We start from the raw sequence: 56256 nt of genomic DNA on the forward strand, positions 1-56256 counted from the left end.
GACGCTGTTGGTTAATTCGGGCCCGTGCGTGACGTCGGCTCCCAAGACCCGGTTGTGGTCTTGGGAGCCGACGTTGTCGTATGGGGTGGGTGTCGATGTCTATGCAGCCGAGCGGGCCGGGCGAGATTCCGGTGGAGACGGTGCGGGTGGCGCGGGCCGCGTTCCCGAAGGGGAGCCTGGCGATCCGCGTCCGGGACGAGCTGGGACCGTTGTTCACCGACGAGGAGTTCGCGGATCTCTTCCCTGCGCGGGGGAAGCCTGCCTGGTCACCGGGGCGGCTGGCGTTGGTGCTGGTGTTGCAGTTCGTCGAGGGTCTCACCGACCGGCAGGCCGCCGAGGCGGTGCGGGCGAGGATCGACTTCAAGTACGCCCTCGCGCTGGAACTGACTGATCCGGGCTTCGACTTCTCGGTGTTGTCGGAGTTCCGCGACCGCCTCATCGAGGCGGAGGCGGGCAGGCGGGTGCTGGACGGCATCCTGGCCGCGGCCCGGGAGAAAGGACTGCTGAAGACGGCAGGCCGGGCCAGGACCGACTCCACGCATGTTCAGTCCGCGGCACGGGAGCTGTGCTGGCTGGAGATGGTGGCGGAGACGCTCCGTTCGGCGTTGAACACGCTCGCGCAGGCTGCCCCCGACTGGCTGGTGGAGGTTGCCGAACCAGAGTGGTTCAGGCATTACGCCACCCGGGCCGAGGACTCCCGGTTCCCCAAGGGCCAGGTCGGACGGGAGGAGGTCGGCAGGCGGATCGGGGCTGACGGGATGCGACTGCTTGAGGCCGTCTTCTCGCCCCGGGCGCCGGCCGGGCTGCGGGAGCTGGAGCCGGTCCAGATTCTGCGGCAGATGTGGGTTCAGCACTTCCACCTGACCGGGGGCGAGGTGCGGCGGCGGGACCCAAAAGACCGCCCGCCGGGCGCGACGCGCCTGGTCACGCCCTATGACCCCGAGGCGAGGGGCAGCAAGAAACGCGACATCCTGTGGGACGGATACAAGGCCCATCTCACCGAGACCTGCGAGCCGGACACCCCGAACCTGATCACAAACGTGGCCACCACCGACGCCACCGTCCCGGACAGCGTGATGGCCGGCCCGATCCACGCCTCCCTCGCCGAACGGGACTGCCTGCCCGGCGAACACTGGGTCGATGCCGGCTACCCCAACGCCGCCCAGGTCGTGGCCGCCCGCAGCGAACACGGCATCGCTCTGCACGGCCCGATGGCGGCCAACACCACGGCCCAGAAGGACGGCCCCTACGGACAGGACGCCTTCACCATCGACTGGGACAAACAGCAGGTGACCTGCCCGGACGGTATTACCAGCACGCAGTGGCACCACCGGCACTCGCAGCACGGCCAACCCGTCATCCGGGTTCGTTTCAACCCGGCCGACTGCCGCACCTGCACCCACCTGCGTGACTGCGTCAGCTCACCGAAGGCCGAACGCCGGGAGATCACCCTGCGCCACCGCGCCGAACATGAAGCCGTCCAGGCCGCCCGGACCGAGCAGCAGACCGACGTGTGGAAGGAACGCTACAAGATCCGTGCCGGGGTCGAGGGCACCATTTCTCAAGGCCTCCAGCGCTGCGGCCTGCGCAGATCCCGCTACCGGGGCCTGGCAAAGACCAGTCTCCAGCACCAGCTCACAGGCGCCGCCATCAACCTCACCCGCATCGACGCCCACCTCACCGGCACACCACGAGCCCGCACCCGCACCAGCCACTTCGCAGCACTTCGCCCCGCCGACCAAGTCGACGGGGCGAAGCAACAGGGCCCGAATTAACCAACAGCGTCCGGTGATCGGACGGGGCCCTTTACCGCGCGTGGCGAGCGCAGCGATCAGTGGTGGCCGTGGCCGCTCGTGATCTCCTTGTACTCCTCGACGGACGGCTTGGGGATCTGGCTCTCCTCGCCGTAGTACGCCTTGCTGAGCCTGGCGCGCAGCTTCTCGGAGCCCTTCACCTTCCGCTCGACACCGTTCTCGTCGACCGTCGGGCCGATCTCGGCCGGCTCGTACTGCTCGTGCGCGGTGAGGGTGTACAGCGCGTCCTGGCTGAGCGGCTCGTGCACCTCGATGAACTCGCCGTGCGGCAGGCGCTTGATGATGCCCGACTCGCGGCCGTGCAGCACCTTGTCCTTGTCCCGGCGCTGGAGGCCGAGGCAGATCCGCTTGGTGACGATGAACGCGACCACCGGGGCGACGAAGAACGCGATCCGGACGAACCAGGTGATGGAGTTGATCGACAGGTGGAAGTGGGTCGCCCAGAGGTCGTTTCCACCACCGATCAGCAGCACGAAGTACCAGGTCATCCAGGCGACGCCGAAGGCCGTACGGGTCGGCGCGTTGCGCGGGCGGTCCAGGATGTGGTGCTCGCGCTTGTCGCCGGTGACCCAGGACTCGATGAACGGGTAGACCGCGATCGCGACCAGGACCAGCGGGAAGATCATCAGCGGGATGAACACGCCCAGGACGAGCGTGTGACCCCAGAAGTTGACCTCCCAGCCAGGCATCACACGGATCAGGCCCTCGGAGAAGCCCATGTACCAGTCGGGCTGGGCGCCGGTCGACACCTGGTCCGGACGGTAGGGGCCCATGGCCCAGATCGGGTTGATCGTGGCGATCGCCGAGACGGCGGCGATGACACCGAAGACCAGGAAGAAGAAGCCTCCGGCCTTGGCCATGTAGACCGGCATCAGCGGCATGCCGACGACGTTCTTGTTGGTCCGGCCGGGACCCGCGAACTGCGTGTGCTTGTGGTAGAAGACCAGGATCAGGTGGCCGACCACCAGGCCGAGCATGATGCCCGGCAGCAGCAGGATGTGGATCGAGTAGAAGCGGGCCACGAAGTCGCCGCCCGGGAACTCCCCGCCGAAGAGGAAGAACGACAGATACGTGCCGACGATCGGCACGGACAGGATCGCGCCCTCCATGAAGCGGACACCGGTGCCGGACAGCAGGTCGTCCGGGAGCGAGTAGCCGGTGAAACCGGTGAACATGCCCAGGACGAACAGCAGGAAGCCGAACAGCCAGTTGACCTCACGCGGCTTGCGGAACGCGCCCGTGAAGAACACCCGCATCATGTGCACGAACATGCCGGCCAGGAAGACCAGCGCCGCCCAGTGGTGGATCTGCCGGATGAGCAGACCGCCGCGGACGTCGAAGGAGATGTGCAGCGTGGAGCTGAACGCCTCCGACATCAGCTGGCCCTGCAGCGGGACGTAACTGCCGTGGTACTCCACCTCGTTCATCGACGGGTGGAAGAACAGCGTCAGATAGACACCCGTGAGGATGATGATGATGAAGCTGTAGAGGCAGATCTCGCCCAGCATGAACGACCAGTGGTCGGGGAAGATCTTGCGCATGTTGGCCTTGGCGAGGGAGTAGATCCCCAGCCGGCCGTCGGCCCAGTCGGCGACGCGCTCGCCGGACGGTGCCTTCCCGCGGTCGCGGGACTCGTTCTTCTCGTTAGTGCTCATCCGCGCTCCCAGAATGCAGGACCGACGGGCTCGTCGAAGTCGCCGAGCGCCTGAAGGTAGCCCTCGTCGTTCACACCGATGCGCAGCTGCGGCAGGGCGTGACCGGCGGGACCGAAGATCACGCGGGCACCGTCGGAGAGGTCGAAGGTGGACTGGTGGCAGGGGCAGAGCACGTGGTGCGTCTGCTGCTCGTACAGGGAGATCGGGCAGCCGACGTGGGTGCAGATCTTCGAGTACGCCACGATGCCCTCGTGGGACCACTCCAGCTCGCGCCTGTCCTTGATGTCGTCCGGCTGGAGCCGGACGATCATCAGGGCGTCCTTGGCGATGTTCTGCTGGAAGTCCTCATCGTGCTCCTCCAGGCCCTCGGGCTTGGCGAAGGTGAGCGAACCGACGGCGACGTCGGAGGGACGCAGCGGCTCGTTCGTGTTCTGGTTGACCAGGAGCAGGCCCCGGCGCCAGCTGGTGTGGCGGAGCTTGGTCCCGGGCAGCGGGCCGAGGTCGCGCAGCAGGACGACACCGGAGAGCGGGACCAGGGCCAGCGCGCCGAGCATCGTGTTGCGGATCAGCTTGCGGCGGCCGAGCGCCGACTCCTTGGCGCCCTGCTGGAAGTCGGCCATGACCTTGGCCTTGACCTCGGGCTCCGCCTCGATCGGGTGCCGCTCGTCGGTCAGCTCCTCGTCCGACATCAGCGTGCGGGCCCAGTGGACCGCGCCGGCGCCGATGGCGAAGAGGGCGAGGCCGAGCGTCATGCCCAGCGCGAAGTTCAGCCCGCTGATGTGGCCCAGCGGGAAGATGTAGACCGACTCGTCGGCGGGGATCGTCACATACGAGGCGATGAAGCCGACGGTGGCCAGCATCGACACCGTGAACAGCAGGGCCACCGTGCGCTCGGACCGCTTGGCGGCCCGCTCGTCGATGTCCTGCACCCGGTGCTCGTGGGGCGGCAGACCGGGGTCCGCGAACGGGTCCTTGTCGTCCGCGACGGCTACCGCACCGTGCGTGTCCTGCTCAGCGGGCAGGTTCTCTTCTGGAATGTCTTGGCTACTCATGACTTCTTGGCCTTTGCGGTCCGAGCGGCGACCCAGACGGCGACCGCGATCAGCGCGCCGAGTCCGAAGACCCACGCGAACAGGCCCTCGCTGACCGGACCGAGTCCGCCCAGTTCGAGGCCGCCGGGGCTCTCGGTGTCGTCGCTGTTGACCGCGTCGAGGTACGCGATGATGTCCTTCTTGTTCTGCTCCGACAGCGTGGTGTCGGGGAACGAGGGCATGTTCTGCGGGCCGGTCTGCATGGCCTCGTAGATGTGCTTCGGGTCGACGTCCTCAAGGGAGGGCGCGGACTTGCCGTTCGTCAGGGCCCCGCCCTTGCCGGTGAAGTTGTGGCACTGCGCGCAGTTGGTGCGGAACAGCTCACCGCCCTCGGCGATGTCGGCGCCCTCCGGGCTGTACTGCTGCTCGGTCGGCACGGTCGGACCGGCGCCCAGCGAGGAGATGTACGCGGCGAGCTGGTCGATCTCGGCCTGCGAGTAGACGACCTTCTTCTTCGGCACCTGCGCGCCCGGCTGCTGGGCCGGCATACGGCCGGTGCCCACCTGGAAGTCGACGGCCGCGGAGCCCACGCCCACGAGGCTCGGACCGTCGGAGGTGCCCTGACCGCCGGTGCCGTGGCAGCTGGCGCAGCCGACGGCGTAGAGCTTCTTGCCTTCGTCGATGGCGAGGGACTGGGCGGTGTCATCGGCCTGCGCCTTGTCCGCGGGCGCGAACACGGCGTACAGCCCCCCGGTGCATGCCAGCGCGAGGAGTAGGACGACGACAGCAGCCAGCGGATGGCGTCGTCGTGCGGAGAGCTTTTTCACGGATTACCCCGGTGTCAGGATCTTCTGCGTCGATGCTTCTGGAAAAGGGTGGGGGAACGCGGCCCGGCTACTTGATCATGTAGATCGTGGCGAAGAGGCCGATCCAGACGACATCGACGAAGTGCCAGTAGTAGGACACGACGATGGCGGCGGTCGCCTGCTCGTGAGTGAACCTCCTGGCCGCGTAGGTGCGGCCGAGGACGAACAGGAAGGCGATGAGGCCACCCGTCACGTGCAGGCCGTGGAAGCCGGTGGTCAGGTAGAACGCCGAGCCGTACGGGTCCGAGGAGAGCGAGAGCCCGTCCTTCTTCACCAGCTCGGTGTACTCGAAGACCTGGCCGCCGATGAAGATCGCACCCATGACGAAGGTGACGATGAACCAGCCCCGGAGCTTCTTCACGTCACCGCGCTCGGCGGCGAACACGCCGAGCTGGCAGGTGAAGGAGGAGAGCACCAGGATCGTGGTGTTCGTCGCCGAGAACGGGAAGTTCAGGCTCTCGGCCATCTCCTTCCAGTGATCGGGACCCGTCACCGATCGCAGGGTGAAGTACATCGCGAAGAGGGCCGCGAAGAACATCAGCTCGGAACTCAGCCAGATGATGGTTCCGACGCTGGTGAGGTTCGGCCGGTTGACCGACGGGTGCGCGTGACCCTTGTCTACTGTCGTTGCTGTCGCCACGACCGACATTATGTCGGTCGCTTATCCCGCCCTCACTCCGGGGGTGCCGTTCGGAGTGTCTCTGCCTGCCATACCGGTGTTGACGTGGTGTTGAAGGGAGTAGCATCCGGCGCAACGGGCCTGATCCTTACGACGCTGATGTCACGGAGGAACCATGCAGCCGACCGCCACGGTGCTGGTCTACAGCGACGACTCCAACACCCGCGAGCAGGTGCGGTTGGCCACCGGCCGGCGGCCGGCTCCTGACGTGCCCCTGGTCGAGTTCCTGGAGTGCGCCACGCCTGCGGCGGTGATCGCCGAGTTGGACAAGGGGGGCATCGATGTCTGTGTTCTCGACGGTGAGGCCGTGCCGATGGGGGGCATGGGGGTCTGCCGTCAGATCAAGGACGAGGTGTTCGACTGCCCGCCGGTGCTCGTGTTGATCGGGCGTCCGCAGGATGCGTGGCTGGCCACGTGGAGCCGGGCGGACGCGGCGGTGACGTTGCCGGTGGATCCGGTGGAGTTCGCGGCAGCGCTGGCTTCCTTGCTGCGGGACAGCAAGGCCCTGAGCGCCTGAGGGCTGAAGGGGCGCCTCACACAGCCGTGGGTCGCAGTCTTGCCGCGTCCTCCGGGCCCGGGCCCTCCGGGTTGCCCTTCACCAGGGCGCTGCCCCCGCGCCAGTTCTTCCACTCCAGGTTCCAGTCGCCGAAGCCGTTGCCGAAGGGTTCCATGGTGTCGCCGTTGGAGTTGACGACCTCGACGAGGTCGCCCTCGCGGACGTTCTCGAAGAACCAGGCGGCGTTACCGGTGCTCATGCCGGTGCAGCCGTGGCTGACGTTGGCGTAGCCCTGGGAGCCGACGGACCAGGGGGCGGCGTGGACGTACTCGCCGCTCCAGGTGACGCGGGTCGCCCAGTAGACGGGCAGGTCGTACGACTCCGAGGAGCCCTCGGCGATACCGATGCTGGTGCCGCGCATGCGTACGAAGTACTCCTTGCCGAGTACGACCTTGACCCCGTTGCGGGTCTCGAAGCCGGGCTTGCCGGTGGTGACGGGGATCTCGTTGATCGCCTCGCCGTTCTTGTAGACCGTCATGGAGTGGGACGAGGCGTCCGTGACGGCGATGACCCGGTCGCCCGTGGTGAGTTTCAGCGGCTTCGTCTCACCGCCCCACAGGCGGTCGCTGATCTTGATGCCCTCCAGGGTGCTGCGGACCCGGATGGTGGCGCGGGTGGGCCAGTACTCCTTGGGGCGGTAGTGGAGGTTCTGGTCGTCCACCCAGTGCCAGGCGCCCTCCGCCGCGGGCGTGGACTCGACCTTGAGTGCCCGTTCGATGATGGCGCGCTGGGCCTTGAGTTTGACGGGCTGGTCGAGTTCGGCCGTGATGGGCTGGCCCACGCCGTACGTGCCCGCCTGCGGCCCGAACTCCACCTTCAGTCGCTTCTTGGAGAGGGGCTTGCCGGTGTCGAAGCTGAGGACCTTGCGGCCGGGCGCCCCGTCCTCGTCCTCCGTGCTCACCCGGACGGTGTAGTGGGCGTTGGCAGCCAGCGGTGAGGTGCTGTGCCAGCGGGAGCCGTCGGCGGAGAGTTCGCCGGCCACGAACCTGCCTCTGCCGTCCCGGGCCGTGACATCCGTGATGCGCCCGTCGGAGCCCTCTGCCGTGACCTCCAGGGGCTTGTCCGGGTCGGCCTTCTTCCCGCCCTTGGAGGGGCCGTTGAAGGCGATCTGGTCCGCCGCGTCGTACGGCGCGGCGGACAGCGGGTTGCCGTCGCCGCCGCAGCCGGTGACGCCCGCGCCGAGGGCCATCACCAGCAGCGTGCAGCCGACGACGGTGCGGGTGCGGGGTTTGGTGTCCATGGCTTCACGCTAGGAACCTTCGTCAACCGCGGCGCGCTGGGTGACGCGTACGGGGGAATGCGGTTACGGCAAAAGGAGGAGCCCGGACCTCCTTGACGGAGTGTCCGGGCCCCGGAGCGTTCGGCGTGTGCTACTGGGTGCGGTTCTCACCGCGGTAGTACTCGAAGACCCAGCCCCACAGGCCCATCAGGATCAGCGGCGCCGAGAAGTACAACAGCCACCAGCCGATCGCTACCGACAGGAAGGCGAGCGCACCGCCGACCGCGAGGGCCAGCGGCTGCCAGCTGTGCGGGCTGAAGAACCCGACCTCGCCGGCGTCGTCCGCGACGTCCGCCTGCTTGTTGTCCTGGGCACCCGCGTCGACCCGCCGGGCGGTGAAGCCCAGGTAGAAGCCGATCATGATGCACAGGCCGAAGGCCAGGAAGAGGGCCGTGGTGCCGGCCGGCTCCTTCGACCACACGCCGTAGACGACCGCCATGGCGAGGACGAAGACGCTCAGCCACATGAACATCGTGCCCTGGATCTTCACTTGCCGGCCTCCTTGCCGCCCGCGAGAGCCTTCTCACCGTGAGGCGCGTTCTCAAGCTGGTCGAGCGCGGCGATCTCGGGGTGGTGCAGGTCGAACGCCGGGGATTCGCTGCGGATCCGCGGCAGGGTGAGGAAGTTGTGCCGCGGCGGCGGGCAGGAGGTCGCCCACTCCAGGGAGCGGCCGTAGCCCCACGGGTCGTCGACCTCGACCTTCTTGCCGTACTTGGCGGTCTTCCACACGTTGTAGAAGAACGGCAGGATCGACAGGCCGAGCACGAAGGAGCTGATCGTCGAGATCGTGTTCAGGGCGGTGAAGCCGTCGGCCGCGAGGTAGTCGGCGTACCGGCGCGGCATGCCCTCGGCACCGAGCCAGTGCTGGACCAGGAAGGTGCCGTGGAAGCCGGTGAACAGCGTCCAGAACGTGATCTTGCCGAGTCGCTCGTCGAGCATCTTGCCGGTCATCTTCGGCCACCAGAAGTGGAAGCCGGAGAACATCGCGAAGACGACGGTGCCGAAGACGACGTAGTGGAAGTGCGCCACCACGAAGTACGAGTCGGAGACGTGGAAGTCCATCGGCGGCGAGGCCAGGATGACACCGGTCAGACCACCGAAGGTGAAGGTGATCAGGAAGCCGACCGCCCAGAGCATCGGTGTCTCGAAGGACAAGGAGCCCTTCCACATCGTTCCGATCCAGTTGAAGAACTTCACGCCTGTCGGTACGGCGATGAGGAACGTCATGAAGGAGAAGAACGGAAGCAGCACTCCGCCGGTGACGTACATGTGGTGGGCCCACACCGTCACGGACAGACCCGCGATCGCGATGGTCGCGCCGATCAGACCCATGTAGCCGAACATCGGCTTGCGGGAGAAGACCGGGATGACTTCGGAGATGATGCCGAAGAACGGTAGCGCGATGATGTACACCTCTGGATGGCCGAAGAACCAGAAGAGGTGTTGCCATAGCAAGGCTCCGCCATTGGCGGAGTCGAAGATATGCGCCCCGAATTTACGGTCCGCCTCCAGGGCGAACAGCGCGGCCGCCAGGACCGGGAAGGCCAGCAGCACCAGGACCGCGGTGAGCAGCACGTTCCAGCAGAAGATCGGCATGCGGAACATGGTCATGCCCGGCGCGCGCATGCAGATGATGGTGGTGATGAAGTTGACCGCGCCGAGGATGGTGCCGAAGCCGGAGAAGGCCAGGCCCATGATCCACAGGTCGGCGCCGACGCCCGGCGAACGGACCGCGTCCGACAGCGGGGAGTAGGCGAACCAGCCGAAGTCGGCCGCGCCCTGCGGGGTGAGGAAGCCGCCCACCGCGATCAGCGAGCCGAAGAGGTAGAGCCAGTAGGCGAACATGTTCAGCCGCGGGAACGCCACGTCGGGCGCTCCGATCTGCAGCGGCATGATCCAGTTCGTGAAACCGGCGAAGAGCGGCGTCGCGAACATCAGCAGCATGATCGTGCCGTGCATCGTGAACGCCTGATTGAACTGCTCGTTCGACATGATCTGCAGGCCCGGACGGGCCAGCTCGGCGCGCATGAAGAGCGCCATCACGCCACCGATGCAGAAGAACGCGAAGGACGTGACGAGGTAGAGCGTTCCGATCGTCTTGTGGTCAGTGGTGGTGAGCCACTTGATCACGACGTTGCCGGGCTGCTTGCGCCTGACCGGCAGCTCGTCCGTGTAGTGGGACTCCGCTGCGGCGGCACCCTGGGGTTCGTTGAGGATGCTCACAGGTTGTTCGTCTCCCGGTTCTTCTCGTGGCTCGTCTGCGCGATGCCGGCGGGAACGTAACCGGTCTGCCCCTTCTTGGCGAGGTCCTTGAGGTGCTGCTCGTAGCGCTCGGGGGAGACGACCTTCACGTTGAACAGCATCCGGGAGTGGTCGACGCCGCACAGTTCGGCGCACTTGCCCAGGAAGGTGCCCTCCTTGTTGGGGGTCACCTGGAAGGAGTTGGTGTGGCCCGGGATGACGTCCTGCTTCATGAGGAACGGCACCACCCAGAAGGAGTGGATGACGTCCCGCGAGGTGAGGACGAAGCGGACCGTCTTGCCCTTGGGAAGCCACAGGGTCGGCCCCGGGTTGCCGGTCTGCGGGTTGCGGGTGCCGGGCGTGCCGACGTCGTAGACACCGCCGGCGTTCGCCGGGAACTCGTCCCTGTACCGGTCGGGGATCGCGTCCAGGTTCTTGTCGGTCTTCGCGTCGCCGGTGGAACCGTCGACGTTCTCGATGTAGTTGAAGCCCCAGCTCCACTGGAAGCCGACCACGTTGACGGTGACGTCCGGCTCCTTCTCAAGGCTGAGGAGCTCGGACTCGTCGCGGGCCGTGAAGTAGAAGAGGACCGAGACGATGATGAGCGGAACCACCGTGTACAGGGCCTCGATCGGCATGTTGTACCGAGTCTGCGGAGGGACCTCGACCTTGGTGCGGCTGCGCCGGTGGAAGAAGGTGCTCCACAGGATCAGGCCCCAGACCAGCACGCCGGTGGCGAGCGCGGCCGCCCAGGATCCCTGCCACAGGGAGAGGATCCGCGGAGCCTCTTCGGTGGTGGGGGTGGGCATACCAAGGCGGGGGAAGTCCTCGTATGTGCAACCGGTCGCAGTCGCCAGGACCAAGCCCGCGGTCAGTGCCTGCAGCAGCTTCCGCCGCATCGGGCGCCGCGGCGTGGGGGTACCGCCCGCGCCCCCCGGGGCGTGGGGGAGGTCGGAGCCGTTGGGACTCACGTAGCGCCTTCCCGAGAGTCTCGCCCGCGCGGTTCGGCTGCGGCCTGACATTCTCGCTGGTCGGTCGCCGCCCTGCGTCGGGCAGGGGTTTGGATGTTTATGCGGACCAAACCCTAGCCGACGCTCTCCGAGGGTTCGCGGGGAGGGGGGCCTACTGACTCGGGGGGTTCGCTTGTTTGGCGGGTGCGGTTTGTCCGTGGCTTGTCGCGCCCCGCGGCGGAGCCGCTGATGTCACAGCCCCGCGCCCCTTTGGGGCGCTGCCGTGACCGGGCGTTTAGCGTTGAGGTGTGGCCTACTTCGACGCTGCTTCCGGTGCTCCGCTTCATCCTGTCGCCAGACAGGCGCTGATGGCCTCTCTGGATGAAGGGTGGGCCGATCCGGCGCGGCTGTACCGGGAGGGGCGGCGGGCCCGGATGCTGCTGGACGCCGCTCGGGAGGCCGCCGCCGAGGCTGCGGGGTGCCGGCCGGACGAGCTGGTGTTCACCTCATCCGGCACGCGGGCCGTGCACTCGGGAATCGCGGGGGCGTTGGCGGGGCGGCGGCGGGTGGGGCGTCACCTGATCGTGTCGGCGGTCGAACATTCCTCGGTGCTCCATTCGGCCGATGCGCAGGAGGCGGACGGCGGGACGGTGACGCGGGTGGCCGTGGACCGGACGGGCGTGGTGACGGCCCAGGGGTACGCCGCCGCTCTCCGGCCCGACACCGCGCTGGCGTGTCTGCAGTCGGCCAACCACGAGGTGGGGACGGAGCAGCCGGTCGCCGCCGTGGCCGAGTTGTGCCGGGAGGCCGGGGTGCCGTTGCTGGTGGATGCGGCGCAGTCGCTGGGGTGGGGGCCGGTCGGGGGTGACTGGTCTCTGCTCACCGCCAGTGCGCACAAATGGGGCGGGCCTTCTGGGGTCGGGCTGCTCGCGGTGCGCAAGGGGGTGCGGTTCGCCGCTCAAGGGCCGGTGGACGAGCGGGAGTCGGGGCGGGCGGCGGGGTTCGAGAATCTGCCGGGGATCGTGGCGGCGGCGGCCTCGTTGCGGGCGGTGCGGGCGGAGGCCGCGCAGGAGGCGGTGCGGCTGCGGGAGTTGACGGAGCGGATCCGGGGGCGGGTGGCGGAGGCGGTGCCCGATGTGGAGGTGGTGGGGGATCCGGTGCGACGGCTGCCCGGGATCGTCACCTTCTCCTGTCTCTATGTCGATGGGGAGACCCTGCTCCATGAACTCGACCGCGCAGGTTTCTCGGTGTCGTCCGGGTCGTCCTGTACGAGCAGCACGCTGACGCCCAGCCATGTGCTGCGGGCGATGGGGGTGCTGAGTGAGGGAAACGTGCGGGTATCACTGCCGCTCGGGACTCCGGCGCAGGATGTCGACAGGTTCCTGGAGGTGTTGCCGGGGGCTGTGGCGGCGGTGCGGGAGAAGCTGGGGGCGCCGGCGCCCGCGACGACGGCCGTGCGGGAGGACGTCCTGGTCGTGGACGCGCTCGGCAAGCGGTGCCCGATCCCCGTCATCGAGCTGGCGAAGGTCATCGGGGACGTGCCGGTCGGCGGCACGGTGCGCGTGCTGTCGGACGACGAGGCCGCGCGGCTGGACATTCCGGCGTGGTGCGAGATGCGGGGGCAGGAGTACGCGGGAGAAGAACCGGCGGACCGTGGCACCGCGTATCTGGTCCGCCGGGTCTCCTAGGGCGTGTTCCGAAAGCCCCGTCGTCCGCCCGGAGGGCGGGCCCCGCGGCGGCGATGGGGGCCCCTCCCGCCCGAGCCGTGCGAAGCGCGGTTCGAGGGTGGGGGAGCGTGCGATCGCAAGGCGCCGGAGCGCCCGATAGCGGAGCTATTCGGGCGCTCCGGCAACGCCGCTGGGGCCCCCTCTGGGGGAGTGCGTGCCAGATGCCGCGGGGCAGGCGGGACTTTCGAAACACGCCTTAGGGCCCCGCGTGGCTAGGCCAGGTGCTTTTGGACCTCGGCGGCGGCGTCATGGCCGTACGCCTTGGTGAAGCGGTCCATGAAATGCGCCCGGCGCAGCTGGTACTCCTGGGTGCCGACGGTCTCGATGACCAGTGTGGCGAGCATGCAGCCGACCTGTGCGGCGCGCTCCGGGGAGACGCCCCAGGCGAGGCCGGAGAGGAAGCCGGCGCGGAAGGCGTCGCCGACGCCGGTGGGGTCGGCCTTGCGCTCCTCCTCGGGGCAGCCGACCTCGATCGGGTCCTCGCCGACGCGCTCGATACGGACGCCGCGCGAGCCGAGAGTGGTGACGCGGGTGCCGACCTTGGCGAGGATCTCGGCGTCGGTCCAGCCGGTCTTGGACTCGATGAGGCCCTTTTCGTACTCGTTCGAGAAGAGGTACGTCGCGCCGTCCAGCAGTATCCGGATCTCCTCGCCGCCCATGCGGGCGATCTGCTGGGAGAAGTCGGCGGCGAACGGGATGGACCGGGAGCGGCACTCCTCGGTGTGGCGGAGCATCGCCTCCGGGTCGTCGGCGCCGATCAGGACCAGGTCGAGGCCGTCGACGCGGTCCGCGACGGTCTTGAGCTCGATGAGGCGGGCCTCGCTCATCGCGCCGGTGTAGAAGGAGCCGATCTGGTTGTGGTCGGCGTCGGTGGTGCACACGAAGCGGGCGGTGTGCAGCGTCTCGGAGATACGGACCGAGTCGGTGTCGACGCCGTGCCGGCCGAGCCAGGCGCGGTAGTCGTCGAAGTCGAAGCCGGCGGCCCCGACCAGGATCGGCCTGGTGCCGAGCTGGCCCATGCCGAAGGCGATGTTCGCGCCGACTCCGCCCCGGCGTACGTCGAGGTTGTCGACCAGGAAGGAGAGCGAGACCGTGTGCAGTTGGTCCGCGACGAACTGGTCGGCGAAACGGCCGGGGAAGGTCATGAGGTGGTCGGTGGCGATGGAGCCGGTGACTGCGATGCGCACGGCTGGGAATCTCCTGCGGCAATTAGGAGGGGCGCGCGTAAGCGCTCTTCGGAAGGGTGTCGGAGGGGTGGTGGGACACGGGCGGGCGGATTGACAGTCAACGCTACCGGGTCGGTGAGTGACGCTGAAGCGGCCAAAACTACCCGATAGTAGATCTTTCTCCGACGGGTCGGGCGTGCATACGGTGCCGTTATGACGAAACTTGAGGTTCGCAGTCCGGCTCCGGTCGATCTGGAAGGCGACCTGGCGTCGCTGCGCGGTGACTGCGCCCGGATGGTTCCGCACTGGGCGGCTCCCGACCGGAGCGCCGCCCGTCCCGTCTCCCCCTCGCTGATTCACGGGGTGAGCGTGCCGCAGAAGTCCGCGCGGCTGCTGGACGCGATGTCGGACTACGGCGACTGATTCAGCGCCGTCAGGGGAACCGCGCGCTCCCCCGCTGCGTCCCATCGCTGTCCCCCGTGGAGGGGACGCGGAATACGACCCATCGGCCGCGCCGAATTGGCAGGGCCGGGTCAACAGGGACAGCTGTGCGGGCAAAGGAGCGATGCGGTGAACACCGAGCGACCCGACAACGACGACGCGGGCGCCTCCGGCAAGGACGCGGAGGAGGCACGCGCGGAGAAGGGCGCCGTCGGTACTGAGGGGCTCGGAGCCGAAGGTGAGGCGGCAACCGCCACTCCCGACGCCGAGACCGGCGCCGCCAACACCACCGACACGCCTCGGGACGCCGACGACATCGCCGGGAGGGACACCTCGGAGGAGCGGGGCGCCCGGGAGACGGGCGACGCCCCCGAGGAACCGGGGGACCCGAAGACGGGCGGCACCTCCGAGGAACCGGGGGCCCGGGGCACGGGCGTCCCCGCCGAGCCGAGCGCCCGGGAGACAGGCGACGCCCCCGAGGAACCGGGGGCCCGAGGCACGGGCGGCGCGTCCGACGAACCGAGCGTCTCGGAGGGTGAAGGCGCTTTGGTGGAGGGCGACGGCTCTGGGACGGGCGGCACCTCCGAGGAACCGGAGGCCCGGGGCACGGGCGACGCCCCCGAGGAGCGGGGCGCCCGGGAGACAGGCGGCACCTCCGAGGAACCGGAGGCCCGGGGCACGGGCGACGCCCCCGAGGAGCGGGGCGCCCGGGAGACAGGCGGCACCTCCGAGGAACCGGGAACCCGGGGCACGGGCGGCGCGTCCGACGAGCCGAGCGCCCGGGAGGTAAACGGGGCCCCAGACGAGCCGAGCGTCTCGGAGGGTGAAGGTGCCTTGGTGGGGGGCGACGGCTCTGGGGGCGGGGGATCTGACGCGGAAGCGACCCGCGCCGAAGGGCCCGACGCCGTAGCCCGCGACGAGGGGGCACCCGACACCGGTGCCCTCCGCCCCACACCGCCCAGCGCCGAAACACCCGACGCATCCCACGTCCTCCACCACCTGGTCGGCGCGGAACGGACCCCTCGCAGGCGGTCGCCCGTAGCCATCGCCTCCGTCGCCGCCGCTGTACTGCTCGTCGGTGGTGGTGGGGCGTACTTCGCCGCCACCGCGTCCGGCGGTTCGGACGGCCGTACGTCGTCCGGGACCCCCGCCGGGGACGGCACTCCCCCGCCGCTCGCGCTCGACGGGTACTCCGAGGGCAGCGCCGGTGTCGCGCCGGGCGAGCCCGACCCGAACGGGGTGACGTACAAGGCGGAGGGCGAGCTGCCGGAGGGGCCCGGCTCCGCGGCCGTGTACCGGGCGGCGGAGGGCGAGGTCGCCGAGGGTGAGGTCGCCGCGCTGGCCGCCGCGCTGGGCGTGGACGGGACGCCGGTCGCCGAGGGGCAGGCCTGGAAGGTGGGCGCCCAGGACGCGGCGGGGCCGAGCCTGCAGGTGAACAAGGCGGCGCCGGGTACCTGGACGTTCCACCGGTACGCGCCCGGGACCGATGACTGTCAGAGCACCACCGTCTGCTCCAAGGATCCCGCCGGCCCCGCGGACGACCCGGTGAGCAGCGACGTCGCGAAGGAGGCGGCCACGCCGGTCCTCAAGGCCGTCGGACAGGACGACGCCAAGATCGACACAAGCCAGGTCATCGGCGCCCAGCGGGTGGTGAACGCCGATCCGCTGGTCGGCGGAGCGCCGACGTACGGCTGGACGACCGGGCTGACGATCGGCGCCGACGGCGAAGTGGTGGGCGGCAGCGGCCAGCTGGCGGCGCCGGTGAAGGGGGACACGTACCCCGTCCTGAGCGCCGAGAAGACGCTGGAGCTGATGAACGCGGCACCGGCGGCCGACCACCGGATGGGCATCGGCGGCTGCGCCAGTCCCGTACCGCTGGAGGACCGGCTGGAGGCGCCGTGCGGGTCGGAGACCGGCGCCTCGCGGCAGCAGACGATCGCCGTCGAGAAGGCGGTGTTCGGGCTGGCCTCGCACACCGTGGGCGGGCAGCCGGCGCTGGTGCCGTCCTGGCTGTACGAGGTACGGGCGCCGGGGGCCCAGGACGCCTACACGGTGACGCATCCGGCGGTCGACCCGCAGTACCTGGCCGCGCCGACGACCACCGCGCCGAGCGAGCAGCCCAGCACGCTGCCGACCTCGCCCGGCGACGAACCGACCTCCGCGCCGGCCACCCGTGATGTGACGGTGGAGGGCTACACGGCCGAGGGCAGCGAGCTGACCGTGGCCTTCACCGGCGGGGTCTGCGCCGACTACGAGACGACGGCGACCGAGGACGACGACAAGGTGACCGTCACGGTGACCGAGAAGCCCTGGGCGGACCAGGCCTGCATCATGATCGCGAAGGAGTACCAGCAGACCGTCCGGCTGGACGAGCCGCTGGGCGACCGGAAGGTCGTGGGGGCGGACGGCGAGGCGATCCCGCTGGAGAAGGCGGGTGCCCGGCTGCCGGCGCCGTCCGGCACCCGCTGACCTGCCGCACAGAGGCGTGAAGGCGGCGGCCCCGTCGGAGGGGGCCACCGCCTTCACTCGATCGCCGGGCTTGGCTGATCTCTGGGCTCAGTTGATCTCTGGGCTCAGTTGAAGGAGTCGCCGCAGGCGCAGGAGCCCGTCGCGTTCGGGTTGTCGATCGTGAAGCCCTGCTTCTCGATGGTGTCCACGAAGTCGATGGAGGCGCCGCCCAGGTACGGGGCGCTCATGCGGTCGGTGACGACCTTGACGCCGCCGAACTCCTTGACCACATCACCGTCGAGGGAACGCTCGTCGAAGAAGAGCTGGTAACGCAGGCCGGAGCAGCCGCCGGGCTGAACGGCGACGCGCAGCGCCAGATCGTCACGGCCTTCCTGGTCGAGCAGGGCCTTGACCTTCGCCGCGGCGGCGTCAGACAGGATGATGCCGTCGGTGACGGTGCTGGTCTCGTCCGATACGGACATCTACATCTCTCCCGGGTAGTACGGAGACTGCTTGCCGACGGTTGCAACCGGCGCGGCCTCGGATTCATTCCGGGCCCGCCCGAGACTTCCCCTTGGCTTGTCTCTTCATGCTCGCACATGCGCCCGGGAGCGGACAGCGGCCTGTGGACGGCGGCACGGACAACGCGACAACGCGACACCGCCATGCGACGACGCGGTGCCGGGATTCACGTCACATCGACGCGATGGCCATCGTCAAACTGACATGAAGCAGTTATGATAGATAGCGTCAAATCGACGAGAAGTCGCTTGCAGAACAGAAAGGGTGCGTGTCGTGACCACCGCCCAGACCCAGGAGCTCGACGTACAGCCGACGCCCCTCGCCCTGCTGCTCCTCGGCCGTGAGGCCGACCCGAGGAGCGAGCGCGGCGTCGAGTGTCCCGGCGACCTGCCCTCGCCGTCCGACCCGGACCTGGTGGAGCGTGCCCGCGCGGCCAAGGCGAAGCTCGGGGACAAGGTCTTCGTGCTCGGCCACCACTACCAGCGCGACGAGGTCATCCAGTTCGCCGATGTCACGGGTGACTCCTTCAAGCTGGCCCGGGACGCGGCGGCACGCCCCGAAGCCGAGTACATCGTGTTCTGCGGTGTGCACTTCATGGCCGAGTCGGCGGACATCCTGACGTCCGACGAGCAGAAGGTGGTCCTGCCGGACCTCGCCGCCGGGTGCTCCATGGCCGACATGGCGACGGCCGAGCAGGTCGCCGAGTGCTGGGACGTGCTGACCGAGGCCGGGGTGGCCGAGCAGGTCGTACCCGTCTCGTACATGAACTCCTCGGCGGACATCAAGGCGTTCACGGGCAAGCACGGCGGCACGATCTGCACGTCCTCGAACGCCCAGCGGGCCCTGGAATGGGCCTTCGGGCAGGGCGAGCCCCATGCGACGAAGGTCCTCTTCCTGCCCGACCAGCACCTCGGCCGCAACACCGCGGTGCGGGACCTGGGCATGTCCCTCGACGACTGCGTGGTCTACAACCCGCACAAGCCGAACGGCGGGCTGACGGCGGAGCAACTGCGCGACGCGCGGATGATCCTCTGGCGCGGCCACTGCTCGGTGCACGGACGCTTCAGCCTGGACTCGGTGAACGACGTGCGCGAGCGCATCCCCGACGTCAACGTCCTCGTCCACCCCGAGTGCAAGCACGAGGTCGTCGCCGCGGCGGACTACGTCGGTTCGACCGAGTACATCATCAAGGCGCTGGAGGCGGCGCCCGCCGGCTCCAAGTGGGCCATCGGCACGGAGCTGAACCTGGTCCGCCGTCTGGCGAACCGCTTCGCGCCCGAGGACAAGGAGATCGTCTTCCTCGACAAGACGGTCTGCTTCTGCTCGACCATGAACCGCATCGACCTCCCCCACCTGGTCTGGGCCCTGGAGTCCCTGGCCGAGGGCAACCTCGTCAACCGCATCGAGGTCGACAAGGAGACAGAGGCGTTCGCGAAGCTGGCGCTGGAGCGGATGCTGGCGCTGCCGTAGGCGCCGCGTGCGGCGCGCTCACCCCGGTACGGGTGTCCGGTCGGGGTGAGCGGGGTCGAGGGTGAAGACGGTGCCGTCGGGGGTGGCGACGACCAGAGCGCCGCCCTGGAGGAACACCTCGGGCCCGGTGAAGGAGTCCGTCACCCGCTCGGCCCGCGGAAGGATGTCCCACAGCAGCGTGCCCTTGCCTGCGTCGAGGGCAGCCACCCGGCCGCTGTTGCTGGCCAGGTACACGGTGCGGGCCCGCGGGTCGAAGGTGACCGCGCCCGGTTGTTCCAGGCTGGTGGGGGTCTGCCACAGCGGCTTGCCCGTCCGGGGCGAGACGGCGATCACCTGGCCGCTGGAGGTGGCGAACCACAGCGTGCCGTTCGCCAGCGTCACCTGCCCCGCGTACTCCTCGGCCAGCTTCGTCGTGCTGCTCGCACCGGTGACAGGATCCACCAGCCGGATCCGCGCGTACGGCGCGTCCTCGCCGACCAGCAGGTCTCCCTCCTCGTTCGCCGTCGGCTCCAGGAGGAGCAGCCGCCCGTCGAAGGCACCGACGAGAGCGCCGGCCGTGTCCGGCACGGTCAGCCGTCGCGCCGAGCCGTCCGCGCGGTCCAGCCGCAGAAGCAGCAGCTTCCGGAGATCGTTCTCCGCGGCGCACTGCAGATACAGGTCCGCGCCCGCTTCCGTGAACGCGCAGTAGTGGTCGGCGGGCAGCCGTGCCGTCCACCGCACGGCGCCGGTGCGCGGGGACCGGGCAGTCACCGAGCGGGTGTCGTCCGGCATGACGACCAGATCGCCGGAGAGGATCACGTCGGCGTAGTCCTCTTTGATCGGACGGCGCCACAGCCGCTCGCCGGTCGTGACGTCGAGGGCGGTGACGGTGGTGTCGTTCTCGTCGGCTTCGCTGAAGGAGGTCTGCTGGATGAGCATCGCGCCGTCCCGGACGCCCAGGAGCGTGATGGAGTACGACGCACTCTCGTCGCCGATCGGCACCGCGTCCGCGCGCCAGACGGTGTCGCCGGTCAGCCTGTCCAGGCGTACCGGAAGGACACCGTCACCCACGCAGTAGACGGCGCTCTCGACCACCTCACAGTCCGGCCCGTTCTGGTTCCCGTCGGCGGCCGGTGCCTTCTTCACACCGCTCGCGGCGGTCTCGAACACCGTCGTCTGCCAGGGCTTCCAGCCGCTGGGCAGCGTGGCCTCGCCCCCGCTGTCCGCCCATCCGGGTCCGAGCAGCAGATAGGCCGTCAGCCCGAGGACGGCGGCACCGATCGTGCCGGTCGCGGCGAGCAGCGGCCGGGTACGGCCACGGCGGCGGCCGGGGCCGGCGGTGGCCGCGGGGCCGGGGCCGGCGGTGGCCGCGGGGCCGGGGCCGGCGGTGGCCGCGGGGCCGGGGCCGGCGGGGCCGATGCCTGTGTCCGGCGTGGGCGGCGGCTCGGTCAGGCGCAGGGACATGGTGTCCGGGTCGACAGCCGCCTGCTCCGGCAGAGCCTGCGCGAACTGGTATGCCAGGTCGTCGAGTTCGGGCCGGTCCGCGGTCTCCTTGGCCAGGCAGCGTTCCAGGACCGTGCGCAGCGGACCGACCACGCCGTCCAGCACCGGCTGGTCGTGGACCACCCGGTACGCCGTCAGGTAGGGGCTGTCCGCGTCGAAGGGGCCCCGCCCGGTGACGGCGTACACCAGCAGCGCCCCGAGCGAGAAGATGTCCGACTCCGGGCCGACCTTGCGGGCATCGGTGAACTGTTCCGGGGACATGAACGGCGGAGTGCCGATCATCTGGCCGGTCTCGGTCAGGGTGGCGTGGTTCTCCACCGCGCGGGAGATGCCGAAGTCGATGACGCGGGGGCCGTCCTCGGCCATCAGGACGTTGGCGGGCTTGAGGTCGCGGTGCACGACGCCCGCCCGGTGGATGTCCCGCAGCGCCTCCACCAACCCCAGGGCCAGCCGCCGGAGTTCGGTGCCCCGCAGCGCGCCGTGGTCGCGGATGCGCTGGGCGAGGGAGCTGCCCGGCACGTACTGGGTCGCCATCCAGGGCCGTGCCGCCTCCGGGTCGGCGTCCACGACCGGTGCGGTGAAGGCGCCGCTCACCTTGCGGACGGCCTCGATCTCCTGCCGGAAGCGGGCGCGGAAGACCCGGTCCTCGGCGTACTGGGCGTGCACCACCTTGACCGCGACGTCTCGGCCCGAGCGCGATCTGCCCCAGTAGACGACGCCCATGCCCCCGGCCCCGAGCCGGTCGACCAGCTTGTAGCCGCCGACCGATCTGGGGTCGTCCCTGTGCAGCGGCACGCCCGGATCCCCTCCCCCGTAAAGCAGTTCGGGCCACAGGATACGTAACGCGGGAACCGCGGCGGCATCGGCTGCGAGGGCGGCGTCGCCTCGCGCTTCTTCACCGGCGGGCGGAGCTCAGTCCACCTTCGGACGTACCAGCCCCGACTCGTACGCGATCACCACGAGCTGCGCCCGGTCCCGTGCGCCGAGTTTGGCCATGGCCCGGTTGACGTGCGTCTTCACGGTCAGCGGGCTGACTTCGAGGCGTTCGGCGATCTCGTCGTTGGAATGGCCGCCGGCGACCTGCACCAGCACCTCGCGCTCCCGGACGGTGAGCGCGTCGAGGCGATCGGTGCGGGCGGGGTCGCGGTCGTCGTCCGCCGCGTCGCCCTGGGCGAGGAAGCGGGCGATCAGGCCCTTGGTGGCGGCCGGGGACAGCAGCGCCTCCCCGCCGGCCGCGATCCGGATCGCGTTGAGGAGTTCATCGGGTTCGGAGCCCTTGCCGAGGAAGCCGGAGGCGCCCGCGCGCAACGACTGCACCACGTAGTCGTCGACCTCGAACGTCGTCAGGATCACCACCCGGACATGCGCGAGGCTCGGGTCGGTGCCGATCATGCGGGTGGCCGCGAGTCCGTCCGTACCCGGCATGCGGATGTCCATCAGGACGACGTCGGCGCGTTCTTCCCTGGCCAGCCGCACCGCCTCCGCGCCGTCGGACGCCTCACCGACCACCTCCATGTCGGGCTCGGAGTCGACGAGCACACGAAAGGCGCTGCGGAGCAGCGCCTGGTCGTCGGCGAGCAGGACACGGATGCTCATACGGAGTCCTTCGCTGGGCTGGTGCGGGTCGTGACCGGCAGGATCGCATGTACCCGGAAACCGCCGCCGTACCGGGGACCGGTCGTGAGGGTTCCGCGAAGGGCCGTGACCCGCTCCCTCATCCCGATCAGCCCGTGCCCCCCGCCGGCGTCGGGGAGGTCGTCCTCCCCGACGCCGTCGTCGAGCACCGTGATCTCGACGTTCGGTCCCACGCGTACGACGCTGACCTCGGCCTTGGCCTCGGCGCCGGCGTGTTTCCGCACATTGGTCAGGGCTTCCTGGATGACGCGGTAGGCGGCCAGGTCGACGGCGGCGGGCAGCGTGCTGCCGTGGTCGGTGCAGGCGACCTCGACCTGCAGTCCCGCGCTGCGGAAGGTGCCGAGCAGTTCATCGAGCCGGACCAGGCCCGGCGCGGGCTCGGTCGGCGCCTCGGGGTCGTCGGACTGCCGCAACAGGCCGACGGTGGCGCGGAGTTCGTTGAGCGCGGAGCGGCTGGCCTCGCGTACGTGGGCCAGGGCCTCCTTGGCCTGGTCGGGCCGCTTGTCCATGACGTGGGTGGCGACCCCGGCCTGCACATTGACCAGCGCGATGTGGTGGGCGACCACGTCATGCAGGTCCCGGGCGATCCGCAGCCGCTCCTCGGCGACCCGGCGGCGGGCCTCCTCCTCGCGGGTGCGCTCGGCCTTCTCGGCGCGCTCGCGGATGGCGTGCACAGCGGCGCGGCGGCTGCGGACCGCGTCGCCGGCCGTGGCGCCGATGCCGATCCAGGCGAAGACGCCGAGGTTGTCCTGGGCGTACCAGGGGAGCGGACCGGCGAGCATGGCGGAACCGGTCAGCACGATCATGGTGAGCAGGCCGACGCGCCATGTGGTGTGCCGGTCGGTGCGGGCGGCGACGGTGTAGAGCGCGATGACCGCGGACATGGCGACGGGGGCACGCGGGTCGCCGGTGACGGACTCGATGAGCGAGAGGGTGCCGGTGACGGCGAGGACCGTCATGGGGGCGCGGCGGCGGAAGACCAGGGCCGCGGCGCCGAACGTCATGAGGACCAGGCTGAGGTCGTCGGGGGTGTTCAGGCTCCAGGTGATGCCGTCCTTGCCCCTCGGGTCCACGAAGGAGGCGGCCACCATGCAGGTGAGCACCGCGGCGGCGAGCGCCGCGTCCAGCGCCAGCGGGTGGGTGGTCAGCCACTGCCGGGCGCGAATGATGGTGCTCACGGCAGTCAACAGTACGTCCTGGGAGCCTGCCGCCCCCAGACCCGCGCACCGGGATGGTTCAGCTCGGGATCAAGCCGTCGTCGCTGAGCATCTCCCGGACCTCCTCCAGTGTCGCGTCCGGGGACGGGAGGATCAGTTCCGAGGGTTCCAGGGAGTCGTCCGGCAGGGGCTCGCCCAGTTCACGGACCTTTTCGAGGAGAGCGTGGAGAGTGGTGCGGAAGCCTGCGCCGTCGCCGTTCTCCATTTCTTCCAGGAGTTCGTCGTCCAGCTTGTTCAGCTCGGTGAAGTGGCTGTCGGCCAGCCTCACCTGCCCCTCCCCCATGATCCGTACGATCATGTCGCCCTCCGTATGGCGATTACTGCTTGTCGAAGCGTGGCGTGTCCTGCGGCTCCTGCTGGGACTGCGACTGCTCCTTGCCGCCCTCGATCGCCTGCTGCGACGAGGAGCCTCCGGACAGCTCCGCCTTCATGCGCTGCAGTTCCAGCTCTACATCCGTACCACCGGAGAGGCGGTCCAGCTCGGCCTGGAGGTCGTCCTTGTGCATCCCGGACTGGTCGTCGAGGGCACCGGAGGCGAGCAGTTCGTCGATGGCGCCGGCGCGGGCCTGGAGCTGCGCGGTCTTGTCCTCGGCACGCTGGATGGCCATGCCGACGTCGCCCATCTCCTCGGAGATGCCGGAGAAGGCCTCGCCGATACGGGTCTGGGCCTGGGCGGCGGTGTAGGTGGCCTTGATGGTCTCCTTCTTCGTGCGGAAGGCGTCGACCTTGGCCTGGAGACGCTGGGCCGCGAGGGTGAGCTTCTCCTCCTCGCCCTGGAGGGTCGCGTGCTGCGTCTCAAGGTCCGTCACCTGCTGCTGGAGGGCGGCGCGGCGGGACAGCGCTTCGCGCGCCAGGTCCTCGCGGCCGAGGGCGAGCGCCTTGCGGCCCTGGTCCTCCAGCTTGGTGGACTGCGACTGGAGCTGGTTGAGCTGCAACTCCAGCCGCTTGCGCGAGGTCGCCACGTCGGCGACACCGCGGCGGACCTTCTGGAGCAGCTCCAGCTGCTTCTGGTACGAGTAATCGAGGGTTTCGCGCGGGTCCTCGGCCCGGTCAAGGGCCTTGTTCGCCTTCGCGCGGAAGATCATCCCCATACGCTTCATGACACCGCTCATGGGCTTCGCGCGCCCCCTTCTGACGGACTACAGCTCCAGCTCCTGCGACAGAACCCACAGTACGGGCCCTGCTTCCATTACCGCACTGTTCGGGGACGGATGCGCTCCTCCGCAAGGACGACTGCCTTCGGCCCCGCTCCGGCGTAGGGAGTAGGTGACCCCTGAGAGCAGCGCCCCTTCTGTCCCCGACTCTGTCCCCACTAATACGACTGGTGTTGCGGGATCGTTCCCCGCGGGGCTGGGGTCCATGCCCGCCCGTCTCCCACCACCACCCTTATTTAGAGGGGCCTACGGCCCCGCACCTCTTGATTACCCCGTACCCTTGGGTTTTGTGTTCCGTAGCCGTGCCAAGGAAGAGAAGGCCGCGAGCGCCGTCCAGGCGTCGCTGACCGACTCCAAGCAGACCCGTGACCCGCAGGCCCCGAAGGGCAGGCCCACTCCCAAGCGGAGTGAGGCCCAGTCCCAGCGCCGCAGCGTCGCCAATACGTCGATGACCCGCAAGGACGCCGCCAAGCGTCAGCGCGAGGAGCGCCGTGCCGCCCTGGACAAGCAGCGCCAGGCGCTGGCCGGCGGTGACGAGCGCTATCTGCCCGCGCGTGACAAGGGGCCGGTGCGCAAGTACGCGCGGGACTTCATCGACTCGCGCTTCAACGTCGCGGAGTTCTTCCTGCCGATGGCCGTGGTCATCCTCATGCTGAGCCTGGTGCAGGTGGGCTCGCTGCAGACCACCGCGCTGCTGCTGTGGCTCGTCGTGATCGTGCTGATCGTGTTCGACTCGATCGGCACCGGCTACCGCGTGAAGAAGCAGCTGAACGAGCGCTTCCCGGACGAGAACAAGCGCGGTGCCGTCGCCTACGCGCTGATGCGCTCCCTCCAGATGCGCCGACTCCGGCTGCCGAAGCCGCAGGTCAAGCGCGGGGAGCGGCCCTGACCGGCACGGCTCCGTTCTCGGGGGGCGCGGCGGATGCCTGGCTGAGCGGGCTGGGCGCGCTGCGTGATGTCGTACGGCAGGGGCTGGTGGCCCGCCAGCTCGACGAGCAGATAGCCGGCCGGTTCCCGGTCGGGCAGCGGCTGCGGATTCTCGACGTGGGGATGGGCCAGGGCACGCAGGCGCTGCGGCTGGCTCGGGCCGGACATCAGGTGACCGGGGTCGAGCGGGACCCGAAGATGATCTCCGCGGCGCGGGCGGCCCGGTCCGCCGAGCCGGAGGGGATCCGGGAGCGGATGCGGATCGTCCAGGGCGACGGCCGTGACACCGGGGTGCACTTCCTGCCGGGCAGCTTCGACGTGGTGCTGTGCCATGGCGTGCTCATGTACATCGACGAGCCCGACCCCCTGCTGGCGGGGATGGCCCGGATGCTCGCCCCGGGCGGCCTGCTGTCGTTGCTGGTGCGCAACGCGGACGCGCTGGCGATGCGGCCGGGACTGTCCGGCGACTGGGCGGGCGCGCTGGGCGCCTTCGGCACCGTGTCCTACCGCAACCGGCTCGGGCTCGACGTCCGTGCGGACCGGCTGGACGCGCTGACCGCCACGCTGGCCGGGATCGGGGCGCCGCTGCACGCGTGGTACGGCGTGCGGGTCTTCACGGACACCGCGGCGGACGGGGCGGAGGTCCCCGGCGACATCGACGCGCTGCTGGCCGCGGAGGAACAGGCCGGGCGGACGGATCCGTACCGGCATGTCGCGGCCCTGCTGCACATGTGCGGGGTGCGCGGCTAAGCGCTCCGCCGGCTGTGTCGATGTGCGGCTCCGCCGCGGGGCCGCGATGTGCCGTCGGTCGTCTGCCGCGCCATCGTGGCTGATCGCTCCCCCAAGTTCTCGGCTTCGCTCGAACCCGGGGGGACCCCGATCGCGGCGGAGCCGCACATCGACACAGCCCCGCGCCCCCTTCGTGGCGCTTCGCAACCGCAGTGAACTTCGGCGGACCTGCTTAGCCGCTCCGCCAGGAAGTGCCGCGACGTGTTGTCGGTTGTGTGCGGCGCCGTCGTGGCTCGTCGCGCCCGCGCGGCGGAGCCGCATACTCAGCACAGCCCCCCGCCCCTTCGGGGCGCTGCCCAACCGCAGCGTACGGCCACGCCCGTTCGGGTCAACAGGGGGAGCCGGACATTCACCCCGAAGCGAGACTCAGGACATGGACGCTTCCCGTATGCGGGCCGTGCGGCTCGTCTCACTCGTCGCCGCGCTCGTGTGCTCCCTCGCGGTGGTCTCCGGCTGTTCCGGCGCCGGGTCCGCTCAGTCGTCGGGGTCGAAGAAGACGACCGGGCAGGCCGCCGTGCCGGCGGTGGACAGCGAGTTGCAGGACGACTACACGAGGGTGATCAAGGACGTCCTGCCGTCGGTCGTGCAGATCCAGGCCAGGAGCGATCTGGGCTCCGGGGTGGTGTACGACGGACAGGGCCACATCGTCACCAACGCGCATGTCGTCGGGAACGAGAAGACCTTCCGGGTGACGACCGCCGACAGCGAGGACGCGCTGACCGCCAGGCTCGTCTTCGCGTACCCGCAGCAGGATCTCGCCGTCATCAAGCTGGACGACGTACCGGACGGACTCAAGGCCGCGAGGTTCGGGGACTCCTCGGAGGTCGAGGTGGGGCAGATCGTCCTCGCGATGGGCTCGCCGCTCGGGCTGTCGTCGAGCGTGACGCAGGGGATCGTGTCGGCGACCGGGCGGACCGTCAGCGAGGGGCAGGCCGGCGGCGGTACGGGCGCGACCATCGCGAACATGGTGCAGACGTCGGCCGCCATCAACCCCGGCAACAGCGGCGGCGCCCTGGTGAACCTCGACAGCGAGATCATCGGCATCCCGACGCTCGCCGCCACCGACCCCAACGTCGGGGACGCCGCCGCGCCCGGCATCGGGTTCGCGATCCCCGCGTCGATGGTGAAGACGGTCGCCGACCAGATCATCAAGGACGGCAGGGTGACGGACTCGGGCCGGGCCGCGCTCGGCATCACCGGCCGCACGGTCGTCGACGACGACATCCAGGCCGCCGGGGTCGCGGTCGTCGCGGTGACGAGCGGCGGGGCCGCCGACAAGGCGGGCCTGGAGGCCGGGGACATCATCACCGAGCTCGGCGACACCGACATCACCACCATCACCTCGCTGTCGGAGTCGCTGGCCACGCGGAAGCCGGGAGACAAGACGACGGTGACGTTCACGCGCGACGGCGCCGGGAAGACGGTGGATGTGACGCTGGGTGAGCAGTGAGGAGGGGGCGGCCGGTCATGGCCGCCCCCTCCCCCGCGTCCTATGCCTCAGCGGCACGCAGGCTCATCGGGCCGTAGATCTCCGTGGCGTCCTCGAACAGCCGCACCTGGTCCGCACCGCCGGCGAGCAGGTCCTTCCAGTACTCCCCGATCCAGGACTCGGCGTCTCCCTGCGTGGTGAACTCCTCGGGCTGCACCGCGGGCTGGACCTCCGCGCCGTCGGCCTTCTCGAATCGCCACGTCCATACGGCCATGTGCGCCTCCCGTGTCTGAGCGGTTACGGAGGAGCAGCGTATGCGGTTGTCGGTCGTCTGCGGCTCGGCGGGGGCTTGTCGCCCCCCGAATTCTCGCGTGACCGCAAGTGACCGGCGAAAATCAAGTTCGTGGACGTGACTCTGCTCGGCACCGGTGCCCCTGCGGGACTGCCCCGCCCCAGTTGCCCCTGTGCGGCCTGTGCCGTCGCGCTCGGCTCCGATGCGCGGGCGGCGACCGCGCTGCTCGTGGACGGGGCGCTGCTGATCGACCTGACACCCGGCGCCGCCTTCGCCGCCGCGCGGGCCGGGCGGTCGCTCGGTGGTGTACGGCAGGTGCTGCTCTCGCATCCGCATGACGGGCCGGCCGTCGAGGTGCCGGCCGGGGTGCCGAGGCCGGCCCGGGTGCCGGACGGGCGGGAGTTGGCGTTGCTGACGGGACATCGGGTGCGGGCCATGGCGATGGACGCGGGCGGTACGGGCTATGCGGTGACGGGGCCGGACGGGCAACGGCTGCTGTATGTGCCGCCGGGCAGCGCGCCAGCCGGGCTGGAGGACGGGGACGGGGACGGGGAGGCGTACGACATGGTCGTCGCCGATGTGGTGGGGCGGCCGGACGCGTTGGCCCGGCTGCGGGCGGTGGGGGCGGTCGGGCCGACGACGGATGTCATCGCCGTACATCTGGATCACGACGTACCGCCGGGGGCCGAGTTGCGGCGGCGGCTCGCGGCGGCCGGGGCGCGGGCCGTGCCGGACGGGACGACGCTGGTCGTGGGGGTGTACGAGGACGTACCGGATGTGCCGCGGCGGACACTGGTGCTCGGCGGGGCGCGGTCGGGGAAGTCCGTGGAGGCCGAGCGGCGGCTGGAGGCCTTTGCCGATGTGCTGTACGTGGCCACCGGCGGCACCCGGGACGAGGACAGCGAGTGGGCCGCGCGGGTGGCCGCGCACCGGGAGCGGCGGCCCGGGTCGTGGCGCACGGCGGAGACCTGTGACCTGGTGCCGCTGCTTCAGGCCGACGGGCCGCCGTTGCTGATCGACTGTCTGTCGCTGTGGCTGACGGATGCGATGGACTCCGTCGGCGCGTGGGACGACGCCGTGTGGGCCGACGGGGGTGAGCGGACCTTGCGGGAACGGGTGCGGGAGCTGACCGGGGCCGTGCGGACGGCTCGGCGGACCGTCGTCGCCGTGTCGAACGAGGTGGGGTCGGGGATCGTGCCGGCCACCGCCTCCGGGCGGCGGTACCGCGACGCGTTGGGGCGCTTGAACGCGGCGTTCGCGGGCGAGTGCGAGCAGGTCCTGCTGGTGGTGGCGGGGCAGGCGGTGGTGTTGCGGGGGTGATGGGTCAGGCCTTGTGGGCGATGAGGCGATAGGTGCGGGAGAAGGGGGTTCGGCGGTCTGCCCAGATGATCGTGCAGCCCTGGGACTGCACTTCCGTGCGGAGGTTGGCCCAGGTGGGCAGGTGGCAGTGGGCCGGGTCGGCCTGGGGGCGCCACCGCTTGCCGAGCACGGTGGCGAACGCGAACTGCGGATCGGGCGTCTCGATCACCAGGTGGCCGCCCTTGCGGAGGACCGTGAGCGCGGCACGGAGTTCCTCGCGGGGCTCGGGTCTGTGCTGCAGGTGGTGCAGGAGGCTCACCACGTCGTAGCGGGCGCGCAGCAGGGTCGTGACGACCGGGTCCGTCAGGTTGCCCACGTAGGCCTCTTCGATGCGCTCCGCCGCCCGTGCCCGCACCACCCGGGAAGTGGGGTCCAGACCGTCGAAGGACGTGTACGGGAAGAGTTTCCTCGCCGTCTGAGGGAAGTGGGCCTCACCCGTGCCCACGTCCAGCCAGCTCTCCGGTTCGGGGCGGAGGCGGAGCATCGCGCGGGCCAGCAAGCGGTGATGACGCCGCGTCGGCGAACAGCTCTTGGAGTGCTCGCCGAGCAGCTGGTCGAACAGCGCGTCCTCGGCGGTGCGTTGGGGATTGCGGAAGACGTGCGCGCAGCCCCGGCACTCGTCCACGGCTCTCGTACGGGCGCGGAGCAGTTTCGAACCGCACCAGGGGCAGTCGTCGCGGCGTGCGGGTGGCATGGGCGGCTCCCCAGGGGACGTACGACATTCCATGGCAAAACGGAACGTATGGGATCGAGATCTTGGGTGCAACGACGTCGCGTGCGCGTGGTGGCGATGTGGCGCTGTTCCGTTCGATCCGGGCCGGTACTGTTCGGCGAATGAGCTCGCTGAATCTCGACGACTTCACCGATCTGATCGAGCGCCCCGACGGCGGCGTACGCCGCGACGCGGAGTCGCGCCGGGAACGTCAGATCGTGCCGCCCGGCGCGCTGGGCCGCCTCGACGACCTGGGTGAGTGGCTGGCGGCGGCGCAGAGCGCCGTGCCGGTGCGGCCGATCGAACGTCCGCGGGTGGTGCTGTTCGCCGGTGACCACGGGGTCGCCGAACTGGGTGTCTCCGCGCGGCCCGCGGGCAGCGCCGGGGCGTTGGTGCGGGAGGTCCTGGAGGGCGGCCGGCCGGTCTCCGTCCTGGCCCGGCGGCTGGGCGTTCCCGTGCGGGTCGTGGACATGGCGCTGGACTGCGATCCGCAGACGCTGCCCGACGAGGTCGTACGGCATCGGGTACGGCGGGGCAGCGGACGCATCGACTTCGAGGACGCGCTGACGGCGGAGGAAGCCGAGGCCGCGTTCCGGGCCGGGGTCGCGGTGGCCGACGAAGAGGCCGACTCCGGTACGGATCTGGTGGTGCTCGGCGATGTGAGCGTCGGCGGGACCACGGCGGCGGGCGTGCTGGTCGCCGCGTTGTGCGGGACCGACGCGTCGGTCGTGACCGGACGCGGGGGGCTCGCCATCGACGACCTCGCGTGGATGCGGAAGTGCGCGGCGATTCGCGACGCGTTGCGGCGGGCCCGGCCCGTGCTCGGCGATCAGTTGCAGCTGCTGGCGACGGTGGGCGGCGCCGACCTCGCCGCCATGACCGGGTTCCTGCTGCAGAGCGCGGTGCGGAAGACGCCGGTGATCCTGGACGGGGTCGTGGCGGCCGCCTGTGCGCTGGTGGGCCAGCGGATCGCGTTCCGGGCGCCGGACTGGTGGCTGGCCGCGCACAGCAGCGGTGAGCCGGGCCAGGCGAAGGCCCTCGACCGGATGGCCCTGGAACCCCTCCTCGACCAGGGCGTGTCGGTGGGCGAAGGGGCGGGCGCACTGCTGGCGCTGCCCCTGGTGCAGGCCGCGGCGGCGCTGGCGGCGGAACTGCCGGAGAAGGGCGCGGAGGCGGAGGCTGAGGAGGCGGAGGCGGCGGGGGAGGTCGAGAAGGGCCCGGGCGGGTAGGGGAAAGGGGGCGGGCCATATGCCGTGATCGGCAATGTGCCCCCAGGGCACCTGTCACCCCTCCCTGCGGGGGACGCCGCGTGCGTCAACGGCGGTCGAGGGGGCGGGCCGGTGCCACCGGATCGGGCTTGCCGCCGATCCAGTCCTGAAGCCGGCGGCTGGGGCCCGCCCAGCGGCGGTCGTGGTGGTAGGCGCGGCGCAGCGACCTGGCGCGGGCGCGGGGGCGGCTGCGGTAGAAGCGCTTGGCCCAGGGGGAGCCGGGGCGGGCCAGGCGGATCGTCCCGACGATGGCGATGAGCGGGACGATGACGCCGAAGATCGCGGTGCGGACCTTGCCCTTGCTCAGGGCGAGCAGCGAGCAGACGAAGTTCGTGAGGACGGTGCCGATGACGGTGCCACGGTTCTGCAGCTCGTCGTCGTCCAGGTCGTTGACGCCGAAGGGCGCGTAGCCGACGAGGACCAGGCCGACCAGGGCGGCGGTCAGCACCACGACCTCCACGCTCTTGCGGCCCGCTTCCGTCCAGTAGACGTCGTCGAGGTGGAGGATCAGCGCGAACTCGTCCAGGAGAAGGCCCGCGCCGATGCCGAAGACCACGGCGGCGGAAGCCGAGCCGAAGCCGCGGTCGCCGCCGGCTACCGCGCCGAAGCCGCCGATGACGGTGAGGACGACGCCGGGGACCACGTGGTGGATGTGTACGCCGCCGGCCTCGATGTTGCCGAAAGGCCCCTTGCCCGCGCGGATCAGCCGGGTGACGAGCCGGGTGACCAGGAAGGTCACGACGAAGGCGGTCAGGGCGAGGAGCAGGGGGAGCTTGCCCGGTTCGATGATGTTGCGCTCCAGCCAGTTCCCCATATGATCCAGTTTGCCCGCGTTGGGGCGGGGTGTCGTGCGGGCAGGGCTGAGGGCACCGTGACAGGAGGCGGCGGGGTGTCCGGGGTCGTGGCATAGCCTGCGCGAATGTCGAACAGGCCGGGTCTCCACAGCGTTCGTTTCGCCTTCGGGACGCTCACCGTGCTGCCCGTGAAGGTGACGCGGTGGGACCGGGAGGCTGCGCGGGGCGGCATGCTGTGCGCTCCGCCGGCCGGGGTCGTCGTGGGCGGGGCCGGCGCCGCGCTCGGGCTCCTGTTGCTTTTCCTCGGCGCCGGCAGTCTGCTCGCCGCCGTGGCCACCGTCGCCGTGCCCGCCGTACTCACCCGGGGGCTGCATCTCGACGGTCTCGCCGACACCGCCGACGGGCTCGGCAGCGGGAAGCCGGCCGAGGACGCGCTGCGGATCATGAAGCAGTCGGACATCGGGCCGTTCGGCGTGATCACCCTCGTCTTCGTACTCCTCGCCCAGGTGGCCGCCCTGGCGGAGGCCTACGACGGCTCCTGGGCCCGGGGTGCCTTCGCCGCCGTCGTCTCTGCGGCCGTCGGCCGGCTGGCGCTCACGACGGCCGCGCGGGCCGGAGTGCCCGCCGCGCGGCCGGAGGGGCTGGGTGCCGCGGTCGCCGGAGTCGTGCCGGTGCGCGCGGCGGTACTGGCCGCCCTCACGGTCACCGGGGTGGCCGCGGGCGCGGGCACGGCGTTCGGCGCGTACGGGGCCGTCCAAGCGGGCGCCGCCGTCGTCCTTGCCCTCTCCTCTGCCGAGCTTCTGCTACGGCACTGTGTCCGCCGCTTCGGCGGGGTCACCGGTGATGTGTTCGGCGGGCTTGAGGAAACGGCGGCGACGGCGGCGCTCGTCGTTCTGTCACTGGGCTGACCCCCTCATGCCGCCGGTGTACGCACGACGGTGCGCCCCGAACGTGAACGCCCGCAGGCGGAGCGAGCGCGCATACGCGCGTAGGCTCGGTCCCGGGTGTTCGCCGACAGGGTGAAGGCCCCGGATGAGTCCGAACCCTCAGGCCAGGTCTAGGGTCGGCCGACGGGCCCGGTCGACCCACCCCCATCGGCCACAGCAACTTCACATCGGAAGCGAGATATCACCACCGTGACTGCTCTCACTCTCAGCACCGCCGCGGCGCCCGGCCTGCGGGCCGACGCGATCGTGATCGGTGTCGCCAAGGGCGCCAAGGGACCCGTCGTCGCACCGGGCGCCGAGGCCGTGGACAAGGCTTACGACGGCAGGCTCGCCGGCGTCCTGGAGACCCTCGGTGCCTCCGGTGCCGAGGGCGAGGTGACGAAGCTGCCCGCGCCGTCGGGCTTCAAGGCACCGCTCGTGGTGGCGGTCGGCCTGGGCGCCGAGCCGGAGAACGACGCCCGGTTCGACGGCGAAGCGCTGCGCAAGGGCGCCGGTACGGCCGCCCGCGCCCTGGCCGGAGCCAAGAAGGCCGCCTTCGCCCTGCCGCTCACGGACGCCGCCGACGCCGGTGCCGTCGCGGAGGGCGCGCTGCTGGGCGCGTACTCCTTCGACGCCTACAAGGAGAACGGCAAGGACGGCAGGAACGGCAAAAACGGCAAGGCGCCGCTCGCCGAGGTCGCCCTGCTCGGCGGCAAGCCCCGTGACAAGGCGTACAAGGCGGCCGTCGAGCGCGCCACCGCCGTCTCCGAGGAACTGAACCGCGCGCGCGACCTGGTCAACACCCCGCCGAACGACCTCAACCCGGAGTCCTTCGCCGCGGTCGCCCAGACCGCGGCCAAGGAGCACGGCATCAAGGCGCAGGTGCTCGACGTGAAGGCCCTGGAGAAGGGCGGCTACGGCGGCATCCTCGGCGTCGGCGTCGGTTCGGCCGCCGGTCCCCGGCTGGTCAAGCTGTCGTACACGCACTCCAAGGCGAAGAAGCACCTCGCCTTCGTCGGCAAGGGCATCACGTACGACTCGGGCGGCATCTCGCTGAAGCCGGCCGGGCACAACGAGACGATGAAGTGCGACATGAGCGGTGCGGCGGCCGTCTTCGGCGCCGTCGTCGCCGCCGCGCGCCTCGGGCTCGAAGTCAATGTCACCGGCTGGCTGGCGCTGGCCGAGAACATGCCGTCCGGCTCCGCGACGCGGCCGGGTGACGTGCTGCGGATGTACAGCGGCAAGACCGTGGAGGTGCTCAACACCGACGCGGAGGGGCGGCTGGTGCTGGCCGACGCGCTGTGGGCCGCGTCGCAGGAGAAGCCGGACGCGATCGTCGACGTGGCGACGCTGACCGGGGCGATGGTGCTGGCGCTGGGGAACCGGACGTTCGGTGTGATGGCCAACGACGAGGCGTTCCGCTCCGCGGTGTGCGAGGCCTCGGAGGAGGTCGGTGAGGCTGCGTGGCCGATGCCGTTGCCTGAGCACCTGCGCAAGGGGATGGACTCCCCTACCGCTGACATCGCGAACATGGGTGAGCGGATGGGCGGCGGGCTCGTCGCCGGTCTGTTCCTGCGCGAGTTCGTCGGCGAGGGCATCACCTGGGCGCACCTCGACATCGCGGGGCCGGCCTTCAATGAGCAGGGGCCCTTCGGTTACACGCCCAAGGGTGGCACGGGGTCGGCGGTACGGACCCTGGTGCGGCTGGCCGAGCTGACGGCTGCGGGTGATCTGGGGTGACGGCCGCTTAAGAGCTGGGTCCAGTCCGGTTGTCGGGGGCGCGGGGCCGGCCGCGCCCCCCGCCGCGGAGCCGCGCATCGGCACAGCCCCGCGGCCCGTCGCGGTGCTGTGCCGATGTGGTGTCTCACACCCCGGCCCCGCGTCTCGTCCTGTGCCGACAGGTGCGAAGATGGGGCACGGCAGGACAGGGCCCCCACCGAAGGGCCGAAGAGTAGCGGCCGGACACCAGCCGCCTGCCGGTCACCGCAGACCGGCGTACGGCGCACATGCATGGAGGACGTGACGTGGCGAACGACGCCAGCACCGTTTTCGACCTAGTGATCCTCGGCGGTGGTAGCGGTGGTTACGCCGCGGCCCTGCGCGGGGCGCAGCTGGGCCTGGACGTCGCCCTGATCGAGAAGGACAAGGTCGGCGGCACCTGCCTGCACCGGGGCTGCATCCCCACCAAGGCCCTGCTGCACGCGGGCGAGATCGCCGACCAGGCCCGCGAGAGCGAGCAGTTCGGTGTCAAGGCCAGCTTCGAGGGCATCGACATCGCCGGGGTCCACAAGTACAAGGACGGTGTCATCGCCGGTCTGTACAAGGGGCTCCAGGGGCTCGTCGCCTCCCGCAAGGTGACGTACATCGAGGGTGAGGGGCGGCTCTCCTCCCCGACCTCCGTCGACGTGGGCGGCCAGCGCGTCCAGGGCCGCCACGTGCTCCTCGCGACCGGCTCCGTGCCGAAGTCGCTGCCGGGCCTGGAGATCGACGGCAACCGGATCATCTCCTCCGACCACGCCCTCGTCCTGGACCGCGTGCCGCAGTCCGCGATCATCCTGGGCGGCGGTGTCATCGGCGTCGAGTTCGCCTCCGCCTGGAAGTCCTTCGGCTCCGACGTCACCGTCATCGAGGGCCTGAAGCACCTCGTCCCGGTCGAGGACGAGAACTCCTCCAAGCTTCTTGAGCGCGCGTTCCGCAAGCGCGGCATCAAGTTCAACCTGGGCACCTTCTTCTCGAAGGCCGAGTACACCGCGAACGGTGTCAAGGTCACCCTCGCCGACGGCAAGGAGTTCGAGGCCGAGGTGCTGCTGGTCGCGGTGGGCCGTGGCCCCGTCTCCGCCGGTCTCGGCTACGAGGAGCAGGGTGTCGCCATGGACCGCGGCTACGTCCTGGTCGACGAGTACATGCGGACCAACGTCCCGACCATCTCCGCCGTCGGCGACCTGGTCCCGACGCTCCAGCTCGCGCACGTCGGTTTCGCCGAGGGCATCCTGGTGGCGGAGCGTCTGGCCGGTCTGAAGACCGTCCCGATCGACTACGACGGTGTGCCGCGGGTGACGTACTGCCACCCGGAGGTCGCCTCCGTCGGTATCACCGAGGCCAAGGCCAAGGAGATCTACGGCGCGGACAAGGTCGTCGCTCTGAAGTACAACCTGGCGGGCAACGGCAAGAGCAAGATCCTCAACACCGCCGGCGAGATCAAGCTCGTCCAGGTCAAGGACGGTGCGGTGGTCGGCGTCCACATGGTCGGCGACCGCATGGGCGAGCAGGTCGGCGAAGCCCAGCTGATCTACAACTGGGAGGCCCTGCCGGCCGAGGTCGCCCAGCTCATCCACGCCCACCCGACGCAGAACGAGGCGCTCGGCGAGGCCCACCTGGCCCTGGCCGGCAAGCCGCTGCACGCGCACGACTGACCCTCGGTCGACGAAGCGACTCCGCGTCTTAGCGACGACACAGACTTCCGCAATTCGTAAGGAGCAACCGAAACCATGGCGGTTTCCGTAACCCTTCCGGCGCTCGGCGAGAGCGTCACCGAGGGCACTGTCACTCGCTGGCTGAAGGCCGAGGGTGAGCGCGTCGAGGCCGACGAGCCGCTGCTCGAGGTCTCCACCGACAAGGTCGACACCGAGATCCCCTCCCCCGCCGCCGGCGTCCTGGCCTCCATCAAGGTCGCCGAGGACGAGACGGTCGAGGTCGGCGCCGAGCTGGCCGTGATCGACGACGGCACGGGCGCCCCTGCTGCCGCCCCGGCCCCGGCCGTCGAGGAGGTGGCCGCTCCGCCGGCTCCCGAGCCCGCTCCGCAGGCCGCTGCCCCGTCCACCGAGCAGGCCGCCCCGGCTCCGGCGCCCACCGCCGAGGCCACCGCGGGCGCCGGCTCCGCCGAGGGCACGGACGTGGTCCTGCCCGCGCTCGGCGAGTCCGTCACCGAGGGCACCGTCACCCGCTGGCTGAAGTCGGTCGGTGACAGCGTCGAGGCCGACGAGCCGCTGCTGGAGGTGTCGACGGACAAGGTCGACACCGAGATCCCGGCGCCCACCTCCGGCACGCTGCTGGAGATCGTGGTCGGCGAGGACGAGACGGCCGAGGTCGGCGCCAAGCTGGCCGTCATCGGCGTCGCGGGCGCCGCTCCGGCGGCAGCCCCGGCCCCGGCAGCTCCGGCCCCCGCCCCCGCCGCCCCGGCTCCGGCCGCCCCGGCCGCGCCCGCGGCTCCGGCCGCTGCCGCCCCGGCCCCGGTCCAGCCCGCGGCCCCGGCTCCGGCTCCGGCTCCGACCCCCGCGCCGGCCGCCCCGGCCCCGGTCACCCCCGCCCCGGCCGCCCCGGCTCCCGCCGCGCAGGCCACCGACGAGGGCGCCTACGTCACCCCGCTGGTGCGCAAGCTCGCCGCCGAGAACGGCGTCGATCTGGCCACCGTCAAGGGCACCGGCGTCGGCGGCCGTATCCGCAAGCAGGACGTCATCGCCGCCGCCGAGGCCGCGAAGGCCGCCGCCGCTGCCCCGGCCCCCGCCGCGGCTGCCCCGGCCGCCGCCAGGAAGGCCCCGGCGCTGGAGGTCTCCCCCCTCCGTGGCCAGACCGTCAAGATGCCGCGCATCCGCAAGGTCATCGGCGACAACATGGTCAAGGCCCTGCACGAGCAGGCGCAGCTGTCCTCGGTCGTCGAGGTCGACGTCACCCGCCTGATGAAGCTGCGCGGCCGGGCCAAGGACTCGTTCGCGGCCCGTGAGGGCGTCAAACTCTCCCCGATGCCGTTCTTCGTCCGGGCCGCGGCCCAGGCGCTGAAGGCCCACGCGCCCATCAACGCCAAGATCAACGAGGCCGAGGGGACCATCACCTACTTCGACACCGAGAACATCGGTATCGCGGTGGACTCCGAGAAGGGCCTGATGACCCCGGTCATCAAGAACGCCGGTGACCTCAACATCGCCGGTATCGCCAAGGCCACGGCCGACCTGGCGGCCAAGGTCCGGGCCAGCAAGATCACGCCGGACGAGCTGTCGGGCGCGACCTTCACCATCTCCAACACCGGTTCGCGCGGTGCGCTCTTCGACACGATCATCGTGCCGCCGGGCCAGGTCGCGATCCTCGGCATCGGCGCCACGGTCAAGCGCCCGGCCGTGATCGAGACGGAGGAGGGCACGGTCATCGGCGTCCGCGACATGACCTACCTGACCCTCTCCTACGACCACCGGCTGGTGGACGGCGCCGACGCGGCCCGTTACCTGACCGCGGTCAAGGCGATCCTGGAGGCGGGCGAGTTCGAGGTCGAGCTCGGCCTGTAACCAGCCACATCGCTTGTACGGTGCCCCCGTCCGGAGCTTTCCGGGCGGGGGCACCGTCGTTGCGCCCCACCTGGCCGGGCTTCCGGGCGCCGCCCGGCGATGGCTCCTCCGGGCGTATCCGGTACGGGTCTTGACCGAGATCGAGGGGCCGCGGGGCGTGTAAGTCTCGTCTCACCTGCATGGAAGCGCCCCCGTGCGCCCTTCCCGAACCGGTCGGCGGCCTTATTGTCTAAACGTCAAACGCCCTTAAGGAGCCCTCATGACCGCGCCCGTCGTCCACTCGCTGCGCGAACAGATCCGCGAGCACATCGTGGAGGGGATCGTCAGCGGGCGCTGGAAGCCGGGCGAGCGGATCGTGGAGCGGCGGATCGCGACCGAGCTGGAGGTCAGCCAGACGCCCGTACGGGAGGCGCTGCGTGAGCTGGAGTCGCTGCGGCTGATCGAGTCGGCGCCCAACAAGGGCGTACGGGTGCGGAATCTGACCGCCGCCGACCTGGAGGAGAGCTACCCGGTCCGGGCCGGCCTGGAGGCGATCGCGGCCGAGCTGGCGGCGGAGCGGCTGGCGGAGGACTGCTCGGCCCTGGAGCCGCATGTCGCCGCGCTGTACGACGCCGACGCCGCGTCGGACGGTACCGCGCAGGTGCGGCACACGGTGGGCTTCCACCGGGAGCTGGTGCGGGCGGCCGGGAACTCGGTGCTGCTGCACACCTGGGAGGGGCTCGGCATCGAGGTGTTCACGGCCCTGTCGATCCGGTGGCTGGGGACGGTGCAGCAGTCGTACGCGGAGGAGCACCAGGAGCTGGTGGAGGCGTTCCAGCGGCGGGACCCGCGGATCGCCGAGATCGTGAAGGCCCATGTGCTGGGCTGCGCACCGAGGCCCTGAGGCCCCTCGGACACCGGAGCAGCGGCTCGCTCGAACCCTTTCCGACCTGCGAGAATCCCCGCCCGGAGCGTCACCCCGTGCCATTGCCGGAGGCACCCCGTGCCGACTTTCTCGTGATCAAGAGGTTTTGCATCTCAACCCTTTGATCGATCATCGATCAGAGAGTTACAGTCGTCGGTGGGCTTCCACCGAAGCCCTCAGCCCTGTCCTGCCAAAGACAAAGGGCACCCCCGAACCCTCGCCGATGAGGGAACCCCCTTCGACTGAGGAAGGCGGCGACATGACCGACCCCAGCGCCATCCAGCCGAGCGAGCTCGACCAGCTCCCGGACCGCGACCCCGAGGAGACCGCCGAATGGCAGGCCTCGCTGGACGCCGTCACCAAGGCTGCCGGGCCGCACCGTGCCGCGTATCTGATGCGCCGCACCCTGGAGCGCGCGGAGGGCAACGGCATCGCGCTGCCCAAACTGCTGGAGACCGACTACGTCAACACCATCCCGACCGCCGCCGAGCCGAGCGTGCCCGGTGACGAGGCGATGGAGCGCCGTATCACCGCGTGGAACCGCTGGAACGCGGCCGCGATGGTGACCCGGGGCAGCAAACACGGCGTCGGCGGCCACATCGCCACCTTCGCCTCCGCCGCCTGGCTGTACGAGACGGGCTTCAATCACTTCTTCAAGGGCAAGGAGGCCGACGGCTCCGGCGACCAGCTCTACATCCAGGGCCACGCCTCCCCCGGCATCTACGCCCGCGCCTTCCTCGACGGCCGGCTGACCGAGCACCACCTCGACAACTTCCGCCGGGAGGCGGGCGGCAGCGGGCTCCCGTCGTACCCGCACCCGCGCCGGCTGCCCTGGCTGTGGGAGTTCCCGACGGTGTCGATGGGCCTCGGCCCGCTCTCCGCCATCTACCAGGCGCGCTTCAACCGGTATCTCACCAACCGCTCCATCAAGGACGTCTCCGCCTCCCACGTCTGGGCCTTCCTCGGCGACGGCGAGATGGACGAGCCGGAGTCGACGGCGGCGCTCGCGCTCGCCGCGCGTGAGGAACTGGATAACCTCACCTTCGTCATCAACTGCAACCTGCAGCGCCTCGACGGCCCGGTCCGCGCGAACTTCAAGATCGTGCAGGAGCTGGAGGCGCAGTTCCGCGGCGCCGGCTGGAACGTCATCAAGACGCTGTGGGGTTCGGCCTGGGACGAGCTGTTCCAGCTCGACACGACCGGAGCGCTGGTACGGCGGCTGCGCGAGGTACCGGACGCGCAGGTGCAGACGTACCAGACCCGCGACGCCGCCTACATCCGCCAGGACTTCTTCGGCGCCGACCCGGCGCTCGCCGAGATGGCGAAGCTGCTGAGCGACGACAAGATCCTGGAGATCTTCCACCTCTCCCGCGGTGGTCACGAGGCGCGCAAGGTGTACGCCGCGTACAAGGCCGCCGTGGAGCACAAGGGTGCGCCGACCGTGATCCTGGCCCAGACGGTCAAGGGCCACACCCTCGGAGCGGGTTTCGCGTCGAAGAACGCCAACCACCAGATGAAGAAGCTGACGGTGGACGAGTTCAAGACGATGCGTGACCTGCTCGAACTGCCCATCAAGGACTGCGACTTCGTCGACGGCGTGGTGCCCTACGGCCACCCGGGCGCCGACTCCCCCGAGGTCCGCTACCTCCAGGAGCGCCGTGCGGCCCTGGGCGGCCCGGCCCCGGCCCGTCGTGTGCACCCGGTGGCCCCGCTGCCCGCGCCCGCGGAGAAGGCCTTCGCCTCCTTCGACAAGGGCTCCGGCTCCCAGAACGTGGCCACGACCATGGCCTTCGTCCGCCTGGTCAAGGACCTGGTCCGCGACAAGGAGACGGGCAGGCGCTGGGTGCCGATCGTCCCCGACGAGGCGCGCACCTTCGGCATGGAGAGCCTCTTCCCGTCGCTCGGGATCTACTCGCCGAAGGGCCAGACGTACGAGCCGGTCGACCGTGACCAGCTGATGTACTACAAGGAGGCGAAGAACGGCCAGATCCTCAACGAGGGGATCACCGAGGCCGGTTCGATGGCCGACTTCATCGCCGCGTCCACGTCGTACGCGACGCACGGCGAGGCGATGATCCCGTTCTACATCTTCTACTCGATGTTCGGCTGGCAGCGCACGGCCGACCAGATGTGGCAGCTCGGCGACCAGCTCGGCCGCGGCTTCCTGATCGGCGCGACGGCCGGTCGTACGACGCTGACGGGCGAGGGCCTGCAGCACGCCGACGGCCACTCCCCCGTCATCGCGGCGACGAACCCGGCGGCACTGACGTACGACCCGGCGTTCGCGTACGAGGTGGCGTCGATCGTGCGGGACGGTCTGCGCCGCATGTACGGCGAGGCGGCGCCGGGCGAGGACCCGAACGTCTTCTACTACCTCACCGTCTACAACGAGCCGCTCCCGCAGCCGGCCAAGCCGTCCGGCCCCGGCATCGACGAGGGCATCGTCAAGGGCCTGTACCGCTTCAACACGGCGGAGTCGGCGGGTCTGTCGCCGGTCGCCAACGCCCCGCGCATCCAGCTGCTGGGCTCCGGTACGGCGATCCACTGGGCGCTGAAGGCGCAGCGGCTGCTCGCCGAGGAGTGGGGTGTCGCCGCGGACGTGTGGTCGGCGACGTCATGGGGCGAGCTGCGGCGGGACGCGCTGGAGGCGGACGCGGCGGTGCTGCGGGGCGAGGAGCGGGTGCCGTACGTCCGTCAGGCGCTGCAGGGTGCCGAGGGGCCGGTGCTGGCGGTCTCCGACTACATGCGCCAGGTGCCCGACCAGATCGCCCAGTGGGTCGAGCAGGACTACTCCTCCCTCGGCGCCGACGGCTTCGGCCTCTCCGACACCCGGGACGCCGCGCGCCGCCACTTCGGCGTCGACGCCGAGTCCGTCGCCGTGGCCGCACTGGCCCAGCTGGCCCGCCGCGGCGAGGTCAAGGCGACGGCGGTGAAGGAGGCGCGGGAGCGGTACGGCCTGTAGCAACAGGCGGTTGTCCCCCGGCGCCGGACGGGCTGATTCCGCAGCCCGTCCGGCGTCTGAGTCTGAGGCCGAGGCCGTTCAGGCCGAAGCGGGGGTCCGGGGCGGCAGCCCCCAGGGACGGGACGGGTGAGGGCGGCGGGGGCGAGAGAGCCTTCTCGGTGCTGCCCCGGCACCATGTACCCATGCGCGCTGCCCGTCTCATCAAAATGGTGCTGCTGCTTCAGTCCCGGCCCTCCATGACCGCTGCCGAGCTGGCGACGGAGTTGGAGGTGTCCGAGCGGACTGTCACGCGGGATGCGCAGGCGTTGTCGGAGGCGGGGGTTCCGGTCTACGCGGATCGGGGGCGGGCCGGCGGATACCGGCTGATCGGCGGGTACCGGACGCGGCTGACGGGCCTGCACCGCAGTGAGGCGGAGGCGCTGTTCCTGTCCGGCGTGCCGGGTGCGCTGAGGGAGATGGGGCTGGAGGACGCGGCCTCCGCGGCGCGGCTGAAGGTGTCGGCGGCACTGCTGCCCTCCCTGCGCGACGCCTCCCGCACGGCGGCCCAGCGGTTCCATCTCGACGCGCCGAACTGGTTCACGGAGCCCGAGACACCCGAGCTGCTGCCGGCCGTCGCGGACGCGGTGTGGGACGACCGGCGGATCACCGCCCGCTACCGCAGGAACGCGGACGTGGTCGAGCGGGAGCTGGAGCCGTACGGACTCGTGCTGAAGGCCGGAGTCTGGTACCTGTGCGCGCGAGCCGCCCCGCACGGCTCTCCCCGGGTCTACCGGATCGACCGGTTCCAGTCCATCGCGGCGGGTGCCGAGCGCTTCGTCCGGGACGTGGAGTTCGATCTGCCCGGCTTCTGGGAGGAGCGGGCGGAGCAGTTCGCGCGGTCCATCCTGCGCACCGAGGTCGTCGTACGGCTGTCCGCGGACGGCGTGCGCAGACTGCCGCACGCCGTCGATCCGCTCGCCGCGCGGGAGGCGCTGGAGAACGCGGACGCCCCGGACTCCGGCGGCCGGGTGACCGTGACCCTCCCCGTGGAGTCCGAAGACGTCGCCCACACCCAGCTGACAGCACTCGGCCCAGAGGCCGAGGTACTGGCACCCGAGACCCTCCGTACCCGGTTCGCAGCGGACGCAGCACGCCTCACGACCCTGTACACCCGCTGACGCGGTACCCCCGTCGACCCGCCGCACCGCACCGAGTCACCGCACCACTCCGTATGCCATCTCGCGCCGACTCGCCACACCACCCCGCATCCCGTCCGCATCCCGCCATGACACCACCCCGCACGCCACCCCCCGTCGACCCGCCGCCCCACCCCGCATCCCGACCCGCTCCACGCCACCACACCACCCCGCCCATAACAATCCGCCTCACTCCACGTGCGCCCCACCCCTTCAGGCACGATGCTTGACCCGTGATGGACGAGACGGAGTTCTGGGAGCTGGTCGACGCCAGCCGGGAGGCGGCCGAGGGTGACCCGGAGGAGCAGGCCGATCTGCTCGTGGAGCGGCTCCTCCAGCTCGACCCGGAGTCGGTCGTGGACTTCGCCCGTCACTTCGAGGCGCGCTACAACCGCGCGTACACCTGGGGCCTGTGGGGCGCCGCCTGGGTACTGCTCGACGGCGTGAGCGACGACGCGTTCGACTTCTTCCGGTGCTGGCTGATCGGCCAGGGCCGCGAGCTGTACGAGGGTGCCGTGCACGACCCCGACTCGCTCGCCGATCTGCTCGGCGACTTCGACGAGGAACTCGACGGCGACGGCGAGGATCTGGGCTACGCGGCCGACGAGGCCTACGAGCAGCTCACCGGAACCGTCGCCCCGGACCTCGGCATCCCGCCCGCGCCCCCGGAGCCCGAGGGCACGCCGATCGACTTCGAGAACGAGCGGGCGCTGGCCGAGCGGTATCCCAAGCTGTGGGAACGGTTCCGGGGCTGAAGGCTCACCCCCCGGTACGCCGGCGTCCCGCGTCGGACGGGATGTACGCCTGCGTCTGGTCCGCCTTCACCACGTGGTGCATCGGGGCGGCGTTGGCCTGGTCGAGCGCCGACGCCGTGACGGCGGCCGGTCCCAGGACGACGGCCGCGACCGCGCAGACCACGGCCCACGGTCCGCGGGCGGCCCTGGCCCAGCCGCCGGTGTGGCTTGTGTTCATTTCTTCCCCACCTCCAGTCAGTGCGTGTGCATGACGATAGGAAGGCCGCCTCGGGAAGATCCCTGAGACGGCCAGGAGAAGCCTGTGAGAGTCAGGCCTTGACCCGGCCCGTGATCGCCTGCCTAGGGTGGCCCGTCCCGAAGAGGAGCACCCTGCCCATGACCAGCCTTTATGTGCGCGAGATCACGCGCGAGGACCATCTCGCCCACCTTCGGCTGCACCCGGACGCCAGCCATCTCCAGATCCCCGAGTGGGCCGATGTGAAGCCCGGCTGGCTGGCGCAGAGCATCGGCTGGTTCGAGGGCGAGTCGCTGCTCGCCACGGCGCTGGCGCTGTACCGCCCGCTGCCGGGGACCCGGCGCTTTCTCGCCTATCTCCCCGACGGCCCCGACATCGACTGGCGGACCCCGGGTCTGGAGCGCTGGCTGGACCCGCTCGTCGCGCACGTGGAGCGGGAGGGGGCGTTCGCGGTCCGGATCGGGCCGCCCGTCGTCGTACGGTGCTGGGATCCGCGGGTCGTCGCGGCGGGCGTCGCCGATCCCGCCGTACGCCATCTGCGGGAGCTGGCCGCGGCCGACATCGACGGGTTCGCGCTGGACGCCGGGGAGCGGCTGCGGCAGCTCGGGTGGCGGCGGTGCAGGGAGAACGAGGGCAGCGGTTTCGGCCTGGGGCAGCCGCGGTTCGGCTGTCAGATACCAGTCCGGGAGCGCTCGGTGGACGACCTGCGCGCCGCCCTCGCCCCGCACTGGGAGCAGGCCCTGCGCACGGCCGAGTCGGCGGGCGTGCGGGTCGTCACGGGCTCCGGCGGCGACCTGCCCGAGTTCTACCGCCTGTACACCGCGACCGCCGCCCACGACGGCTTCAAGGCCCGCCCGCCGGAGTACTTCCAGCGCATGTGGAAGGCGCTGAACGCGCAGGACGGCGACCGGCTGCGCCTCTATCTCGCCGAGTACGACGGGGAGGTCCTCTCCGCCGCGTTCATGATCAACGTCGGCTCCCGGTCCTGGCACTCCTACCCCGCCTCCGGCCGCCGGGGCCGTCAACTGCGGCCCAGCAGCGTCCTGTTGTGGCGGATGCTGTACGACGCGTGGGCGGCGGGCGCCGAGACGTACGACCTGCGCTCGATCACCCCCGTCCTCACCGAGAGCCGACTGCTCGGCCGGCTCCTGTTCAAGACGGGGGCGGGCGGCATGGCCGTGGAGTACCTCGGGGAGTGGGAGCGGCCGGTGGGCATCCAGGGCAAGGTGCTGCAGCGGGCGCTGAAGGCCTATCTGGCACGCAGGTGAATCAGGCCGTTCACCTGCCCTGCAAGGCGGCGGCAGTCTGCCGGATCTGCGGGAGCAGGGCGCTGAGGGCGGCGCCTGGGCAACTCGTCATGAAGCCGTCCTTGTGGCCCGCGAGGGCCGGGAGCCGGGCGGTCGTTCCGGCCGCGTACCGGCTGCGGCCGTTGCTGGAGACCAGGGGCACGTCCGCGCGGGGGTCGATTTGGGACATGCCCAGCTTCCAGGCGGCGAGGCGGGCGATCGCTTCGGTCATGGCCTGCGGCACGGGCACGCCCGCCGTGAAGGTGCCGAGGGCGGCGACGCCGGTGGTGCCGTGGTTGAAGCCCTGGGTGTGCGCGCCGGTGACGGGGCGGTCGACGCCGCCCGCGCGGCCCTCGTAGATCGTGCCGCAGCGGTCGACGAGGAAGTTGTAGCCGATGTCGTCCCATTGCCGGGAGCCGGTCTGGCCCGCGTACAGGGAGCGGATGATGCGGGGCGCGTCGGTGCAGGCGTAGCCGTTGGGCGAGTCGGTGTGGTGGACGAAGACGGCGACGACCTCGGCGTCGTAGCGCGGTGGCGGCTGGCCCCGCGTGCTGCCGTCCAGCCAGGCCGATCTCGGCACGATGTGCGGCTTCGCCGAGGAGTACGGGGTGGCGGCGGACCTGGCCTTAGCCGGCCGTTCGGACACGGCACCGGTCCGCTCCACACCGCTCGCGCACAGCGCCAGCGCGGCGACCGCGGCCAGCCCGGGCAGAGAGCCGAGCAGCACCCGGACGGCAGCCGGTATGGGGACGGCGATGCGCGGTGTTCGTGCGGCACGGCGTCTTCGTGACCCTCGTGCCCTTCGGAAGACACGCATGACCTCACTGTCGGCCGGATCCGTTCCGTCCGCGATGTGTGCTGTGCCACCTGGTGGAACCAAGGTCCGGGTCCGGGACGTTTTTACGGGTACACGCACGCGTGGCTCGGGGCTCAGGGGCCCTGGAGCGCCCGAAGGGGCACGGGGCTGTGACACATGCGGCTCCGCCGCGCGGGCGCGACCGGCCACGACGAGCCCGCAGACGACCGACGGCCGAGCGCGGCACAACCCGCGGAGCGGTTGCGCGTGTGGCTGATCACTGGGCCCCTCCCCCGCGTATTAAGGGGTCCGAGAGAAAGGCGGCCTGGTGGACCTGCTCGACATCGTGCTGTTGCTGCTGATCCTGGCTTACGCGGCGTCCGGCTACCAGCGCGGACTGGTGGCCGGCTGTGTCTCACTGGCCGGCTTCGTCGGCGGTGCGGTGATCGGCGTGTGGATCCTGCCGTGGATGGTGGACCTGGCGACGCCGGGCTCGACGACGGCGACGGTGACCGCCGTGCTCACGGTGCTGGTTCCCGCGGTGGTCGGCCATGAACTGGCGGGCCGCCTCGCCCTGCGGCTGCGGCGGGAGCTGGGCCGTGCCAGTCTCGGTCCGCTGCGGGTGGCCGACGGGGTGGGCGGAGCCGTGGCGAACTCGGTGGCCGTGCTGATCGTGGCGTGGGTGGCCGCGAGCGTCCTGGGCGCGTCCTCCTCCCCGCTGGTCACGACCGCGATCCGGGACTCACGGCTGCTCGGCACGGTCCAGGACGCCATGCCGGACACGACGCCCGCCTGGTTCTCCCGGGCCACGTCCGCGCTGACCGAGGCGGGCTTCCCACAGGTCTTCAACCCGTTCGAGAACGAGTCGACGGCCCAGGTCGCCGAGCCCTCGGGCGACAGCGTCACCGCGAGCGCCACCAACGCCGCCAAGCTCAGCACCGTGAAGATCGAGGGCGTCTCCGGCGTCCAGGGCCGCGAAGGCAGCGGCTTCGTCTACGCCGACCAGCATGTGATGACCAACGCGCACGTGGTGGCGGGCATCGACGACCCGAGCGTCCGGGTCGGCGGGGTCGGGCGGTCGTACGAGTCGCGCGTCGTGCTCTTCGATCCGGACAAGGACGTGGCCGTGCTGTACGTGCCCGACCTGAGCGCCCCTGTCCTGCGTTTCGACGACGAGGCCGCCCGCGGCGACGCGGCGGTGGTCGCGGGCTATCCGGAGGGCGGCGACCTCGACCTCCAGGCGGCGACCGTCGCGGGCGAGGTGCAGGCGAACGGCCAGAACATCTACAGCGACGACACGGTCACCCGCGAGATCTACTCGGTCCGCTCGACGGTCCGCCCCGGCAACTCCGGCGGCCCGCTGCTGACCACCGACGGCCGGGTGTACGGCGTCGTCTTCGCCCGCTCCACCTCCGACGACCGGACCGGCTACGTCCTGACCGCCGACGAGGTCGCCGACGACGCCCGGCGCGCGGCCGACGCGACGGAACCGGTGGACACGGGCGATCTGATCACGTCGTAGGACTACCTCAGGCTGCGCCCCATGCACACGTCGTCGACGTACTCGCCGTCCAGGAGGAACTCCTCCGGCAGCACGCCCTCCACCGCGAAGCCCTCCGACTCGTAGAGCTTGCGGGCCGCGGTGTTGTGGCCCAGGACGCGCAGCGTGATCCGGCGTGCCCCCTGCCGCCGTGCCTCGTCCTGCACGGCCCGCAGCAGCGCCCGCGCGACTCCGGCGCCGCGCGCCTCCTCCGCGACCGCGAGCCCCTGGATCTGGCGGACGTGGGAGTTGCACGCGAGCGGCGTCGGGAAGGCCAGCCGGATATAGCCGACGACGGCCCCGTCGAGTTCGGCGACGAGATGGTCGCGCGGCCCGAAGCGGTCGTTGTAGAAGGGCTCGTACGGCGGCTGGGGGCGCGGCTGGACGGAGTGCAGCGTCGACCAGGTGACCCGGTCGAGGCGACCGAGTGCCTCTTCGTCGTCGAGGGTCGCGTGGCGTATGTACGGGACAGGCATGGCGGCCACCCTACGACGGCACCGCGATCCGGCTCGGCCCACGGCCCTGTCCGCGCTGTGCCGCTCTCCTGCGGTCATGCTGGGTTCATGGAGCGTTCGCGAATCGCGGTGGCCGGTGCGTCCGGTCTGATCGGCAATGCCCTGGTGCGGTCCCTGACCGCGGACGGGCACGAGGTGGTTCGCCTGGTGCGCCGCGCGCCCCGGGCGAAGGACGAGGTCCGCTGGGACCCCGAGGCCCGGCGGGTGGACGCGGCCGGGCTCGCCGGGTGCGACGCCGTGGTCAACCTCGCGGGCGCCGGGGTCGGCAGCCGGCGCTGGACGGACGCGTACAAGGCGAGGATCCGCCGCAGCCGGGTCCTGGGCACCTCGGCGCTGGCGGAGGCCATCGCCTCCCTGGACGATCCGCCGCGGGTCTTCGTGGCCGGCAGCGCGATCGGCTTCTACGGCGAGACGGGCGACCGCCCGGTCGACGAGAGCGCCCCGCACGGGGAGGGTTTCCTGCCCGAGCTGTGCGTGGAGTGGGAGGGCGCGGCGGCCCCCGCGCGGCAGGCGGGCGTGCGAACGGTGTTCACGCGCACGGGACTTGTGGTGGCCCGCGAGGGCGGGGCCTGGGGAAAGCTGTTCCCGCTCTTCAAGGCCGGGCTCGGCGGGCGGATGGGCGACGGACGGCAGTACTGGTCGTTCGTCTCGCTGCACGACGAGGTGGCCGCGATCCGCCATCTCATCGACACCGACGGGCTGTCCGGGCCGTTCAACCTGACCGCCCCGGAGCCGCTGACGAACCGTGAGATCACCGCGGCGATGGGACGCGTGCTGCACCGGCCGGCCCTGTTCACGGTGCCCGCGCCCGTGCTGCGGACCGTACTCGGCGAGATGGCCGGGGATGTGCTGGGCAGCACGCGGGTGCGGCCGGCCCGGCTGCTGGAATCGGGCTTCACGTTCGCGTTCCCGGACATCGAGGGGGCGATCCGGGCCGCACTGTGACACTGACGGCGCCTTGTCGGCCGTATGCGACCGCTGTGCGACCGTGCCCTGTCGATGCGCGACTTCCTTTGGCCGATCAGCGGCCTAACCTCAAGCCGACTCGGGTATTCCAGAAGCCTGTTGGGGGCATGACGTCTCCACCGGCCGCGCAACCTCGACGAGGAGGGGCACGTGCTTGAGCCCGCGTACCAGGCGGACGTCGTCATCGTGGGAGCCGGGGTCGCCGGCCTCTCGGCGGCTCATCGGCTGAACAGCGCAGGAGTAACGACCGCGGTCCTGGAGGCCGCCCCTTACGTCGGCGGCCGGATGTCGACCGAGAAGGTCGACGGATTCCGGCTCGACCGCATCGGACAACTGCTGTCCACGACGTATCCCGAACTCGGCCTGACGCCGGGGCTCGACGCGCTGGTGCTGCGCCCGTTCGCGCCGGGTGTCCTGCTGCACAGCGGCGGAGTGCGCCACCGCGCGGGCGCCCCGGCGAACGGAGGGGGCGCAAGGGGCGCACTCCACGCCGTGCGCGCCCTCGCGAGCGCCCCCTTGCCGGTGTCCGTGCCCCTGGGCCGCAGCACACCGACGGGCACCCCCCGGAACCGGACGGCCGCCCCCCGCCCGCGGACCGGCGCCCCGCTCGGCACCGCCGTGGACCAGGCCCGCCTCGCCGCCGCACTCGCCCGGCTCGCGGGCACGCCCGTCGAACGCCTGCTGACCCGCCCCGAGTTGCCGGCCGGCGAGGCCCTCGCCGCCCGAGGCGTCCCCGCGCGGACGATCGACGGCTTCCTGCGTCCCCTGCTCGCCGCCCTGCTGTGCGACCCGGAGCTGACCACGTCCAGCCGCTGCGCGGACCTCGCCCTGCGGGCCTTCGCGAGCGGGCTGCTGTGCGTTCCGGAGGGCGGCGCCGACATGCTGCCGGAGCTGCTGGCACGGACGCTGCCACCGGGCACCGTGCGCACCGGCGTGCGGGTCACGTCGGTCGCCACGACCTCGGTGACCACCGCCGAGCACGGCGAGTTCCACTGCCGGGCCGTCCTGGTGGCCACCGACGCCCGCACCGCCGCCGACCTGCTGCCCGGCCTGCGCGTCCCCGGCTTCCACCCGGTCACGGTGGTCCACCACACCACGGACGAGCCCCCCAAGACCGGCCCCTCCCTCGTCCTCGACGCCGACCGCGGCGGCCCGGTCGCCCACACGGCGGTGGTCAGCGAGGTCGACCCCAGCCGGGCCCCCGCAGGCCGCGCCCTGATCTCCTCGACGATCCTCGGCACGCCCCCACCGGACGCCGACACGGCCGTACGCATCCACCTCGCCCGCCTCTACGGCACCCCCACCACCCGCTGGGAGACCCTCGCCGTCCACCACACAGCAGAGGCCGTCCCCACCATGCGCCCCCCACACGACCTGCGCCGCCCGGTACGCCTCCTGGCAGGCCTGTACGTCTGCGGCGACCACCGGGACACCAGCACGGTCCAGGGCGCCCTCCACTCGGCACACAGGGCGGCGGCGGCGATAGTGGCGGATCTTGGGGCGGCGGGTTCGATGCACATGGCGGAACCGTTACGAGCGGCGGCATAAGAACGCCGGGCCCACCCGCGCCCCTGAAGGGGCGCGGGGCTGTATCGACATGCGGCTCCGCCGCGCGGGCGCGACCAGCCACAACGCAACCCGCACCCGGCGACAACCGGTCGGAGTTACGGCGCGGAGCCCCTACAGCAGCGCAGCGACCTTGTCCCGATACCCCCGAACCGGCGCCGCGTCCTTGTACGGCTCCAACCGCCGCTCGAAGTCCCTCACATACTCCACCGCCCGCACCGACCGCATCTCCGCCGCGGCCCCCGCCGCCTCCGCCCCCAACGTGCACGCCTGATCAAGCTCCCCCAGCCCGAGCCGCGCGGAGGCAAGCACCACACGGCAGAACAGCCGACTGCGCGCATACGAGGGCGCACGCAGCTGCAACGACCGCTCCGCATGCTGAGCCGCCGCCCGGAACTGCTGCAGATCCCGATGGCAGTGCCCGAACTCATCGGCGAGCTGCGCCTCGTCGAAGAACCGCGCCCAGTGCGGGACTTCGTCGCCGGGCCGAGCCGCCTCCAGCGCCCGCTCGGCCCGCACCAGCGACGCCGTGCACGCCCGCACCTCGCCGAGCACCCCGTGCCCCCGCGCCTCGACCGCGTGCAGCAGCGCCTGCACGACGGGCGGCGCGGTCGTCCCGACCCCCTGCTGCGCCACCCGCGCCAGCTGTACGGCCTCCCGCCCGTGCCCGAGATAGACGGCCTGCCGGCTCATGGTGATCAGCACGAACGAGCCGTACGCCCGGTCGGCCGCCGCCTGCGACAGCCTGAGCGCCTGCACGAAGTACCGCTGGGCGAGCCCGTGCGCGGCGATGTCGTACGACGTCCAGCCCGCGAGCCGGGTCAGATCGGCGGCGGCCGCGAACAGCCGGCGGCCGGTCTGCTCGCCGTACGTCCCGCGCAGCATCGGCTCGCACTCGTGCTCCAGATAGCGCACGAGGGCCTGCCGGGCGTGGCCGCCGCCGTATCTGTCGTCCAGGGTGCGGAAGAGTTCGCCGACCGAGCGGAGGGCGGCGATGTCACCGCCGGTGACCCGCTGGCCGTGGGCGCGTTCGGCCTGGCCGCGCTGGCGGGGCAGCACCGGGCGGCCCTGCGCGGGGACGCGGGCCGGCTGCTCGCCGCGGGCCACCTTGTCGTCGGCGCGGCCGATCAGCCAGTCCCGGCTGGGCACGACGAGACCGGCCGCGGTGAACGCGATCTTGCGCAGTTCGGCGTGGCTGCCGGAGTCCTTGCGCCACAGCCCGCTGACGATGTCGACGGCCTCCTCGGGGGCGCCGGCGAACTCCAGCCCCGCGTACACCGGCGCGCAGGCGTCGAGGCCGAGATCCTGGGCGGTGAGCCGCCGCCCGAGCCGCCGGGTGAACACCTCGGCGATGAGTGCGGGCGTCGTCCCTCTGGGCTGCTGGCCGCGCAGCCACCGGGTCACGGATGTCTTGTCGTATCTGAGGTCCAGCCCGTGTTCGAGTCCGAGCTGGTCCACTCGACGGGCGAGACCCGCGTTGGAGAACCCCGCTTCTGCGATGAGCGCGGCGAGCTGTCGGTTGGGAGTGCGCTGCGCGGGTCGTTCCGTCATCTGCGGTACGGTCTCCTGCCTTTCGGGCCTCGCGGAGGCCCTGCGCTGCCCGGATCGCCGGTGAGCAGCGTTTTCGGCCTCTGTGAACGGCGCGAATGTAGCGGAGAGTGAGCACGCAATCACACACTTCACCGTCCATTCATCCGATCGTGTGAGGATTGCCCGCAGGACTGACGGGCATCGACCGGACGTACAGTGGCGTGGGCAGGTTACGTGCCTGACACAGCCATCCGAGGGAGGCGCTTGCCGTGAGTGGGTTGCGATTCGTCCGCATGGGATTCGGAGCGGACGCCGTCGAATACCAGGAGGCGTGGGACGAGCAGCGCCGGGTCCACGCGGCACGCTTCGAGGACGAGGTTTCCGACACCGTGCTGCTCCTGGAGCACCCCCCGGTGTATACGGCGGGCCGCCGCACGGCCGCGGACGAGCGCCCCCTCGACGGCACCCCGGTCATCGACGTGGACCGCGGCGGCAAGATCACCTGGCACGGCCCGGGCCAGCTGGTCGGCTACCCCATCCAGAAGCTCCCGCGTCCGGTGGACGTCGTGGCGCATGTACGACGCCTGGAAGAGGCCCTGATCCGCACCTGCACGGAGTTCGGCCTGGAGACCAGCCGGGTCGAGGGCCGCAGCGGAGTGTGGATCCTCGGCGACCCGGTCGAGCGGCGCCCCGCCCTGGGCGGACTGTCCCTGGACTTCGACCCCCGCCTGACCGACGACGAGTTCGACCCCCGCCTCAACGGGCCGGAGTACGCCCCCTCCAACGCCGGCCAGCGCCGCGAGGACCGCAAGATCGCCGCGATCGGCATCCGCGTGGCCAAGGGCGTGACGATGCATGGCTTCGCCCTGAACGTGAACCCGGACACCAAGTGGTTCGACCGCATCATCCCGTGCGGGATCCGGGACGCGGGCGTGGCCTCGCTGGCGAGCGAACTCGGCAGGGACGTGACCATCGACGAGGTACTGCCGGTCGTCGAGCGGCACCTGGAGGACGTACTGGAGAACGCGGAGTTCAAGCCGCGGGAGACCGAGAAGGCACCGGCCGCATAGGACTGCCCGTCCGGCGTTTGAGGACGAGGCCCTGGCGGGGTCGAAGTGGGCGGAGCCCTTTCGGAGCCCTTTCGGAGTCCTTTCAAGGACGGGACGGGTAGGGGCGGCGGGGCGAAGACCTTTCCACGCGCGCCCGGCACGGGAATGCACCCCGGTTCCGCAGGGTTGGCCACCCCGGGGACCGAAAAGGCACGGGCGTACCCTGGTGTACGCCGAAGAATCGAAGCACAGGGAGCCGACGTGTCCGCAGTCTCACCGGACGGACGCAAGATGCTGCGCCTGGAGGTCCGCAACAGCCAGACCCCCATCGAGCGCAAGCCCGAGTGGATCAAGACCCGGGCGAAAATGGGTCCCGAGTACACGAAGATGCAGAACCTCGTGAAGAGCGAGGGCCTGCACACGGTCTGCCAGGAAGCCGGCTGCCCCAACATCTACGAGTGCTGGGAGGACCGCGAGGCCACCTTCCTCATCGGCGGCGACCAGTGCACCCGGCGCTGCGACTTCTGCCAGATCGACACCGGCAAGCCCGAGGCCCTCGACCGTGACGAGCCGCGCCGGGTCGGCGAGTCCGTGGTCACCATGGACCTCAACTACGCCACGATCACCGGCGTCGCCCGCGACGACCTGGCGGACGGCGGCGCCTGGCTGTACGCCGAGACGGTCCGCCAGATCCACGAGCAGACCGCCTCCCGCGAGGCCGGCCGCACCAAGGTCGAGCTCCTCGCCCCGGACTTCAACGCCGTACCGGAGCTGCTGGAGCAGGTCTTCGAGTCCCGCCCCGAGGTCTTCGCGCACAACGTCGAGACGGTCCCGCGGATCTTCAAGCGCATCCGCCCGGGCTTCCGCTACGAGCGCTCGCTCGCGGTCATCACCGCAGCCCGCGACTTCGGCCTGGTCACCAAGTCGAACCTCATCCTCGGCATGGGCGAGACCCGCGAGGAGATCAGCGAGGCGCTGAAGCAGCTGCACGAGGCCGGCTGCGAGCTGGTCACCATCACGCAGTACCTGCGGCCGAGCGTCCGCCACCACCCGGTGGAGCGCTGGGTCAAGCCGATGGAGTTCGTGGAGCTGAAGGACGAGGCCGAGCAGATCGGTTTCTCGGGCGTCATGTCCGGCCCGCTGGTCCGCTCCTCGTACCGCGCGGGACGGCTGTACCAGATGGCCGTCGAGCTGCGTCAGTCAGCCGCTCCGCAGCGGGGTGGCGCGTACGTCGCCTCGCAGGCTGTCTGACATATCGTCACCCCCTTTTCCCCGCCGGGCTCCGGGCACACGTGTGAATTCGCGCACAAGAAACTACCCACCGGTAGTGGCCAAGTCGGCGCGGCCCTGAACGTCCTCGCAGATGGCGGCGTACATCAGGGCCGCGTCAGGGTTTTCGGCCTTCCCATCAAGGCTTCATTGGCGTTTGACCGGCCGGTCACGCCCTGGTAACACCATTCAGTGACGCTCAACTCACGCCACGTACACCCGTATCCGGAGCCGTACCGAGGGGGGACCTCCACCATGCAGGCCGCGCCCGTCCGCGCCACCGCCATTCCGTCCTTCACCAACGCCCTGCGCGCCGTCGAGTCGCTGCTGCTGAGCAGCGGCCAGCGCACCGCCCGCCGCAACGCCTGGACCTCCGTCCTGGAGGACCGCCGCCGCGCCAAGGACCGGGTCGAGACGCAGCGCGTCCTGGAGCGGACCCTCACCGGGCGCTCCTGACCGGCGCCTGCTGAAACCTTCCCTCCGTCTCCTTCCGCCTCCTTCCCGGCACTGCCGTCGTCCGCGCTCCCGGGGCCACGTAGACTTCGTGGCATGGCGAGGAAGGACACGGCAGCGGACGCTGCGGAACCCGGGCGACTGAAGCAGATCGCTCTGACCTACAAGATGACCCGCAGGGCCGACAAGAAGATCGGTCTTGTACTCGCGACAGTCGGAATCGTCACCCTCGGTGTCTTCCTCGCGATCGGGTTCTGGATCGGTCACCCCATTTATCTCGGCATCCTGGGCCTGCTGCTCGCCTTCCTCGCGACGGCGATCGTGTTCGGGCGCCGGGCCGAGCGGGCCGCCTTCGGGCAGATGGAGGGACAGCCGGGCGCGGCCGCGGCGGTGCTGGACAACGTCGGCCGGGGGTGGACGACGACCCCCGCGGTGGCGATCAACCGCAGCCAGGACGTGGTGCACCGGGCCGTCGGCAAGGCCGGCATCGTGCTGGTCGCCGAGGGCAACCCGAACCGGGTGAAGAGCCTGCTGGCCGCCGAGAAGAAGAAGATGAACCGCATCGTCGCGGACGTGCCGGTGCACGACATCATCGTCGGCACGGGCGAGGGCCAGGTCGAGCTGAAGAAGGTGCGCACCACCATGCTGAAGCTGCCGCGCGTGCTGAGCGGTCCGCAGGTGACGGCCACCAACGACCGGCTGCGCGCCATGGGCGACCTGATGAGCAACATGCCGATGCCGAAGGGCCCGATGCCGAAGGGCATGAAGCTGCCGAAGGGCGGCCCGAAGGCCCGTTGAGGTCCGAGGTCGATGTCCGAGATTGATGTCCTAGGGGATCAGGCCAGCGTCCTGAAATCCCGGTCGTAGTAGACCATCGGGGACCCCTCACCCAGCCGTACACCCGTCACCCGGCCGATCAGGACCGTATGGTCCCCGGCCGGGTGACGTGCGTGTGCCTCGCAGTCCAGCTCGGACAGGGCCTGCTTCACCGTCGGCAGTCCGCCGGGGCTCAGCCGCATCCCGCCGGACGCGAACTTGTCGGTGCCCTTGGTGGCGAACCGCAGCGCGAGCGGCTGGTGGACCGGGGCCAGCACGCTCACCGCGAAACGGTCGCAGCGCGCGAACGACCGCGCCGAATCGGCCGAGTTCG

At 70.8% G+C, this 56256-nt stretch carries 50 protein-coding genes (1 of these 50 only partly in view); 27 read left to right on the plus strand and 23 right to left on the minus strand.

Annotated features, from left to right (window positions below; all coding sequences use genetic code 11):
• Window positions 1-95 precede the first annotated feature (95 nt).
• The gene (locus tag GFH49_RS07375) at window positions 96-1775 is read left to right on the plus strand and encodes an IS1182 family transposase (protein ID WP_155054089.1); all 1680 of its coding nucleotides are present in this window, start codon (window positions 96-98) and stop codon (window positions 1773-1775) included.
• A gap of 56 nt (window positions 1776-1831) precedes the next feature.
• Here the strand turns inward: GFH49_RS07375 and qcrB are convergent, their stop codons facing one another.
• The 4 genes from qcrB to ctaE all read right to left on the minus strand — a co-directional run bounded on the left by qcrB (window position 1832) and on the right by ctaE (window position 6015).
• Window positions 1832-3469 (minus strand): cytochrome bc1 complex cytochrome b subunit, encoded by a 1638-nt coding sequence (qcrB, locus tag GFH49_RS07380; RefSeq protein WP_155054975.1) that lies wholly within the window; start codon window positions 3467-3469, stop codon window positions 1832-1834.
• Window positions 3466-4521 (minus strand): cytochrome bc1 complex Rieske iron-sulfur subunit, encoded by a 1056-nt coding sequence (qcrA, locus tag GFH49_RS07385; protein WP_155054976.1) that lies wholly within the window; start codon window positions 4519-4521, stop codon window positions 3466-3468. The genes qcrB and qcrA overlap by 4 nt, the downstream gene beginning before the upstream one ends.
• Window positions 4518-5327, minus strand: coding sequence for a cytochrome bc1 complex diheme cytochrome c subunit (gene qcrC, locus GFH49_RS07390; RefSeq protein ID WP_155054977.1), 810 nt, complete (start codon window positions 5325-5327; stop codon window positions 4518-4520). Before qcrC ends, qcrA begins: the two co-directional genes overlap by 4 nt.
• Window positions 5328-5394: 67 nt before the next feature.
• Window positions 5395-6015 (minus strand): aa3-type cytochrome oxidase subunit III, encoded by a 621-nt coding sequence (ctaE, locus tag GFH49_RS07395; RefSeq protein WP_155054978.1) that lies wholly within the window; start codon window positions 6013-6015, stop codon window positions 5395-5397.
• A gap of 145 nt (window positions 6016-6160) precedes the next feature.
• Between ctaE and GFH49_RS07400 the strand changes: the two genes are divergently transcribed.
• Window positions 6161-6562 carry a response regulator gene (locus GFH49_RS07400; protein WP_155054979.1) on the plus strand — a complete coding sequence of 134 codons (402 nt, stop codon included), beginning with the start codon at window positions 6161-6163 and terminating at the stop codon, window positions 6560-6562.
• 16 nt (window positions 6563-6578) lie between these two features.
• On the opposite strand, the gene GFH49_RS07405 is transcribed toward GFH49_RS07400, so the two are convergent.
• The 4 genes from GFH49_RS07405 to ctaC all read right to left on the minus strand — a co-directional run bounded on the left by GFH49_RS07405 (window position 6579) and on the right by ctaC (window position 11092).
• Window positions 6579-7841 carry a L,D-transpeptidase gene (locus GFH49_RS07405; RefSeq protein WP_155054980.1) on the minus strand — a complete coding sequence of 421 codons (1263 nt, stop codon included), beginning with the start codon at window positions 7839-7841 and terminating at the stop codon, window positions 6579-6581.
• 130 nt (window positions 7842-7971) lie between these two features.
• Window positions 7972-8370: a cytochrome c oxidase subunit 4 gene (locus GFH49_RS07410; protein ID WP_155054981.1), complete on the minus strand. Its 399-nt coding sequence runs from the start codon at window positions 8368-8370 to the stop codon at window positions 7972-7974.
• Entirely contained in the window at window positions 8367-10103 is a 1737-nt protein-coding gene (ctaD, locus tag GFH49_RS07415; protein WP_155054982.1) for an aa3-type cytochrome oxidase subunit I, read from the minus strand. The genes GFH49_RS07410 and ctaD overlap by 4 nt, the downstream gene beginning before the upstream one ends.
• The gene (gene ctaC / locus GFH49_RS07420) at window positions 10100-11092 is read right to left on the minus strand and encodes an aa3-type cytochrome oxidase subunit II (RefSeq protein WP_408055885.1); all 993 of its coding nucleotides are present in this window, start codon (window positions 11090-11092) and stop codon (window positions 10100-10102) included. Before ctaC ends, ctaD begins: the two co-directional genes overlap by 4 nt.
• Window positions 11093-11379: 287 nt before the next feature.
• On the opposite strand from ctaC, the gene GFH49_RS07425 reads away from it, so the two are divergent.
• Window positions 11380-12759: a cysteine desulfurase/sulfurtransferase TusA family protein gene (locus tag GFH49_RS07425; protein ID WP_155054983.1), complete on the plus strand. Its 1380-nt coding sequence runs from the start codon at window positions 11380-11382 to the stop codon at window positions 12757-12759.
• A gap of 251 nt (window positions 12760-13010) precedes the next feature.
• Here the strand turns inward: GFH49_RS07425 and GFH49_RS07430 are convergent, their stop codons facing one another.
• Window positions 13011-13985, minus strand: a complete 975-nt coding sequence (locus GFH49_RS07430; protein ID WP_155054984.1) for a carbohydrate kinase family protein — start codon at window positions 13983-13985, stop codon at window positions 13011-13013.
• A gap of 192 nt (window positions 13986-14177) precedes the next feature.
• Here GFH49_RS07430 and GFH49_RS07435 point away from each other — a divergent pair, with 192 nt between their 5' ends.
• Both GFH49_RS07435 and GFH49_RS07440 read left to right on the plus strand, forming a co-directional pair.
• Window positions 14178-14387: a hypothetical protein gene (locus GFH49_RS07435; RefSeq protein WP_155054985.1), complete on the plus strand. Its 210-nt coding sequence runs from the start codon at window positions 14178-14180 to the stop codon at window positions 14385-14387.
• A 147-nt stretch (window positions 14388-14534) separates the two neighbouring features.
• The gene (locus tag GFH49_RS07440) at window positions 14535-16874 is read left to right on the plus strand and encodes a hypothetical protein (protein ID WP_408055886.1); all 2340 of its coding nucleotides are present in this window, start codon (window positions 14535-14537) and stop codon (window positions 16872-16874) included.
• 104 nt (window positions 16875-16978) lie between these two features.
• Here GFH49_RS07440 and GFH49_RS07445 read toward each other — a convergent pair whose 3' ends face one another.
• Window positions 16979-17335, minus strand: coding sequence for an iron-sulfur cluster assembly accessory protein (locus tag GFH49_RS07445; RefSeq protein WP_155054986.1), 357 nt, complete (start codon window positions 17333-17335; stop codon window positions 16979-16981).
• A 313-nt stretch (window positions 17336-17648) separates the two neighbouring features.
• Between GFH49_RS07445 and nadA the strand changes: the two genes are divergently transcribed.
• A complete protein-coding gene (gene nadA / locus GFH49_RS07450; protein WP_155054987.1) occupies window positions 17649-18845 on the plus strand; it encodes a quinolinate synthase NadA in 1197 nt (398 codons plus the stop codon).
• An 18-nt stretch (window positions 18846-18863) separates the two neighbouring features.
• Here the strand turns inward: nadA and GFH49_RS07455 are convergent, their stop codons facing one another.
• The 5 genes from GFH49_RS07455 to GFH49_RS07475 form a co-directional block, all read right to left on the minus strand.
• Entirely contained in the window at window positions 18864-21122 is a 2259-nt protein-coding gene (locus tag GFH49_RS07455; protein ID WP_155054988.1) for a serine/threonine-protein kinase, read from the minus strand.
• Between the two features lie 117 nt (window positions 21123-21239).
• Entirely contained in the window at window positions 21240-21923 is a 684-nt protein-coding gene (locus GFH49_RS07460; RefSeq protein ID WP_155054989.1) for a response regulator, read from the minus strand.
• Window positions 21920-23140 carry a sensor histidine kinase gene (locus tag GFH49_RS07465; RefSeq protein WP_155054990.1) on the minus strand — a complete coding sequence of 407 codons (1221 nt, stop codon included), beginning with the start codon at window positions 23138-23140 and terminating at the stop codon, window positions 21920-21922. The genes GFH49_RS07460 and GFH49_RS07465 overlap by 4 nt, the downstream gene beginning before the upstream one ends.
• 58 nt (window positions 23141-23198) lie before the next feature.
• Complete coding sequence (gene pspAA, locus GFH49_RS07470) at window positions 23199-23477, minus strand: PspA-associated protein PspAA (RefSeq protein WP_155054991.1); 279 nt, start codon at window positions 23475-23477, stop codon at window positions 23199-23201.
• A gap of 19 nt (window positions 23478-23496) precedes the next feature.
• Window positions 23497-24279 (minus strand): PspA/IM30 family protein, encoded by a 783-nt coding sequence (locus GFH49_RS07475; protein WP_230396201.1) that lies wholly within the window; start codon window positions 24277-24279, stop codon window positions 23497-23499.
• 259 nt (window positions 24280-24538) lie between these two features.
• On the opposite strand from GFH49_RS07475, the gene GFH49_RS07480 reads away from it, so the two are divergent.
• The 3 genes from GFH49_RS07480 to GFH49_RS07490 all read left to right on the plus strand — a co-directional run bounded on the left by GFH49_RS07480 (window position 24539) and on the right by GFH49_RS07490 (window position 27499).
• Window positions 24539-25222, plus strand: a complete 684-nt coding sequence (locus GFH49_RS07480; RefSeq protein ID WP_196217887.1) for a DUF3043 domain-containing protein — start codon at window positions 24539-24541, stop codon at window positions 25220-25222.
• A gap of 86 nt (window positions 25223-25308) precedes the next feature.
• On the plus strand, window positions 25309-26010 hold the full coding sequence (locus tag GFH49_RS07485) for a class I SAM-dependent methyltransferase (RefSeq protein WP_155054994.1): 702 nt from the start codon (window positions 25309-25311) through the stop codon (window positions 26008-26010).
• Window positions 26011-26422: 412 nt separating this feature from the next.
• The gene (locus GFH49_RS07490; RefSeq protein WP_155054995.1) at window positions 26423-27499 is read left to right on the plus strand and encodes a S1C family serine protease; all 1077 of its coding nucleotides are present in this window, start codon (window positions 26423-26425) and stop codon (window positions 27497-27499) included.
• A gap of 40 nt (window positions 27500-27539) precedes the next feature.
• Here the strand turns inward: GFH49_RS07490 and GFH49_RS07495 are convergent, their stop codons facing one another.
• Window positions 27540-27752 carry a hypothetical protein gene (locus tag GFH49_RS07495; protein WP_155054996.1) on the minus strand — a complete coding sequence of 71 codons (213 nt, stop codon included), beginning with the start codon at window positions 27750-27752 and terminating at the stop codon, window positions 27540-27542.
• Between the two features lie 129 nt (window positions 27753-27881).
• On the opposite strand from GFH49_RS07495, the gene GFH49_RS07500 reads away from it, so the two are divergent.
• A complete protein-coding gene (locus GFH49_RS07500) occupies window positions 27882-29090 on the plus strand; it encodes a bifunctional adenosylcobinamide kinase/adenosylcobinamide-phosphate guanylyltransferase (protein WP_155054997.1) in 1209 nt (402 codons plus the stop codon).
• A gap of 4 nt (window positions 29091-29094) precedes the next feature.
• On the opposite strand, the gene GFH49_RS07505 is transcribed toward GFH49_RS07500, so the two are convergent.
• Window positions 29095-29823, minus strand: coding sequence for a class I SAM-dependent methyltransferase (locus GFH49_RS07505; RefSeq protein ID WP_155054998.1), 729 nt, complete (start codon window positions 29821-29823; stop codon window positions 29095-29097).
• Window positions 29824-29963: 140 nt separating this feature from the next.
• Here GFH49_RS07505 and cobT point away from each other — a divergent pair, with 140 nt between their 5' ends.
• Complete coding sequence (gene cobT, locus GFH49_RS07510) at window positions 29964-31070, plus strand: nicotinate-nucleotide--dimethylbenzimidazole phosphoribosyltransferase (protein WP_155054999.1); 1107 nt, start codon at window positions 29964-29966, stop codon at window positions 31068-31070.
• Between the two features lie 85 nt (window positions 31071-31155).
• Here the strand turns inward: cobT and GFH49_RS07515 are convergent, their stop codons facing one another.
• The gene (locus GFH49_RS07515) at window positions 31156-31923 is read right to left on the minus strand and encodes a hypothetical protein (protein ID WP_155055000.1); all 768 of its coding nucleotides are present in this window, start codon (window positions 31921-31923) and stop codon (window positions 31156-31158) included.
• 105 nt (window positions 31924-32028) lie between these two features.
• Between GFH49_RS07515 and GFH49_RS07520 the strand changes: the two genes are divergently transcribed.
• The 8 genes from GFH49_RS07520 (at window position 32029) to GFH49_RS07555 (ending at window position 43901) form a co-directional block, all read left to right on the plus strand.
• Entirely contained in the window at window positions 32029-32811 is a 783-nt protein-coding gene (locus GFH49_RS07520) for an adenosylcobinamide-GDP ribazoletransferase (protein WP_155055001.1), read from the plus strand.
• 228 nt (window positions 32812-33039) lie between these two features.
• Entirely contained in the window at window positions 33040-34569 is a 1530-nt protein-coding gene (locus GFH49_RS07525; RefSeq protein ID WP_155055002.1) for a leucyl aminopeptidase, read from the plus strand.
• Window positions 34570-34853: 284 nt separating this feature from the next.
• Complete coding sequence (gene lpdA, locus GFH49_RS07530; protein ID WP_196217888.1) at window positions 34854-36242, plus strand: dihydrolipoyl dehydrogenase; 1389 nt, start codon at window positions 34854-34856, stop codon at window positions 36240-36242.
• Window positions 36243-36317: 75 nt separating this feature from the next.
• Entirely contained in the window at window positions 36318-38105 is a 1788-nt protein-coding gene (gene sucB / locus GFH49_RS07535) for a 2-oxoglutarate dehydrogenase, E2 component, dihydrolipoamide succinyltransferase (RefSeq protein ID WP_155055004.1), read from the plus strand.
• A 259-nt stretch (window positions 38106-38364) separates the two neighbouring features.
• Window positions 38365-38988, plus strand: a complete 624-nt coding sequence (locus tag GFH49_RS07540) for a GntR family transcriptional regulator (RefSeq protein ID WP_155055005.1) — start codon at window positions 38365-38367, stop codon at window positions 38986-38988.
• A gap of 280 nt (window positions 38989-39268) precedes the next feature.
• Window positions 39269-41971, plus strand: coding sequence for a pyruvate dehydrogenase (acetyl-transferring), homodimeric type (aceE, locus tag GFH49_RS07545; RefSeq protein WP_155055006.1), 2703 nt, complete (start codon window positions 39269-39271; stop codon window positions 41969-41971).
• A gap of 182 nt (window positions 41972-42153) precedes the next feature.
• Window positions 42154-43128 (plus strand): helix-turn-helix transcriptional regulator, encoded by a 975-nt coding sequence (locus GFH49_RS07550; protein WP_155055007.1) that lies wholly within the window; start codon window positions 42154-42156, stop codon window positions 43126-43128.
• Window positions 43129-43382: 254 nt separating this feature from the next.
• The gene (locus GFH49_RS07555) at window positions 43383-43901 is read left to right on the plus strand and encodes a DUF4240 domain-containing protein (protein WP_155055109.1); all 519 of its coding nucleotides are present in this window, start codon (window positions 43383-43385) and stop codon (window positions 43899-43901) included.
• Window positions 43902-43905: 4 nt separating this feature from the next.
• Here GFH49_RS07555 and GFH49_RS07560 read toward each other — a convergent pair whose 3' ends face one another.
• The gene (locus GFH49_RS07560) at window positions 43906-44118 is read right to left on the minus strand and encodes a hypothetical protein (protein ID WP_155055008.1); all 213 of its coding nucleotides are present in this window, start codon (window positions 44116-44118) and stop codon (window positions 43906-43908) included.
• A gap of 158 nt (window positions 44119-44276) precedes the next feature.
• Here GFH49_RS07560 and GFH49_RS07565 point away from each other — a divergent pair, with 158 nt between their 5' ends.
• Window positions 44277-45404 carry a lipid II:glycine glycyltransferase FemX gene (locus GFH49_RS07565; protein WP_155055009.1) on the plus strand — a complete coding sequence of 376 codons (1128 nt, stop codon included), beginning with the start codon at window positions 44277-44279 and terminating at the stop codon, window positions 45402-45404.
• A 10-nt stretch (window positions 45405-45414) separates the two neighbouring features.
• On the opposite strand, the gene GFH49_RS07570 is transcribed toward GFH49_RS07565, so the two are convergent.
• Window positions 45415-46239, minus strand: coding sequence for a peptidoglycan recognition protein family protein (locus GFH49_RS07570; RefSeq protein ID WP_155055010.1), 825 nt, complete (start codon window positions 46237-46239; stop codon window positions 45415-45417).
• A gap of 307 nt (window positions 46240-46546) precedes the next feature.
• On the opposite strand from GFH49_RS07570, the gene GFH49_RS07575 reads away from it, so the two are divergent.
• Window positions 46547-47740, plus strand: coding sequence for a MarP family serine protease (locus GFH49_RS07575; protein WP_155055011.1), 1194 nt, complete (start codon window positions 46547-46549; stop codon window positions 47738-47740).
• 2 nt (window positions 47741-47742) lie between these two features.
• On the opposite strand, the gene GFH49_RS07580 is transcribed toward GFH49_RS07575, so the two are convergent.
• A complete protein-coding gene (locus GFH49_RS07580; protein ID WP_196217889.1) occupies window positions 47743-48234 on the minus strand; it encodes a GNAT family N-acetyltransferase in 492 nt (163 codons plus the stop codon).
• An 87-nt stretch (window positions 48235-48321) separates the two neighbouring features.
• On the opposite strand from GFH49_RS07580, the gene GFH49_RS07585 reads away from it, so the two are divergent.
• Both GFH49_RS07585 and GFH49_RS07590 read left to right on the plus strand, forming a co-directional pair.
• Window positions 48322-49218: a TIGR01777 family oxidoreductase gene (locus tag GFH49_RS07585; protein ID WP_196217890.1), complete on the plus strand. Its 897-nt coding sequence runs from the start codon at window positions 48322-48324 to the stop codon at window positions 49216-49218.
• 171 nt (window positions 49219-49389) lie between these two features.
• Entirely contained in the window at window positions 49390-50787 is a 1398-nt protein-coding gene (locus GFH49_RS07590; protein ID WP_155055013.1) for an NAD(P)/FAD-dependent oxidoreductase, read from the plus strand.
• Between the two features lie 132 nt (window positions 50788-50919).
• Here GFH49_RS07590 and GFH49_RS07595 read toward each other — a convergent pair whose 3' ends face one another.
• Entirely contained in the window at window positions 50920-52356 is a 1437-nt protein-coding gene (locus GFH49_RS07595) for an NsdA family TPR-like regulatory protein (protein WP_155055014.1), read from the minus strand.
• A 248-nt stretch (window positions 52357-52604) separates the two neighbouring features.
• Between GFH49_RS07595 and lipB the strand changes: the two genes are divergently transcribed.
• From lipB to GFH49_RS07615, 4 genes are all read left to right on the plus strand, one after another.
• Entirely contained in the window at window positions 52605-53405 is an 801-nt protein-coding gene (lipB, locus tag GFH49_RS07600) for a lipoyl(octanoyl) transferase LipB (RefSeq protein WP_155055015.1), read from the plus strand.
• Between the two features lie 240 nt (window positions 53406-53645).
• Window positions 53646-54635 (plus strand): lipoyl synthase, encoded by a 990-nt coding sequence (gene lipA / locus GFH49_RS07605; RefSeq protein WP_155055016.1) that lies wholly within the window; start codon window positions 53646-53648, stop codon window positions 54633-54635.
• Window positions 54636-54908: 273 nt separating this feature from the next.
• Window positions 54909-55109, plus strand: coding sequence for an SCO2195 family GlnR-regulated protein (locus GFH49_RS07610; protein ID WP_155055017.1), 201 nt, complete (start codon window positions 54909-54911; stop codon window positions 55107-55109).
• Between the two features lie 93 nt (window positions 55110-55202).
• Complete coding sequence (locus GFH49_RS07615; RefSeq protein WP_155055018.1) at window positions 55203-55904, plus strand: DUF4191 domain-containing protein; 702 nt, start codon at window positions 55203-55205, stop codon at window positions 55902-55904.
• A 38-nt stretch (window positions 55905-55942) separates the two neighbouring features.
• On the opposite strand, the gene GFH49_RS07620 is transcribed toward GFH49_RS07615, so the two are convergent.
• Window positions 55943-56256: the 3' portion of a flavin reductase family protein gene (locus GFH49_RS07620; protein ID WP_155055111.1), read on the minus strand. 193 nt of this gene lie beyond the right edge of the window; the window shows 314 of its 507 coding nt (coding positions 194-507); its start codon lies beyond the right edge, outside the window — the gene reads right to left on this strand; the stop codon is at window positions 55943-55945.

The sequence above is a fragment of the Streptomyces blattellae genome (assembly GCF_009709555.1).
GTDB lineage: Bacteria > Actinomycetota > Actinomycetes > Streptomycetales > Streptomycetaceae > Streptomyces > Streptomyces blattellae.

What these genes read in the sequence shown, in the direction of transcription:
- GFH49_RS07375 (WP_155054089.1), top strand. Translation starts at nt 96, where the DNA reads ATGTCTATGCAGCCGAGCGGGCCGGGCGAGATTCCGGTGGAGACGGTG.
- qcrB (WP_155054975.1), bottom strand. Translation starts at nt 3,469, where the DNA reads ATGAGCACTAACGAGAAGAACGAGTCCCGCGACCGCGGGAAGGCACCG.
- qcrA (WP_155054976.1), bottom strand. Translation starts at nt 4,521, where the DNA reads ATGAGTAGCCAAGACATTCCAGAAGAGAACCTGCCCGCTGAGCAGGAC.
- ctaE (WP_155054978.1), bottom strand. Translation starts at nt 6,015, where the DNA reads ATGTCGGTCGTGGCGACAGCAACGACAGTAGACAAGGGTCACGCGCAC.
- GFH49_RS07400 (WP_155054979.1), top strand. Translation starts at nt 6,161, where the DNA reads ATGCAGCCGACCGCCACGGTGCTGGTCTACAGCGACGACTCCAACACC.
- GFH49_RS07405 (WP_155054980.1), bottom strand. Translation starts at nt 7,841, where the DNA reads ATGGACACCAAACCCCGCACCCGCACCGTCGTCGGCTGCACGCTGCTG.
- GFH49_RS07435 (WP_155054985.1), top strand. Translation starts at nt 14,178, where the DNA reads ATGACGAAACTTGAGGTTCGCAGTCCGGCTCCGGTCGATCTGGAAGGC.
- GFH49_RS07445 (WP_155054986.1), bottom strand. Translation starts at nt 17,335, where the DNA reads ATGTCCGTATCGGACGAGACCAGCACCGTCACCGACGGCATCATCCTG.
- GFH49_RS07460 (WP_155054989.1), bottom strand. Translation starts at nt 21,923, where the DNA reads ATGAGCATCCGTGTCCTGCTCGCCGACGACCAGGCGCTGCTCCGCAGC.
- pspAA (WP_155054991.1), bottom strand. Translation starts at nt 23,477, where the DNA reads ATGATCGTACGGATCATGGGGGAGGGGCAGGTGAGGCTGGCCGACAGC.
- GFH49_RS07475 (WP_230396201.1), bottom strand. Translation starts at nt 24,279, where the DNA reads ATGAAGCGTATGGGGATGATCTTCCGCGCGAAGGCGAACAAGGCCCTT.
- GFH49_RS07480 (WP_196217887.1), top strand. Translation starts at nt 24,539, where the DNA reads ATGCCCGCCCGTCTCCCACCACCACCCTTATTTAGAGGGGCCTACGGC.
- GFH49_RS07490 (WP_155054995.1), top strand. Translation starts at nt 26,423, where the DNA reads ATGGACGCTTCCCGTATGCGGGCCGTGCGGCTCGTCTCACTCGTCGCC.
- GFH49_RS07495 (WP_155054996.1), bottom strand. Translation starts at nt 27,752, where the DNA reads ATGGCCGTATGGACGTGGCGATTCGAGAAGGCCGACGGCGCGGAGGTC.
- GFH49_RS07505 (WP_155054998.1), bottom strand. Translation starts at nt 29,823, where the DNA reads ATGCCACCCGCACGCCGCGACGACTGCCCCTGGTGCGGTTCGAAACTG.
- cobT (WP_155054999.1), top strand. Translation starts at nt 29,964, where the DNA reads ATGAGCTCGCTGAATCTCGACGACTTCACCGATCTGATCGAGCGCCCC.
- GFH49_RS07515 (WP_155055000.1), bottom strand. Translation starts at nt 31,923, where the DNA reads ATGGGGAACTGGCTGGAGCGCAACATCATCGAACCGGGCAAGCTCCCC.
- GFH49_RS07520 (WP_155055001.1), top strand. Translation starts at nt 32,029, where the DNA reads ATGTCGAACAGGCCGGGTCTCCACAGCGTTCGTTTCGCCTTCGGGACG.
- sucB (WP_155055004.1), top strand. Translation starts at nt 36,318, where the DNA reads ATGGCGGTTTCCGTAACCCTTCCGGCGCTCGGCGAGAGCGTCACCGAG.
- GFH49_RS07540 (WP_155055005.1), top strand. Translation starts at nt 38,365, where the DNA reads ATGACCGCGCCCGTCGTCCACTCGCTGCGCGAACAGATCCGCGAGCAC.
- aceE (WP_155055006.1), top strand. Translation starts at nt 39,269, where the DNA reads ATGACCGACCCCAGCGCCATCCAGCCGAGCGAGCTCGACCAGCTCCCG.
- GFH49_RS07550 (WP_155055007.1), top strand. Translation starts at nt 42,154, where the DNA reads ATGCGCGCTGCCCGTCTCATCAAAATGGTGCTGCTGCTTCAGTCCCGG.
- GFH49_RS07555 (WP_155055109.1), top strand. Translation starts at nt 43,383, where the DNA reads ATGGACGAGACGGAGTTCTGGGAGCTGGTCGACGCCAGCCGGGAGGCG.
- GFH49_RS07560 (WP_155055008.1), bottom strand. Translation starts at nt 44,118, where the DNA reads ATGAACACAAGCCACACCGGCGGCTGGGCCAGGGCCGCCCGCGGACCG.
- GFH49_RS07565 (WP_155055009.1), top strand. Translation starts at nt 44,277, where the DNA reads ATGACCAGCCTTTATGTGCGCGAGATCACGCGCGAGGACCATCTCGCC.
- GFH49_RS07570 (WP_155055010.1), bottom strand. Translation starts at nt 46,239, where the DNA reads ATGCGTGTCTTCCGAAGGGCACGAGGGTCACGAAGACGCCGTGCCGCA.
- GFH49_RS07580 (WP_196217889.1), bottom strand. Translation starts at nt 48,234, where the DNA reads ATGCCTGTCCCGTACATACGCCACGCGACCCTCGACGACGAAGAGGCA.
- GFH49_RS07585 (WP_196217890.1), top strand. Translation starts at nt 48,322, where the DNA reads ATGGAGCGTTCGCGAATCGCGGTGGCCGGTGCGTCCGGTCTGATCGGC.
- GFH49_RS07595 (WP_155055014.1), bottom strand. Translation starts at nt 52,356, where the DNA reads ATGACGGAACGACCCGCGCAGCGCACTCCCAACCGACAGCTCGCCGCG.
- GFH49_RS07610 (WP_155055017.1), top strand. Translation starts at nt 54,909, where the DNA reads ATGCAGGCCGCGCCCGTCCGCGCCACCGCCATTCCGTCCTTCACCAAC.
- GFH49_RS07615 (WP_155055018.1), top strand. Translation starts at nt 55,203, where the DNA reads ATGGCGAGGAAGGACACGGCAGCGGACGCTGCGGAACCCGGGCGACTG.